Raw genomic sequence first — 57,671 nt, 5'->3', positions numbered from 1 at the left:
CCAGTATTTGATGGTGCAAACGATGATGATGTTTGGTCAACTATTGAAGAAGCAGGTATGGCTCGTGATGGTAAAACTGTACTTTACGATGGTCGTACTGGTGAACCGTTTGATAACCGTGTATCTGTAGGTGTTATGTATATGCTTAAACTTGCACACATGGTAGATGACAAATTACACGCACGTTCTACTGGACCATACTCACTAGTTACACAACAACCACTTGGCGGTAAAGCTCAGTTTGGTGGACAACGTTTTGGTGAGATGGAGGTATGGGCACTTGAAGCATATGGTGCTGCATATACTTTACAAGAGATTTTAACTTATAAATCTGATGATACTGTAGGTCGTGTTAAAACTTATGAATCCATTGTTAAAGGTGAAAACATCCCTAAACCGGGTGTTCCTGAATCGTTCCGCGTATTAATGAAAGAATTACAAAGTTTAGGTCTAGACGTTAAAGTTATGGACGAACATGATAATGAAATCGAAATGCGTGATTTAGAAGATGAAGAAATGATGGACAAAAAAGTTGATTTAGGTGTTTCACAAGATGCAGCAATAGAAGGACAACAAGTAACTGATTAAAAGTTAATAAAGCGCATTTGGTATTACCTTTGCGCTTTTCATTTGTTATACATTATCAATCAACCGGCACAACTAATTTAAATTGAAGGAGGTAGGCTCCTTGATTGATGTAAATAATTTCCATTACATGAAAATAGGACTTGCTTCACCTGAAAAGATTCGTTCTTGGTCATTTGGTGAAGTGAAGAAACCAGAAACAATTAACTACCGTACGTTAAAACCTGAAAGAGATGGTTTATTCTGTGAGAAAATTTTTGGTCCAACTAAGGACTGGGAATGTAGTTGTGGTAAATATAAAAGAGTACGTTATAAAGGCATGGTTTGTGACAGATGTGGTGTAGAAGTTACTAAATCAAAAGTGCGTCGTGAAAGAATGGGGCACATTGAATTAGCAGCACCAGTTTCTCATATTTGGTACTTCAAAGGTATCCCTAGTCGTATGGGACTATTACTTGATATGTCACCACGTTCACTTGAAGAAGTTATATATTTTGCTTCTTATACAGTAATTGATCCAGGTCCAACTGGATTAGATAAGAAACAATTATTAACTGAAGGTGAATTCCGTGAATACTACGATAAATATCCTGGTAAATTTACAGCAAAAATGGGTGCAGAAGCCATTCGTGATTTACTAAATGATATTGATTTAGAAAAAGAACTGAAAGTGTTACGTGAAGAATTAGAATCAGCAACTGGACAAAGATTAACTAGAGCAATCAAACGTTTAGAAGTTGTTGAATCATTCCGTCACTCTGGTAATGATCCATCATGGATGATTTTAGATGTGTTACCAATTATCCCACCTGAAATTCGTCCAATGGTTCAATTAGATGGTGGCCGTTTTGCTACAAGTGATTTAAATGATTTATACCGTCGTGTCATCAACCGTAATAATCGTTTGAAACGTTTATTAGACTTAGGTGCACCTGGTATTATCGTACAAAATGAAAAACGTATGTTACAAGAAGCTGTAGATGCGTTAATCGACAATGGTCGTCGTGGTCGTCCTGTTACAGGTCCGGGTAACCGTCCGTTGAAGTCACTATCACACATGTTAAAAGGTAAACAAGGTCGTTTCCGTCAAAACTTACTAGGTAAACGTGTTGACTATTCAGGTCGTTCGGTTATCGTAGTAGGACCAAGCCTTAAAATGTACCAATGTGGTTTACCAAAAGAAATGGCGCTTGAATTGTTCAAACCTTTCATTATGAAAGAACTTGTTGAACGTGAAATCGCTACTAACATCAAAAATGCAAAAGGTAAAATCGAAAGAATGGAAGAAGAAGTTTGGGACGTACTTGAAGATGTTATTAAAGAACATCCAGTATTACTAAACCGTGCGCCAACACTTCACCGTTTAGGTATTCAAGCATTTGAACCTACATTGGTAGAAGGTCGTGCGATTAGACTTCATCCACTTGTTACAACAGCTTATAACGCTGACTTTGATGGTGACCAAATGGCTGTCCATGTTCCATTATCAAAAGAAGCACAAGCAGAAGCTCGTATGTTAATGCTTGCGGCACAAAACATCTTAAACCCTAAAGATGGTAAACCAGTTGTTACACCTTCTCAAGATATGGTATTAGGTAACTATTACTTAACTCTAGAGCGTAAAGGTGCAATAGGAGCTGGAGATATCTTTAGTGAAACAGATGAAGTTATTAAAGCTTATGTAAATGGCTATGTACATTTACATTCTCGTATAGCTGTTCATGCAAGATCATTAAAGAACCCAACATTTACTGAAGAACAAAATAGCAAATTATTAATTACATCTGTTGGTAAAGTTATCTTTAATGAAATTATGCCGGAATCATTCCCTTATATAAATGAACCGACTAATTTTAATTTAGAAAAATCAACACCAGATAAATACTTTGTTTCACCTACTGATATTCCAGAAGGTGGCTTGATTGAATACCTAGAAGATGTTGAACTTGTTAAACCATTCAACAAAAAATTCTTAGGTCAAATCATTGCTGAAATCTTCAATAAATTCCATATTACAGATACTTCAATGATGCTAGATAAGATGAAGGATTTAGGATTTAAATACTCATCTCGTGCTGGTATTACAGTTGGTGTTTCTGATATTGTGGTTCTTCCTGAGAAACAAGAAATTATCGGAGAAGCAGAAATTAAAGTAGATAAAGTACAAAAACAATTCAGCCGTGGTTTAATTACTGAAAGCGAACGTTATGCAGCTGTTATCGAGATTTGGACTAGAGCGAAAGATGATATTCAAGCTAAATTAATGATGTCATTAGATAGCTTAAACCCAATCTTTATGATGAGTGACTCAGGAGCGCGTGGTAACGCATCTAACTTCACTCAGTTAGCTGGTATGCGTGGTTTGATGGCCAATCCATCTGGTAGAATTATCGAGTTACCTATTAAATCTTCATTCCGTGAAGGTTTAACAGTACTTGAATACTTCATCTCTACTCACGGTGCTCGTAAAGGTCTTGCCGATACAGCGCTGAAAACTGCCGATTCAGGTTACTTAACACGTCGTCTAGTTGACGTAGCACAAGATGTTATCGTTAGAGAAGAAGATTGTGGTACTGACCGAGGATTACTAGTTTCTGATATAAGAGAAGGTTCAGAACTAATTGAACCATTTATTGAACGTATAGAAGGTCGTTACTCTAAAGAAACGTTACGTCATCCTGAAACGGACGAAGTAATTATTAAAGTGAACGAACTTATTACAGCAGAAATTGCTAAAATAATCGTTGATGCTGGTATTACTGAAATGCATATCCGTTCAGCATTTACTTGTAACACACGTCATGGTGTATGTGAAAAATGTTATGGTAAGAACTTAGCAACTGGTGAACAAGTTGAAGTTGGTGAAGCAGTTGGTACAATTGCTGCACAATCAATCGGTGAACCAGGTACTCAGCTTACAATGCGTACATTCCATACCGGCGGTGTTGCAGGAGCCGATATTACTCAAGGTTTACCTCGTATTCAAGAGTTATTTGAAGCGCGTAATCCTAAAGGTCAAGCGGTAATTTCTGAAATTAACGGTGAAGTAACTGAAATAACAATCGTTAAAGATCGTCAACAAGAAATTAAAGTTAAAGGCGAAAATGAAATCCGTACTTATAACGCTCCTGGTACTTCTCGACTTAAAGTTGAAGAAGGACAATACGTTGAACGTGGTGAGGTCATGACTGAAGGTTCAATTGAGCCTAAAGGATTATTAGCAGTTGCAGGCTTAAATGCTACTCAAAAATATCTACTTAAAGAAGTTCAAAAAGTTTACCGTATGCAAGGTGTTGAAATTTCAGATAAACACGTTGAAGTTATGGTTAGACAAATGCTTCGTAAAGTTAGAATTATTGAAGCAGGGGATACTAAATTATTACCAGGTGCATTAGTTGATATTCATACATTTACTGATGCTAACAGAGAAGTATTTGCTACGCGTAAGCGTCCAGCAACTGCAAAACCTGTATTACTTGGTATTACTAAAGCATCTCTAGAAACAGAAAGTTTCTTATCTGCAGCTTCATTCCAAGAAACAACAAGAGTTCTTACAGATGCTGCTATTAAAGGTAAGCGTGATAACTTACTTGGACTTAAAGAAAATGTTATCATCGGTAAATTAATTCCTGCTGGTACAGGTATGAGAAGATATACTGGTGTTGACTTTGAAAAAGTTGAAAAGAAAGTTTTACCTGAAGAACCAGTCGTTACTGACTAATATATATAGGCTGTTCTAGGTGTCTAGAACAGCTTATATTTTATTATAAAAACGGCATGAAATATATTGACTTTAAAACTGTACGATGTTATTATTGTTAAGGTTGATGAAAGCAGACGCTTTGGAGGATATCAAATGTCTAATGAAAAAGCCTTAAGCTTAAATCAAGACAGTTATGTCATTGGTTTAAAACAAACCACTAAAGCATTATTGAAGCATGAGGTACGTAAAGTAATTATTGCTCAAGATGTCAATATTCATATTTTGTCTAGGGTGTTAACTTTAGCATTTGAGACAGGCGTTCCGTTAAGTTATAGTCCTAGTAGACAAGAACTTGGATCGCACTATGGAATAGAAGTTAATGCGACAGTTGTTGCATTGCTTAAATAAATTTGTAAGCTGTGCTTACTATTTTTATTTGCCTTAAAATGAACCACCTGGATGTGTGGAATTAAGAAATGAAGAGAGGAGGACATTAAAGATGCCTACTATTAACCAATTAGTACGTAAACCTCGTACTAGTAAATCACAAAAATCAAACTCACCAGCGTTAAACAGAGGTTACAATAGCATGAAGAAAAAAATGACTACTGTATACTCTCCACAAAAACGTGGTGTTTGTACGCGTGTGGGAACTATGACACCTAAAAAACCTAACTCAGCTTTACGTAAATATGCTCGTGTTCGTTTATCAAACAACATCGAAGTTAACGCGTATATCCCTGGTATCGGCCATAACTTACAAGAACACAGTGTTGTACTTATTCGTGGTGGACGTGTAAAAGACTTACCTGGTGTGCGTTATCATATCGTACGTGGTGCTTTAGATACTTCTGGTGTTGACGGTCGTATGCAAAGCCGTTCACTTTATGGTGCTAAAAAACCAAAAGCTGCAAAAAAATAATCTAACGTTAAATTTCTGTAAATAACAGTTTTTTAAATGACGATAAATCAAATAAACTTTATAATAAGGAAGGAGGATTACGATTATGCCTCGTAAAGGTCCAGTTGCAAAAAGAGATGTATTACCAGATCCAATTCACAACTCAAAATTAGTAACAAAATTAATCAACAAAATCATGCTTGATGGTAAACGTGGTACTGCTCAAAGAATTCTTTATTCAGCATTTGAACTTGTTCAAGAACGTTCAGGTAAAGATGCAATCGAAGTATTCGATGAAGCTATCAGCAACATCATGCCTGTACTTGAAGTTAAAGCTCGCCGTGTAGGTGGTTCAAACTATCAAGTACCTGTTGAAGTACGTCCAGAGCGTCGTACAACTTTAGGTTTACGTTGGTTAGTTAACTATGCTCGTCTTCGTGGTGAAAAAACTATGGAAGAGCGTTTAGCTAATGAAATCTTAGATGCTGCCAACAATACTGGTGGCGCAGTTAAGAAACGTGAAGATACTCACAAAATGGCAGAAGCTAACAAAGCATTTGCTCATTACCGTTGGTAAGATAGAACTTAGGACCCTAAGCGTTAAAATCATAAAGATTCCTTTTTTAAGGTCATCTCTAGTTTTTTAAACACTTAGGGTATCAAAGTATCTATACGAACAACAACCAAATATCCAATATTTTGGAAGGAGTAAGAATACTATGGCAAGAGATTTTTCTTTGAAAAACACTCGTAATATCGGTATCATGGCACACATCGATGCTGGTAAAACAACGACTACTGAACGTATTCTTTATTACACAGGCCGTATCCATAAAATTGGTGAAACACATGAAGGTGCTTCACAAATGGACTGGATGGAACAAGAGCAAGAGCGTGGTATTACAATCACTTCTGCTGCGACTACTGCACAATGGGATGGTCACCGTGTAAACATCATCGATACACCAGGACACGTAGACTTCACTGTTGAAGTTGAACGTTCATTACGTGTACTTGATGGTGCAGTAACTGTACTTGATGCACAATCAGGTGTTGAACCTCAAACTGAAACAGTTTGGCGTCAAGCTACAACTTACGGAGTACCACGTATTGTATTCATTAATAAAATGGATAAAATGGGTGCGAACTTTGAATATTCAGTTGGTACATTACATGATCGTTTGCAAGCAAATGCTCACCCAATTCAATTACCAATCGGTGCGGAAGATGATTTCAGCGCTATTATTGATTTAGTAGAAATGAAATGTTTCCAATACAATAACGATTTAGGTACTGAAATTGAAGAAGTTGAAATTCCTGAATCTCATAAGCAACAAGCTGAAGAAGCTCGTGAAGCTTTAATTGAAGCTGTAGCTGAATCAAATGACGAATTAATGGAAAAATATTTAGGTGGAGAAGAAATTTCAATCGAAGAGCTTAAAGCGGCTATCCGTAAAGCTACTTGTGACGTTGAATTCTACCCAGTACTTTGTGGTACTGCATTCAAAAACAAAGGTGTTCAATTAATGTTGAACTCAGTTATTGATTACCTACCATCTCCATTAGATGTTAAACCAATTGTTGGACATAGAGCTGACGATGACGAAGAAGAAGTAATTGCTAAACCTGATGACTCAGCACCTTTTGCTGCATTAGCGTTCAAAGTAATGACTGACCCATTCGTAGGTAAATTAACATTCTTCCGTGTTTATTCAGGTACAATGGAATCAGGTTCATACGTAAGAAACTCTACTAAAGGTAAACGTGAACGTGTAGGTCGTATCCTACAAATGCACGCTAACTCTCGTGAAGAGATTTCTACTGTATATTCTGGTGACATTGCTGGTGCTGTAGGTCTTAAAGATACTGCAACTGGTGATACTTTATGTGATGAAAAAGATAACATTATCTTAGAATCAATGGAATTCCCAGAACCAGTTATCCACTTGTCAGTTGAACCTAAATCTAAAGCTGACCAAGATAAAATGACTAACGCGTTAGTTAAATTACAAGAAGAAGACCCAACATTCCATGCACACACTGACCATGAAACTGGACAAGTTATCATCGGTGGTATGGGTGAATTACATCTTGATATCTTAGTAGACCGTATGAAACGTGAATTCAAAGTTGAGTGTACTGTTGGTGCGCCAATGGTATCTTACCGTGAAACGTTCAAAACACCTGCTCAAGTACAAGGTAAATTCTCTCGTCAATCAGGTGGACGTGGACAATATGGTGATGTTCATATCGAATTCACACCTAACGAACAAGGTGGCGGTTTCGAATTCGAAAACGCTGTTGTCGGTGGTGTAGTTCCTCGTGAATACATTCCATCAGTTGAAGCTGGTCTTAAAGATGCTATGGAAAACGGTGTATTAGCTGGTTATCCATTAGTTGATGTTAAAGCTAAACTTTATGACGGTTCATACCATGATGTCGATTCATCAGAAATGGCCTTCAAAGTAGCAGCATCATTAGCACTTAGAGAAGCAGCTAAAAAATGTGATCCAGTAATCTTAGAGCCAATGATGAAAGTTGAAATCGTTATGCCTGAAGAGTACATGGGTGACATTATGGGTGACGTAACAAGTCGTCGTGGACGTGTTGAAGGTATGGAAGCACGCGGTAACGCTCAAGTTGTTCGTGCATTTGTTCCACTTTCAGAAATGTTCGGTTACGCTACAAACTTACGTTCTAACACTCAAGGTCGTGGTACTTATACTATGGTATTTGATCACTACGAAGAAGTTCCTAAATCAATTTCAGAAGAAATTATCAAGAAAAACAAAGGTGAATAATAAATTCGCTTTAATAAATTGATTTTTTCATCAAAATGATTTATAAAGTAAATATATGTATCCTCATGATGGTGAGTAACCATCATGAGGCTTAAATAAAAAATAATTTTAATATGAATAGGAGAGATTTCATAATGGCTAAAGAAAAATTTGATCGCTCAAAAACACATGCCAATATTGGTACTATCGGTCACGTTGACCATGGTAAAACTACTTTAACAGCTGCAATCGCAACTGTATTATCAAAACGTTCTGGTGACGGAGAAGCTCGTTCTTACGACCAAATCGATAACGCTCCAGAAGAAAAAGAACGTGGTATTACAATTAATACTTCACACATCGAATATGAAACTGAAAAACGTCACTATGCTCACGTTGACTGCCCAGGACACGCTGACTATGTTAAAAACATGATCACTGGTGCTGCTCAAATGGACGGCGGTATCTTAGTAGTATCTGCTGCTGACGGCCCAATGCCTCAAACTCGTGAACACATTCTTTTATCACGTAACGTAGGTGTTCCTGCATTAGTAGTATTCTTAAACAAAGTTGACATGGTTGACGATGAAGAATTATTAGAATTAGTTGAAATGGAAGTTCGTGACTTATTATCTGAATATGACTTCCCTGGCGACGATGTTCCTGTAATCGCTGGTTCAGCATTAAAAGCTTTAGAAGGCGACGAAGCTTATGAAGACAAAATCATGGAATTAATGGAAGCTGTAGATACTTTCATTCCAACTCCAGAACGTGATTCTGACAAACCATTCATGATGCCAGTTGAGGACGTATTCTCAATCACTGGTCGTGGTACTGTTGCTACAGGCCGTGTTGAACGTGGTCAAATCAAAGTTGGTGAAGAGATTGAAATCATCGGTTTAACTGAAGAATCTTCTAAAACAACTGTAACTGGTGTTGAAATGTTCCGTAAATTATTAGACTTCGCTGAAGCTGGAGATAACATCGGTGCTTTATTACGTGGTGTTGCTCGTGAAGACGTTAACCGTGGTCAAGTATTAGCTAAACCAGGTTCAATCACTCCTCACACTAAATTCAAAGCGGAAGTTTATGTATTATCAAAAGAAGAAGGTGGACGTCATACTCCATTCTTCACTAACTACCGCCCACAATTCTATTTCCGTACAACTGACGTAACTGGTGTAGTAAACTTACCAGAAGGCATTGAAATGGTTATGCCTGGCGACAACGTTGAAATGGACGTTGAATTAATTTCACCAATCGCTATTGAAGACGGTACTCGTTTCTCAATTCGTGAAGGTGGACGTACAGTTGGATCAGGCGTTGTTACAATCATCGAAGCTTAATTTTCGATATTGAACACGATTGATTAAACTTATAAAATAGAAAGAGCTATCATGCTCTTTCTCAAAATAAACCTCCCAATCCGTTAGTATTAACTTCCGGTTTGGGAGGTTTTTTAATATTTATTTTACTAAGTCCGAACTATGTTCAATTATTGATAAAAATAGCTTCACACTGTTTTGTAGTGATTGCTCATCCAAATCGAATTTTGGATGGTGATGTGGATAATTAGCTTTAAGTGCTTCGTTTCCGACACCTGTAAAGAAATAAGTGCCAGGTACATGTTGTAAGAAATAACCTACATCTTCTCCTCCAAGTGAAGGTGGGAAATCGAATGCTTCTTCAATTGTATCAATTTCTGATGCAAGACTTTTAGCCCATTCTGTTTCTTTTTCGTGATTAACAACTGGAGGATAACCATCATGATAATTCAAATGGCACTTCACGCCATAACTTGATTCAATACCGTTTAAAATACCGTTTAAACGTTCTTTAATTTGGTCTTTCACAGTAGGTAAGTATGTTCTGATTGTACCAGTAAGTTGTACTGTATCAGCTATAACATTGAATGCATTACCACCTTTAAATGTACCAAATGTTACCACAGCAGATTCTAATGGATCTATCGTTCTAGAGACAATGCTTTGTGCTTGAACGATAAGTGAAGATGCAGCAACGATAGGGTCTTTAGCTAATTGAGGCATTGCTCCGTGGCCACCTGAACCTTGAATATCTATTTCAAATGAATCAGCTGCTGCATATGCTGGTCCTGAACAAAAGCCAACTTTATTTGCTTCTATATGACTTGCTGTATGTGTACCAAAAATATAATCTACACCATCAAGTGCGCCAGCTGCTACCATGGATTTTGCTCCTCCTGGAAGTGATTCTTCGGCATGTTGATGGATTAATACGACATTGCCATGAATTTCAGCTTCGTGTTGTTTTAGGATTTTAGCTGTAATTAATAAGCTTGCTGTGTGAGCATCATGACCACATGCATGCATAACACCATCCACTGTAGATTTATAAGGTACATCTTTCTCATCTTGAATTGGCAAAGCATCAAAGTCAGCTCTTAAAGCAATCGTAGGTCCGGCATTACCGCCTTTAATATAACCTAGGAGCCCGTTACCACCGACATCTTTTTTAACTTCTATACCTAAATTCTCAAGGTAATCAGCTATATATTTTTTTGTATTTTCTTCTTGGAAAGATAGTTCTGGATTTTGATGCAAATGTCTTCTGATATCTATTAATTCATCCATATATTGATTAACTTCAGTCGTTAAATTCATTATTATAATTCCTTTCCATAAACTTAAATGTAGTTAATAAGAATATTCGAACAGCGTTGATTAGTCCTTGCTCATCTATATCAAATTTCGGATGATGATGTGGATAATCCGCTTTGAAATGTTCATTTCTTGTTCCTGTATAGAAAAATGCACCAGGTACACGTTGCTGATAATAAGAAAAGTCTTCTCCACCTAAACTTGCTTCTAATTCAACTAATTCTTGAACACTAGCTATTTCTTTAGTAGCTTCTAATATTAGGTCTGTTTCTTTTTCAGTATTTATAACAGGTGGGTAACCTTTACTGTATTTTAAATCGTAAGTGACATCAGTAGAAGTAGCGATACCTTCTAGTACTTTTTTAAATCCTTCAATTACACTTATTTGAGTATCTGAGTCGAATGTTCTGATCGTACCTCCAATTTTACAAGTATCAGGTATGACGTTGTTGGTTTCTCCAGCATTAAACATCGTTATGGATAATACAGCAGGTGATAATGCACTTGTTTTACGTGAAACAATATACTGTAAATCATTACATAATTGAATACCTGCAGCTAGTGGATCAATAAGTTGATCTGGGTGAGCTGCATGTCCACCTCGTCCTTTTAAAGTAATCCAAAAATCATCAGGGATACCTGTCGTTGTACCGTATTTGTAGCCTATTTTACCGACATCTAAACTACTTGATACATGTTGTCCAATGATAGCGTCAACACCCGTTAAACAGCCGTCAGCGATCATTTGTATAGCACCACCAGGATCCACTTCTTCAGCGTGTTGATGAATAAACACTACACGACCATTTATTTCATCTTTATGCTCGGATAATATTTTTGCAGTCATTAAGAGAACAGCCGTATGTGCATCATGTCCACAAGCATGCATAACGCCATCAACTGTTGATTTGTAAGGTACTTCTTTTTCATCTTGTATAGGTAAAGCGTCAAAGTCGGCTCTTATAGCTAATGTTGGACCGTCTTTCTCTTTATTAAGTGTGCCTACTACACCTCGTCCACCAACACCTTCTCTAACATCTATACCTAGATTTCTTAAATAATTAGCGATATAGGCAGGCGTTTTAACTTCTTCAAAAGATAATTCAGGATTCATATGTAAGTGTCTTCTAATTTCTATCATTTCATCATAATAATGATCAACTTTTTGTAGTAATATATTTTTCATCTTATAGAACACCTTCAATCTCAAGGACTTTTATGAACATTTCAGTTGTTGTTTTCATTGCATCTTCATCTAAATCAAACATAGGATGATGATGAGGTGCTGTTGAAGCTTTATCCTCAGTACCACTACCAGTTAAGAAGAAACAGCCAGGGCGATTGAGAAGGTAATATGAGAAGTCTTCACCAATCATCATTGGCGGTATATCTTCGTATGTTAAATGTAATGACTCAGCTGCTTCTTTTACAACGTTATATTGTTCTTCATGGTTAACAACAGTAGGGTATCCTCTGCGATAATTGAATTCATAAGTAGCATTATTGGCAATACAAATGCCTTTTAATAATCGTTCTAGCTCTTCTTCAATCGTGTCTTTTACTTCAGGTTTGAAAGTTCTAACTGTACCTTCGATGGTAGCTGTATCACTTATAACATTAAAAGCACTTCCTGCATCTATCTTACCAACTGTTATGACACCTCTATCTATAGGATCAATATGTCGAGATATAATTTTTTGTAAACTAGAAATGTATTCAGCAACAATTACAATCGGATCAATCGATGTATGTGGTTTAGCACCGTGTCCACCTTTACCTTGAATCGTAATATCAAAATAGTCCGGTGAAGCCATCATATCAGCAGGCTTTGTCTTAATTGAAGATGTTTCATGACCGCTCCAAAAATGATTTCCGTACACTTTATCAACGCCTTCTAACGCCCCATCATTTATCATAGGACTTGCACCACCAGGACTTAACTCCTCAGCGTATTGAAAAATAAAAACAACATTCCCTTTAAGTAAATGTTGATGTTCATGAAGTAATTCGCAAAATGTTAAAAGTGTCGCTGTATGACCGTCATGTCCACAAGCATGCATAACACCGTCGACAGCAGATTTATATGGAACGTCTTTTTCGTCTTGAATAGGTAAAGCATCGAAATCAGCACGGAATGCGATTGTTTGACCAGGTTGATTACCTTCTAGCTTTGCAACAATTCCACGCTCTCCAACGCGCTCTCTAATCGTCAATTTATCTAGCTTTTTTAATTCAGATAAAAGAAAATCATGAGTTTTTTCCTCATGAAATGAAAGTTCTGGGTTCTTATGCATATATCGTCTAATTTCGACTAAACGATCAAATTTATTTGCTACTTTTTCTTTCCAATTTATCATTAATAAACCTTCTTTCAATTCCATCAAAATATAGTATGACTATTGTAGCAAAGTTTATAGAAAATTTAAACAATTCAATTTACTATGATAACGCTTAATTCTTTGATTTTGATGTGTTATGATAAATAAAAAGTGCTAAAGGAGAAAGTGTATATGGTACAAACATTAGATACATTCTTAACAACAAATTTAAATGAATTGAAAGACAATGGTTTGTATAATGAAATTGATATCGTTGAAGGTGCAAATGGCGCTGAAATAACAATTGGCGGTAAAAATTATATCAACTTATCATCAAATAACTATCTTGGATTAGCTACAGACGAAGACTTGAAAAAAGCAGCTAAAGATGCAATAGATTCACATGGTGTAGGTGCTGGTGCAGTACGTACTATAAATGGAACATTAGATTTGCATAGAGAGTTAGAAGAAACATTAGCACAATTTAAAGGTACGGAAAGCGCTATTGCTTATCAATCAGGATTTAACTGTAACATGGCAGCTATTTCAGCAGTCATGAATAAAAATGATGCAATATTATCTGATGAATTAAATCATGCTTCAATTATTGATGGTTGTCGTTTATCAAAAGCAAAAATCATTCGAGTAAATCACTCAGACATGGAAGACTTAAGAGCAAAAGCGAAAGAAGCGGTTGAATCAGGTCAATATAATAAAGTCATGTACATCACTGATGGTGTGTTCTCAATGGATGGGGACGTAGCTTTATTACCTGAAATCGTTGAAATAGCTGAAGAATTTGGTTTAATCACTTATGTTGATGACGCACATGGTTCAGGTGTAATGGGTAAAGGTGCTGGAACTGTTAAGCATTTTGGTTTACAAGATAAAATTGATTTCCAAATTGGTACACTTTCTAAAGCGATTGGTGTAGTAGGCGGTTATGTGGCAGGTACTAAAGATTTAATTGATTGGTTAAAAGTCGCTTCAAGACCATTTTTATTCTCAACATCTTTAGCTCCTGGAGATACTAAAGCAATTACAGAATCCGTTAAAAAATTAATGGCCTCAACAGAATTACATGATAAATTATGGGATAATGCTAATTATTTAAAAGAAGGCTTAAAAGCAAAAGGTTTCGATATAGGTCATTCTGAAACACCAATCACACCAGTCATTATCGGTGAAGAGAAAAAAGCACAAACATTTAGTAAACGACTTATGGATGAAGGTGTATATGCAAAAGCAATCGTATTCCCAACAGTTCCTAGAGGTACAGGTCGTGTTAGAAATATGCCAACAGCTGCACATACTAAAGAACAACTAGATGATGCAATTGAAGCATATGAAAAAATTGGTAAAGAATTAGGATTATTATAAATAGAATAACTATAAAAAAGCAGTAGAAATTCATTGTATCAATTGAATTTCTACTGCTTTTTCTCATATTTATGAAATGAGTATGTTGTTAAGTGTTAGCTAATTGGCAGTATTGAGAATAATGTCCCTAAGTATCTCTTATACAATTGGTTTTTGTATTAAGTAACTTATTTATTCTTGATATGTACTTCTGAAGTATACAAATTGGATGAAATATAGTAAAATATCATTAAAGAAAGCGTTTTTGTTTTTCTCAAGAGTACAAATGAACGTTTCAACAATACAGGAGGATTTTATAATGAAAAAAATCATGATCACTGGGGCGCTAGGGCAAATCGGGACAGAATTAGTTATGAAATTAAGAAAGAAATATGGTAATGAAAATGTTTTAGCAACAGATATAGGAGAACCAGAAAGTGAAAGTGAAATAAATAATGGTCCATTTGAAATTTTAGATGTAACCGATCAAGATAGATTCCATTCATTAGTTAAGAATTTTGAAGCGGATACTTTAATGCATATGGCAGCACTTCTTTCAGCTACTGCTGAAAAAAATCCATTATTCGCATGGAATCTGAATATGGGTGGACTAGTAAATGCTCTTGAAGTAGCTCGAGAATTTGATATGCAGTTCTTTACACCAAGTTCAATCGGTGCGTTTGGTCCAAATACACCTAAAGATATGACACCTCAAGTTACAATTCAAAGACCAACTTCAATGTATGGTGTTAATAAAGTATCGGGTGAATTGTTATGTGATTATTACTACACTAAATTTGGTGTTGATACGAGAAGTATGAGATTTCCTGGTTTAATTTCTTATATAAAAGAACCAGGTGGAGGTACTACAGATTACGCAGTTGAAATTTACTTCAAAGCAATTCGTGAAGGCAAATACGACAGTTATATTGCGAAAGATACGTATATGGATATGATGTTCATGGACGATGCCATCGATGCAATCATTCAGTTAATGGAAGCAGACAGTGAACGATTGATTAACCGTAATGCATATAATGTGAGTGCAATGAGCGTTGATCCAGAAACAATTAAAACAGCTATTCAAAAGAAAATGCCTAACTTTGAACTAGGATATGATGTTGATCCAGATCGTCAAGCAATTGCCGAGAGTTGGCCAAACGCTATCGATTCATCTTGTGCTAAAGAAGAATGGGGATTTTCTCCAAGTTATAATTTAGATAGTATGACTGAATTAATGCTTAAAGCAATTGAAGAAAAAGATAACTTAGCCAAAAGTTAACTTTAATGTGTATATTTTTTAAATTTTCCAAAAATTCATTGAATAACACCTCTATGACTGATATACTTGTTAACATTAATTATTAATTAGCCTAGGGGGAATCATTATGTCAGAAACATTTTACGTAGAAAAGCGTGAGCAGCTTAAAGAGAAACCGGACTTTCAAAATTTAGTCTTTGGTGAAATCTTTACTGATTATATGCTGTCTATGTCATATAAACAAGGTGAAGGCTGGTCAGAGCCTAAAATAATTCCATATGGGCCGATTACTTTGTCACCAAGTGCACAAGGACTTCATTACGGACAAACAGTATTTGAAGGTATGAAAGCTTATAAAGATGGTGATGATGTTGCACTATTCAGACCAGACCAAAATTTCAAGAGAATTAATTTATCTTTAAAAAGACTTGAAATGCCTCAAATCGATGAAGAAAAAGTATTAGATGGTCTATTACAACTTATAGATTTAGAACGTGAATGGATCCCAAGTGGTGAAGGACAATCTTTATATGTTAGACCATTTGTATATGCTACTGAACCTTACTTAGGTGTACGTTCTTCAACAGACTATGAATTTTTAGTGATTCTTTCTCCAGTAGGCGCTTATTATGGTGATGAACAAATGAAACCTACTAGCATTTATGTAGAAGATGAATTTGTACGTGCAGTAAGAGGCGGCGTTGGCTTTGCTAAATGTGGTGGTAACTATGCGGCTAGTTTAATTGCACAAACACGTGCTAATGAATTAGGTTTCGATCAAGTATTGTGGTTAGATGGTGTAGAACAAAAATATATCGAAGAAGTAGGAAGTATGAATATTTTCTTCGTTATTGATGGAAAAGTAGTAACACCGGAATTAAACGGCAGTATTTTACCAGGTATTACGCGTAAAACTGTACTCGAACTTGCTCAAGAAATGGGCTATGAAACTGAAGAGAAACGATTATCTATCGATGATATTATTAATGCACATCACGATGGTCGTTTAACAGAAATTTTCGGTACAGGAACTGCAGCAGTTATTTCTCCAGTAGGATTCTTAAAATACGAAGAGGCAGAAATTACAATTAATAATAATGAGATTGGTCCAATAACTCAAGCGTTATTTGATGAATATACAGCAATTCAAACTGGTAAAAAAGAAGATAAAAATGGTTGGAGAGTTGTAGTAGGACAAGAAAGTCATATCGAAATAGTATAATTGAGAAACAATAAAGAGCGGCCTACTAGTTGTAGTGCCGCTCTTTTTAAAGGAGTACAAATAATGATTAAATGGTTATTGTTCGATAAAGATGGTACATTACTCAAATTTGATGAAACATGGTCAGAGATTTCATTAGTTATGATAGATCGATTTGTAGAACAGTACCAAGTTGATAATAAGCAAGCCTTACAAGAAAAACTAGGATACGTAAATGATAGATTTTTATCTAGTGGCATACTTGCTTCAGGTACATTGTCAGATATTATAGATGTCTTCTCTGAATACGCACCAACTATAGATAAAAAAGAAATTGAAAAATGGACGGTAAAAATAAGCAAAGACTTAATAAGTGAATATAAACCTGAGACTATCGTCATTGAAGGATTAATAGAAACTTTAACAGCTTTTAAAGACAAAAAATATAATATTGGCATCATCACAAGTGATGATATAGACGGTACAGAACGATTTATTAAAGACGCAAAAGTAGAACATTTGATTGATGAAAAAATTACAGCATCTATAAATGGCTATCAAAAGCCAAACCCTAAAATGGTAGAAAAATTTTATGAAAAATGGGACGTAGCACCTGATGAAATCGCAATAATAGGAGATACACCAACTGATATACAAATGGGCAAAAATGCTCATTTCAAAGTAGTTGTTGGCGTGCTTAGTGGTACAGGAGATAAAGCAGATTTAACAGGTGCAGATTATATTTATAAAGATATTAACGAGTTTTATGAAAAAGAAGCGGAATGGAATAAATAAGATAATTTAAAAAATGCTCCAAACCATTTGAAATAATTAATGGTTTAGAGCATTTTTTTATTTTACTCGTGTATCGATTGAACGGTGTGTTTCTATAACATGTGCAATCTTGTTGATAATGTGATTGATTGATTCTGGATCTTCGTATAAGTCATAATCATTTATATTTACACGTACTACTGGGCATTCTGTGAAATTGTTAACCCAATTATCATAACGTGCGAAAAGTTTTTTCCAGTATGCTTCGTCTGTTTCGATTTCCATTTGGCGACCTCTATTTTTGATGCGTTGTATAACGTCTTCGTAGTCGCATTCTAAATAAATTAATGCATCAGGTTTAGGGAAGTATGGCGTCATAACCATTGCTTCAAATAGATCTCTATAAGTTGCATAGTCTTCTTTTGTCATTGTTCCTTGTTCTTCATGCATTTTTGCGAAAATATCAACATCTTCGTAGATTGAGCGGTCTTGTATAAATCCTCCGCCATATTCAAACATTCTTTTTTGTTCTTTAAAACGTTCCGCTAAAAAGTATATTTGTAGGTGGAAACTCCATCGTTCGAAATCATGATAAAATTTTTCTAAATACGGGTTATTGTCGACTTTTTCAAAAGAAGTCTTAAAGTTTAAACGTTCGCTAAGTGCTTGTGTTAAAGATGATTTTCCAACACCAACAGTACCAGCAATTGTGATAATAGCATCACTTGGTATGACTTTATTTGTCATGTGTAATCTCTCCAATCAAAGGTTGTAATAATTTTAAAATTTGTTGATAATCTGCGGTGTTATTTACGAAATCTAAATGAGAAGTATCAATTTGAATAGCATCGATTTCACTTTTCACTTCTTCGTAGAATTGATTATAATCACTTTTTAGTTGTGCTAAGTAATTATTTTCTATTTGTGATTCATATGATCTATTACGATGGGCAATACGTTGTTGTAGGACTTCTAATGAGGCATCGAGAAAGATAATTTGATCAGGCATACGAATATCTTCAGTTAAAATATCATAAATTCGACTAAATTTATCAAATTCACTATCGTTTAAAGTGTTTTTTGCAAAAATCTTATTTTTAAAAATATGATAATCACTTACGATTCCTTTAATATTCTTTAAATCTGTTAGCTGTTTGTAACGATGACATAAGAAGAACATCTCCGTTTGAAAACTCCATTTAGAAATATCATCATAAAAATCACTTAAGAAAGGATTTTCGTCAACAATTTCAAATTCTTCAGTATAATTTAAAGCTTCAGCAAGCTTTTTAGTTAAGGAGCTTTTCCCGACTCCAATAGGTCCTTCGATTGCAATAAAGGTTTTTTTCATATATATCTCCCTAGATGTTAAAATAGACATACTTATTCTATCATAAATTAAACGGAGTGAAATATAGCGTGCATGAAAATTATATGAAACTTGCAATTGAAGAAGCAAAAAAAGCTTGGGAAATGGATGAAGTACCAATTGGTGCAATTGTTGTATATAAAGGAGAAGTGATTGGAAGAGGTCATAACTTAAGAGAGAATGATCAAGATCCAATTGCACATGCTGAAATGATTGCGATACAAGAGGCAGCCAAGTATCTGAAATCGTGGAGACTAGAAGAAACTACTTTATATGCTACTTTAGAGCCCTGTGTCATGTGTTCGGGCGCGATTGTGATGAGTAGAATACCGCATGTCGTTTATGGTGCAACAGATCCTAAAGGTGGCTGTAGTGGTAGCTTAATAAATTTAATAGAAGATACTCGGTTTAATCACCGTGCTACAGTTGAAAGAGGGATACTTGAGCAAGAATGCGGTGAGATGTTACGAACGTTTTTTAGAGAGAAAAGAAGCCTAAAAAAACAAATTAAGCAGAATAATACAGATTTATAGAGATTATTACTTTTATTTGTTAAAATTTATGTTGAATATAAAGAAAAGAGGTTACTTTCATGATAAAGTTAATCGCAACAGATATGGACGGCACTTTGCTGAACGCAGCACATGAAGTTTCAAATGAAAATTATGAAGCAATAAAATTTGCACAATCAAAAGGTATCTCGGTAGTTATTGCTACTGGAAGAGCATTTTACGAGGCACATAGCCCAATTGAAAAAACAGATTTATCATTACCATACATTTGTTTAAATGGAGCAGAAGTAAGAGATGAAGAATTTAATATCGTCCATACTTCTAAATTAACACGACCTTTAATCAATAAAATTACGGGAATTTTGAACAAAGAAGATATTTATTATCAAGTTTATACGAACTTTGGTATTTATACCGAAGATCCTGAGAAAGACTTGGAAATTTATGTCGATATAGCAGAAAAAGCTGGTCAAAAAGCTGATGTCAAAAAAATCCGTGCCAATATTCAAAGTAGAATTGATAACGGAACTTTAAAAACAGTAGATAGTTACGATGAAATTGAAAGTCGTCCAGGGGAAATTATATTGAAAATTTTAGCATTTGCGAGTGATTTATCTAAAATTGATAGAGCTAAAGCTGAAATTTCAGAATCACAAAGTTTAGCAGTTTCATCATCTTCAAGAGGGAATATTGAAATCACACATTCTGATGCGCAAAAGGGAATTGCATTAGAAGCAATAGCAAATCAATTAAACATTCCAATGTCAGATGTGATGGCAATTGGTGATAACTTAAATGATGTTTCAATGTTAGAAAAAGCCGGGTATGCTGTTGCAATGGAAAACGGAGCACCTGAAGTGAAAGAATTAGCTGATTACGTTACGGATACTAATGAGCATAGTGGTGTAGGAAAAGCGATTATTCATGCATTGAAAAATTATGACCATTAATATACATCGTCCATAAGAATGATTTTTAATGAAAATTAAATTCTTAGTTTCTCAGTATGCTATAATGATACGTAATTAATATCATTAAAATTTTGAGGTGACAACAGTGAAAGTATTACTTATTGTAGGTAGCGCTAAGCAATATTCACATACACACGCCCTTGCACAATTTGTTCGTGGGAACTTAGAAGACCAAGGTGCAGAGGTAACTTTGTTTGATTTATATGACAAACCAATACCGTTCTTAGACGTATCAGGTCAACATTTAAACGATGAACGAATTAAAGTTAATGTAAATGGATTACGCGAAAAAGCTGAAGAAGCAGATGCGATTATAATTGGTACGCCAAATTACCACGGTTCATATTCTGGTATTTTAAAAAATGCTTTAGACCATTTAACAATGGATCAATTTAAAATGAAACCAGTAGGCTTAATATGTAATAGTGGTGGGATGAGAAGTACAGAGCCATTATCACATTTGAGAATTATTATGAGAAACTTATTAGGAATTGCAGTTCCTGTCCAAATTTCAACACAAGATGCTGACTTCGGTAAAACAGAAGATGGCACATATTATATTGATGTAGATGACATTAAATTACGTGTTAAATTGTTTACAGAGCAAATTACAAAACTAATTAAAAACAATCCTTGGATAGAAGCAGAAGAACAAGTGAATTCATAAAGAGGATAGAGGGCAACAGCAGAGGCTGTTGCCTTCTTTTTGTTCTATATAAGAAAATATGGACCGATAAATAAAATTACCGGTCCAGAAACGGGAAATACGGACCGATAAATAAAATTAGGGGTCCAGAAACGGAAAATACGGACCGATAAATAAAATTACCGGTCCAGAAATGAGAAATACGGACCTATAAAATCAATTATCGACCCGAAAATGCGAAATACATAAAAATACAGACCGGCTCATGGAGGCGGTCTGTTCATATTTAGATTACTTTGTATATTTTAGTCTTGCGAATGCATCGTGTTGGTGTATGGATTCTTCGTTACGACATTCTATTTCGAATCCTTGTATCCAGTCAAGATCTACTAAATCAGCAGCTACTAATCTAATTAAGTCTTCTACAAATCTTGGATTCTCATATGCTCTTTCTGTAACGGCTTTTTCGTCTGTACGTTTCAATATTGGATACAACATTGAACTTGCGTTAGCCTCCATACCGTCTAATACGATGTCTTTGTAGTTATCAGGTAGGTCTATTTCGGGATCTAAGTCAATGAGTACTGTTATGATGCCACGTTGGTTATGTGCTGAATATTCACTGATTTCTTTAGAACATGGGCATAACGTTGTAACAGGTACTTCAATGCCTAAAGATTTTTTAGTCACTTTATCATCTGAAACAGAAAGTATATATCTAATGTCTGCATGTCCGACTGCTTTTTGGTTAGTCACAGGACTAAAACGGTTAAAGAACCATTTAGCTGTAACATCTAATGATGCAGTGTTTTGGAGCATGACAGATTGAAGTGTATTCAATAATGTTGTTAAATGGTCAAATTCTAATTTCACACCGTTATCATAATGCTTTTCAACACTTTCTATAATACGGCTCATATTGATGCCTTTTTCATCTTGATTTAAACTAGTTGAAAATTCGAAGTTTCCAACTGTTTGAAAATCATCTATTCTGACAGGGTAAATTAAGTTTTTGATACCAACATGTTCAATTTCGAATAGGAAATCTTTTTTAGAGCTTTGCAAATCTGGCATCTTTTCTTTTTCGGTAGGTTTATTTCCTTTTATAGGATCAACTGAACCGAAATATTTCCATCTCGCTTCACGTGTTGATAAATCTAATTGTGTCATACACATTGCCTCCACTATCTATTCAATATGATATGTCCAGAAATGTTCTGTCTTCAACCACATATCTTTAGCCGCTTCACTTTCTTGTGTATTTGAAGCGAGATTTTGTAACATTGGACCGGTTTGAGACGCATGAGCTTGAAGGACCTTCATCTTGCGTTCTTCATAACCAGTAATATCTATATTTATATCTGGTTCTCCTAAATCGCTGTATGTGTCATTACTAAACGCTACTAAATGTAGTTTAGGTCTAGATGATTCATCGATGCGACTAACTGTTCTTACTACTGATTCTGCTGTTGCTTCATGATCTGGATGAACAGAATAACCAGGATAGAATGAAATAATAAGTGATGGATTAAGTTCATCTATTAATGATTTTACCATACTATCTATTTCATCTTTAGGTTCAAATTCAATTGTTTTATCTCTATATCCCATTTTTCTTAAATCTGTTATACCAATTGCTTCAGCAGCTGCATCCAATTCACGTTCTCTAATATGTGGTAAAGATTCACGTGTAGCAAAAGGTGGGTTACCAAGATTACGCCCCATCTGACCTAAAGTTAAACATGCATACGTTACGGGGGTACCATCATCTACAAATTTACTAAGTGTGCCAGATGTACCGAATGCTTCGTCGTCAGGATGTGGAAAAATAACTAATACTTGTCTTTCATCATTCATTGTATTCACCTCTTAATCCTTGAAAGGATTGCTACTTATTTCTAATGTCGCAGCAAGTTGTCCTTCATAATTTAGTCCTGCTAATAATAGTTCTTTATCTTCAGTTACCTCAAAGTGTGTTAAACCTTGTACATAGACCCAACCATTGTTGTCTAATTTTAATCCAACACGATAAGGCTCTTTATTCCCACCAGTTAAATGTGCATGGGTAAATGTGACTTGGATATTTCTTAAAAATGTACCAGCATTAAATACTTTGTTGTCGAAATGGTTAGCATAAGCTCCATTTGTCGTTTCTACATGGAGATATACTGGCTTATTTTCATATTCTGATATTAGTGTTTGTACTTGATCTACTTGAATTAATTCCATGCCTTTCACTCCTCATAGTATATACTTTACTATTCTACTAAATTCTTGAGTAAATTTATATACAATCTGCTCACAACCTATGATTTATTATCTTTTAATATTACATCTCTAGTGTGTTGATATTGATTCATATTATTTTGGTATTCTAACAACATATAACTCACTACATCAATTAGAAAATGAGCTGAAATTTGTGTATTAATAAATTGTTTGTCGTTCACTCTTGTTTGATCAATTGTCATGATCACAATGTCAGAGTTTGCGGTAAGTTCACTTCCAGCATAATTGGTTATAGCGATAACTGTAGCATTTTGTGATTTGGCGATTTTTGCAGCATTTATGAGTTCATCCGTCTTCCCACTATTTGAAAATGCTATAAGTACATCCTTCTCAGATAATAATGATGCGCCAATTTTCATTTGATGCGCATCTGTTACGGCACTACCATTTATGCCCATTCTCATTGTTCTATAGTAAAACTCAGTTGCAGTTAATCCAGAACTTCCTAAACCTGCAAAAAGTGTTTGTTCACTATTAGATAAAGTACTAATAAGTTGATTGATTTTCTCATTAGATATAAATTCACCTGTTTGTTGAATAATTGTTTGATGATATTCATGAATTCTTTTAATAAGTGGAACATTTTGAATATCTGTTTTTTCATAAGTTTGTTGAATGTTAAATTTCATATCTTGAAAGTGTTGATAATTCAATTTATGACTGAACCTTGTAATACTTGAAGTAGAAACATCGATAGCGTATGCCAATGAAGTAATAGTTGAAAAATGGTCTCCTACAGGATGATCTAATATGTATCTAGCAATTTTTTCGTCAGCTTTTGTGAAAAGGTATGAAAATTGCTGAATACGATTTTCAAAATTCATAATTTACACCTCTATTTAATTAGTAATTATGAGTATATATGAAAAAGTTTTTCAAAACAAATAATAGTATTGACTATAATTTTCATGATGTTATATTTAGGATAAATAGGAGGTGCGTATTTTATGAGTAAAATTTTTGATAAAGCGCAACAATTCGGGAAATCATTTATGTTACCAATCGCCATTCTACCAGCAGCAGGTTTGCTATTAGGTATTGGTGGTGCATTAAGTAATCCAAATACAATTAAAGCATATCCAATTTTGGATATAGATTTTTTGCAATATATATTTATCTTAATGTCTTCAGCGGGTAATATCGTTTTTGCTAACTTGCCAGTGCTATTTGCAATCGGGGTGGCTATAGGTTTGGCGAAAAGTGATAAAGGAACAGCAGGGTTAGCAGCAATGTTAGGTTTCTTAATCATGAATGCTACAATGAACGCATTATTAACCATTACTGATGATGTCGCAGCACAAGAAGAATTAGCTAAAGCTGGACAAGGCATGGTCTTAGGGATTCAGACTGTTGAAACAGGTGTGTTTGGCGGGATTATTGTAGGTATTATGACAGCAATGCTACACAATAAGTACAATAAAATTTCATTACCACCATTTTTAGGGTTCTTTGGTGGATCTAGGTTTATACCAATTGTGACTTCAGTGGCTTCTATAGGATTAGGCGTTATCCTATTCTTTATTTGGCCAACGATTCAAGGTTGGATATTCAATGCGGGTGGACTTGTAAATAAAACAGGTGTAATTGGTACATTTATTTATGGGTTTGTATTACGTATGCTTGGACCATTTGGTTTACATCACATATTCTATTTACCATTCTGGCAAACTGCTTTAGGTGGAACAATGGAAATCAATGGCAAAATTGTACAAGGTACACAAAACATCTTCTTTGCACAATTAGGAGATGCAAATGTAACGCAATATTATTCAGGTATTTCTAGATATATGTCAGGTCGATTTATTACGATGATGTTTGGACTATTAGGTGCAGCTTTAGCAATTTATCATACAGCTAAACCGGAAAAGAAAAAAGTAGTCGGTGGTTTAATGCTGTCAGCAGCATTGACATCATTTTTAACGGGTATAACAGAACCATTAGAATTTAGTTTCTTATTTATAGCTCCAGTGTTATATGTTATTCATGCCATATTTGATGGATTAGCATTTATGATGGCAGATATATTTAATATTACAATTGGACAAACATTTAGCGGTGGCTTTATTGATTACATTCTATTTGGCGTGTTACAAGGAAACAGCAAGACTAACTTCTTACTTGTCATTCCAATAGGTATAGTTTGGTTCTTATTGTATTATGTAACATTTAGATTCTTAATTACGAAGTTTAACTTTAAGACACCTGGCCGTGAAGATGAAGATTCAGTCAAATCTGTTGATGTGAGTGATCGCGCAAAGACAATCATCGAAGGCTTAGGTGGCAAAGACAATATAGATACAGTTGATTGTTGTGCAACACGTCTTAGAGTAACAATCAATGATGAAAAACTTTTCAATGAAGATGTTATTAAGACAACTGAATCGAGAGGTGTTGTACAAAAAGGAACAGGTGTTCAAATCATTTACGGTCCACATGTTACAACAATAAAAAATGAAGTAGAAGAAGCATTAGAAAATAAATAAGGAGTGCTTAATAAATGTTACCACAAGGATTAATTGTTTCATGTCAAGCTTTACCAGAGGAGCCTTTGCATTCATCATTTATAATGAGTAAGATGGCATTAGCAGCATATCAAGCAGGTGCAAAAGGAATTCGAGCAAATACGAAAGAAGATATCATTGCAATAAAAGAAGAAATCAGTTTACCAGTAATAGGTATTGTAAAGCGTGATTATGAAGGTTCTAAAGTCTTTATTACAGCTACATCTAAAGAAGTCGATGAGTTAATTGAAAGTGGTTGTGAAGTGATCGCTTTAGATGCAACGAAACAAGAAAGACCTAAAGAAACACTTGAGGAACTTGTTTCATATATTAGAGAGCATGCACCAAATGTTGAGATTATGGCAGATGTATCTGATTTAGAAGAAGCGGTTAATGCTGATAAACTAGGGTTTGATTACGTTGGAACAACATTAAGAGGATACACAGAATATACTAAAGGGCATGTTTTATACGAAAATGATTTTCAATTTTTAAAAGACGTGTTAAGCAATGTTAATGCAAAAGTAATAGCAGAGGGAAATGTTATTACACCAGAAATGTTTAAACGTGTTACGGATTTAGGCGTGCATTGTACAGTAGTTGGAGGAGCCATCACAAGACCTTTAGAAATAGCAAAACGATTTATTAAAGAAATAGAGGGATAAATAATGAAAATTATTAACTTAGGTTCTAAAGAGGAAGCGTGTCATTACGTAGCAAATGAGTTGTTAAAACAAATTATTTCAAATAAAAAGAGTGTGCTAGGTTTAGCTACAGGCGGAACGATGGTTCGAGTATATGAGCAACTTGTTAATTTAATTAGAATTAATGAAATTGATTTAAGTGAAATTACGACATTTAACTTAGATGAGTATATTGGAATAGATTATGACCATCCGGAAAGTTATTACACATATATGCATGACGTGTTGTTCAATCACTTACCAACTTGGAACGAAGAGAAAATACATTTGCCAAACGGGTCAGCTGAAAATCTTCAAGAAGAAATAAAACGTTACGAAGATTTATTAGATAAAGAAGGACCGGTAGATGTACAAATATTAGGAATTGGTGAAAATGGGCATATCGGTTTTAATGAACCAGGGACATCATTTGATAGTTTAACAAGTATCGTAGGATTAACACAGTCTACAATAGAAGCAAACAGCAGATACTTTGAAACAAAAGAAGAAGTGCCTGAACAAGCAATATCAATGGGAATTCACTCTATATTGAAAGCAAAACGTATTATTTTATTAGCATATGGACCTAAAAAAGCTGATGCAATTCGTAAATTATTAACTGGTGAAATCACAACTGATTTACCAGCATCAGCTTTATACAATCATCCAAATGTGGAAGTAATATTAGATAATAACGCATATTTAAGTGAACAAGAAGAAATTTAGAACATTGCATTGTTTTTAAATTCACTTGAATGATTATTAGCTTTAAAGTACAATTACTACTGAGATTAGCCTCAAGAAATGGCGGGTGGAAGTAGTGGAAACAATGCGTATTTCATTTAATGATGAAGCGGTATTGGATTATTGCAATATAATGGGGTACCAATATTTTGAAGAAGTACCTGTTCAATATTTGTTAAGTATTCTTCGGGAGTTTAATAGTTTTAAGCCTTTTATGGGGAGTAAGACGAAACTCAGACAAATTAAAAGTGAGTTCGAACAAACAGAACGTATTATGACATTAGAAAATTACAACGCAGAATTAGAATGTCTTAAAGAAAATAAAGATGGAGATAATGCATTTTACCAATATCAAATGACATTATTTAAGAATCGCAAAGTTGTAGCTAAAGTTACAGCAGAATTTAGCATAATGTACTAGTAAATATAAAAAAACTGCCTACAAAGTCGGAAACCTTTGTAGGCAGTTTTTATTATACTTCTTCAGTATATACTTCGATTTTTTCAATTCGATTTGAAGCACCGTGATCTACTGGTCCTACAAAATCATTCATTTTCCAGCCATTTTTAATTGCAGATGCTACAAATGCTTTTGCATGTTTAACCGCTTCTTCTGGTGTTTCACCATTTGCTAAATTAGCTGTTGTTGCTGCGGCGAATGTACATCCTGCACCGTGATTATAACTAGATTGGAATTTGTCTGTTGAAAGCAGAACGTGCTTTTGACCATTGTAGTATAAGTCATATGCTTTATCTGATTCTAAAGCTTTTCCACCTTTAATGACGATATATTGTGCACCAAGTTCGTGGATTTTTTCTGCTGCTTTTTTCATATCATCAATTGTTGTAAGTTTACCTAAGCCTGAAAGTTGACCAGCTTCAAATAAGTTTGGTGTTACGACAGTAGCTTTTGGTAATAGTTCTTTAATCATTGCTTCAGTATTTCCTGGGTTAAGTACTTCGTCGTCACCTTTACATACCATTACAGGGTCAACTACAAAAATTTCAGATCCTGATTCATCATATGCTTGACGTGCACGTTTAATGACTTCTTCTGAACCGAGCATACCCGTTTTAATTGCATCAGGGCCAATTGAAATAGCAGTGTTTAACTGTTTATCTAATAAATCAAGAGGTAATGGCGTTACATCATGTGCCCATGTTTTTGGGTCCATAGTAACGACTGCTGCTAATGCTACCATTCCGTAAGTGTCGTGTTCTTGGAATGTTTTTAAATCAGCTTGCATTCCAGCTCCAGCACTTGTGTCAGATCCTGCTATTGTTAAGACTTTTTTTAATGCCATTGATGATTCCTCCCAATATTTCATATGTTACATCATATCATGTTTTTTAATTGTAAAAAATAGTTATGACCTTTTCATTAGTGCTATGTTATCATTTTGATTGAGGTGAATAATATGGATTGGCAAGAAATATTTCACAATATAAAAAAAGAGCATGACTTTAGCGAAATGGAGTCGTTTCTTGAAGAAGAATATCAAAACAAAACAATCTATCCAGATAGGGAAAATATTTATCAAGCGTTTGATTTAACCCCTTTAGATAGAGTGAAAGTGGTTATACTTGGTCAAGATCCATATCATGGACCTAATCAAGCACATGGTTTAGCTTTTTCAGTTCAACCTGATGCAAAGTTTCCACCTTCATTAAGAAATATATATAAAGAATTAGAGGAAGATATAGGGTGTAAACGCGAAACACCACACTTGCAAGATTGGGCAAATGAAGGCGTGCTATTGTTAAACACTGTATTAACTGTAGAAGCACATAAAGCACATTCTCATAAAGATATTGGTTGGGAAATATTCACGGATGAAATCATTAAAAGTGTTTCTCGTGAACTAGATGATGTTGTGTTTGTCTTGTGGGGAAAACCAGCGCAATCTAAAATTAAGCTGATTGATACAGAACGTCACCATATTATACAATCTGTTCATCCAAGTCCGTTATCAGCTTATAGAGGATTCTTTGGCTCGAAACCATTTAGTAAAACAAACGAATATCTGACTTCAAATGGAAAAGATCCTATAAAATGGTGTGGAGGTGACAATTTATGATTAGTAGAGATCAATTAATTGCTGCCATTGAAGAAGAACTAGTTGGAGCTGATAATGCCTCAACAAATGAAGTTTTTAATCGTCATATGCATGCAATTCATACTTTAAGTGGATTAGTTGATAAAAAAGAGGGTATTAATCACGATATAAAAGTGGAACAAAACTTCTCTTCGACTCCAAAAAATCCAATTAAAAAATCACAATCAAAAGTCTCTAATGAAGAAATTAGAAAGATGGGTGGAAAAGTACTTGATCAACCATCTGCTAATAAAACTGAAAATCAATTAACAACAGATGATGGTGTAGGTAATGGAAATTCAATTTTTGATTTTTAATAATAGAAAGGAAGATAAAAAATGAAATTATTTATAATTATAGGTGCGATTAATGCAATGATCGCAGTAGCAGCTGGAGCATTTGGTGCACATGGTTTAGAAAACAAATTATCAGCTAAATACTTAGATATATGGGAAAAAGCTACAACATACCAAATGTACCATGCATTAGGATTGATATTACTTGGTATTATTTCGGGAGCAACATCAACTAGTTTAAATTTAGCAGGTTGGTTGATGACATTCGGAATTGTATTCTTTAGTGGGTCATTATATATTTTAGCTGTAACACAAATTAAAATATTAGGTGCTATTACGCCAATTGGTGGCGTACTGTTCATTGCAAGTTGGATTTTACTCGTAATTGCTGTTTGGAAATCTTAAGAAGTAGTTAATTACGTTTCACGAAACATATATATATAAAGGTGGAACATTTATGGCAAGAAAAAAGAAAGATTTATCAAGAGGAAATTTAGATAAAAATTTATCTGAAAAATTTGTTTGGGCTATTGCTTACGGTTCAAGTATCGGATGGGGAGCGTTTATACTTCCTGGTGATTGGATTAGTCAAGCAGGTCCATTAGGTGCATCAATCGGTATCTTTATTGGTGCTTTACTCATGATCGTTATTGCAGTTAGTTATGGTGCACTCGTTGAGAAGTTTCCAGTTTCCGGTGGCGCATTTGCTTTTGGATATTTAGGATTCGGTAAATATGTATCATTCTTCTCATCATGGTTTCTAACATTTGGTTATATATGTATCGTTGCATTAAACGCTTCGGCATTTAGTTTGCTCTTTAAATTTGTTATGCCAGGATTTTTAGAACAAGGTAAATTATATACAGTTGCAGGTTGGGACGTGTACATAACTGAAATTATACTATCCTCACTTATTTTATTAATTTTTGCTTGGATTAGTATAAAAGGATCAAGTTTTTCAGGTAGTTTACAATATGTATTCTGCGTTATATTAGCTGTTGTAGTGATATTATTATTTGCAGGATCATTTTTCACTCAAGATTTTTCATTCTCTAATTTGAAACCAGTCGTTAATAACGACGTTGGTTGGTTATCGTCTATCGTAGTAATTTTGGCAGTTGCTCCGTGGGCATATGTAGGATTTGACAATATTCCACAAACAGCAGAAGAATTTAATTTTTCACCGAGTAAGACATTTAAGTTAATCGTATTCAGTTTATTAGCTTCAGCATTAACTTATGTCATGATGATATTGTTAACAAGTTGGTTATTTAAAGATGCATCAGCAGTAGGCGGAGACTTATGGGTAACAGGGTCAGTTGTCCAAGAAGCATTCTCGTTTGTTGGATTGGCAGTGTTAATTGTTGCGATCATGATGGGGATATTTACAGGTTTAAACGGATTCTTTATGAGTTCTAGTAGATTATTATTCTCCATGGGTAGAGCATCCGTTATGCCAAGCATCTTCAAAAAATTACATCCAAAATATAATACACCATATATCAGTATTATATTTATATTAGTGCTTGCGTTAGTAGCACCTTGGTTAGGAAGAACAGCTTTAACATGGATTGTAGATATGTCTTCAACAGGTGTATCAATCGCATACTTTATAACATGTTTATCAGCATTTAAACTATTCTCTTATGATAAAAGAAGTATGATGTATCATCCGAAATATAAAACATTTGCTATCATCGGAGCAATGATTGCAGGTATATTCTTATGTTTATTACTAATTCCAGGATCACCAGCAAGTTTATCACTACCATCGTATATCGCACTATTTGTATGGTTCGTACTTGGAATTATATTCTTCATGATAAGATATCCATCACTTAAAAAAATGACAAACGATGAATTGAATTATCTCGTATTAGATAAAACAAAAGAAGAAATGATAGAACTAGAAGCAAAAACAGAAATTAAAGATTAAACAAAAAAACAGACTAAATATTAGTCTGTTTTTTGTTTGTTTTTCAAATACATATAAACGGGTATTCCTATTGCTAATATAATCAATGAATATAATGATCCCATAAAGTCAGAGATTAAAGTATTAATAATAATAAATGCTCCACCGAAAAGTGCTAACAATGGTATGAATGGATAGAGTGGTACTGAATATTCTCTTTTAATATCTTTGTTACGCTTTCTGAGAATAAACAACCCGACGAAGGCCATCATATAGAAAATATAAATAATAAATATTGTTACTTCTGATAAATAGTCTGCGTTTACGACATCTGGGAATAATAATGTTAATACGATTAATACCATTGAGATTCCGAACACAGTAATTAATGCGCCAAGTGGTGATTTTAATTTAGGACTAATGTATCCTACGTACTTATGCATTGGCAATAATCCGTCTTCAGCCATAGCAAATGGAATACGTGGGAATGTGATGATTTTACCGTTTAGACAACCGAATATTGAAATGATTACACCGATATTTACAATTTTAGAACCTATATCACCGAATAGTGCTTTTGCTGCTTCTGCACTTGCCGTATTACCTAATCCTACTAATTCTGCAGCAGGTATTACATGGAATACAGCGATATTAATGAGTACATAAGCGAGTGTCACGATTGATAGTCCGATTAACATAGCTAGTGGCAAATTTCTTTGTGGCTTTTTCATTTCTCCAGTCATGTTCGTTAACATAATCCATCCATCATAAGCGAATAAAGTTGCTAGGACAGCACGACCAAAGTTTATTTCGCCATCTGTTTTAATTAATGATGTTACATCTTGCCCAAAAATTCCTTCATTGCCCCAAAGTAATCCAAATATGATAATTGCAAATACTGGAATAAGCTTTGCGATTGTTGTGACATTTTGCATTAATCCGCCAAATTTTGTACCTAAAATATTAACGGCTGTTAAAAATATTAACGCGAATAATCCAAACCAAATACTCATATCATTACTGATATTAAAGAAATTTGTCACGAGAATACCAAAAAATAGTACAAGTGATACGATGATTGCAGGACCATAGATAATTGTTTGAACCCAACCTGTTAAGAATCCCCAAAAGGGTCCGTAAATATCACGTATATAGGCATATAATCCGCCTGTTTTTGGGATTTGAGCGCCAATCTCTGCTATTGTTAAGCCTGCTGCTAACGTTAAGAGTCCTCCGACTACCCAAGCAAGAATGGCCATATTACTTGTGCCTGCATGTGTTAAAACGACTGCTGGTTTGACGAATACACCTGATCCGATAATCGTACCAACGACAATTGTAATAGCAGTCATTAGTCCGATTGATTTCTGTAATGATTGTTCTTGATTTTGTTTCATAGCTACTCCTTATATGTATAATTTAAATGAAATTTTTCTCTGTATATAAATTAATATACACGATAAAGCGGATTTGTATATTGGAAATTTCAAAATTTAGTGAATTTTTATAAAGAACTTTAAAGGCGAGGTTAATGGCTAAATAATTAATTTAAATAAATATTTTATTGTAAAAAATGCATGGTAGATTTTTTATTGACTGATATGTATAATGTTCTTCATGGCTTGAAAACGATTTCTTGAAAAATATAAAGAACAACTGTATGAAACATGTTGTTTAAGGAGGAATGTGAAATGTTAGAGCTCAATGCTATTACAACATTGGCGCTAGCATGTGTCCTACTTTTATTAGGAGAGGCAGTAGTAAATAAAGTTTCTATTTTGAGGCGTTTATGTATTCCAGCTCCAGTAATTGGTGGATTATTATTTGCAATTTTAGTGGCGATATTACAATCAACAAATATTATAACGATTAAATTGGATTCTGAATTTATCCAAAACTTCTTTATGCTTGCATTCTTTACAACTATTGGTTTAGGTGCATCATTAAAATTATTAAAACTTGGCGGTAAAGTGCTAATTCTGTACTTTATTTTTTGTGGAGTATTAGCATTTTGTCAGAATGTTATAGGTGTTTCACTAGCAAAAGTATTAAACATTCCACCATTATTAGGACTAACAGCTGGTTCTATGTCAATGGAAGGTGGACATGGTAATGCAGCAGCATACGGTCAAACATTAGAATCATTAGGCGTTGATTCTGCAGTTACAGCAGCACTTGCAGCAGCTACACTAGGTTTAGTAGCTGGTGGATTAATCGGTGGACCAGTCGTTAGATTCTTAATTAAAAAGTTCGACTTGAAACCAGAAGATGCTAAAGATACTGGATTAGATTATAGTGAAGTGGAATACAATCAAAATTTACATAGTAGAATGAACCCAACTACAGTGTTTATCGTTCAATTTACAATTATTGCAGTATGTATGGCTATAGGTACATATATCGGTGAAGGGTTTACTAGTTTAACTGGTATCAATATTCCTGTTTATGTAGGCGCAATGTTTGTAGCAGTAATTATTAGAAATATTTCTGATTATGGTAATTTAAACATTATCGATATGAAAATTACGAATCATGTAAGTGATGTTTCATTAAGTTTATTCTTATCAATTGCTTTAATGAGTATTGAATTAACAGAAATTTATCAACTCGCATTACCATTAACAGTTATTGTTCTAGCTCAAATTGTGTTTATCGTATTATTCTCAGTGTTTGTAGTATTCAAAGGACTTGGGAAGAACTATGATGCAGCAGTTATGATCGGTGGATTTATAGGTCATGGACTAGGAGCAACTCCAAATGCGATGGCGAACTTAGATGTTATTACGAAAAAATTCGGAGCATCACCAAAAGCATATCTAGTAGTACCAGTAGTAGGAGCATTCTTAATAGATTTACTAGGCGTTCCAATTGTTACACTATTTATAAACATATTTAGTTAAATAAAATAAGAAGAGGATTTCCAACTATCAGTGTTGGAAATCCTCTTTTCTATTTTGGGAATAATTATAGATAAAATACGGATCGATAAAATAAATTACCGGTCCAGAAACGAGAAATACGGACCGATAAATAAAATTACCGGTCCAGAAATGAGAAATACGGACCGATAAAATAAAATAGCGACCCGAAAACACGAAATACGGGCCAATAAATAAAATTAGCGACCCGAAAACGACACATCACTCTAATAAAAAAAAAACGGGTAGACTCCCACGAGTCTATCCGGTTTAAATTTTAGTTTAGTTGAAAGAATGTATCTAATTCATCAATATTTAAAATGTTACCTACATAGAATGCACCGAAGTCACCATATCTAGCTGATACTTCGTCGAAACGCATTTCATAGATTAATTTTTTGAATTGTAACATATCATCACTGAATAATGTTACGCCCCATTCGTAGTCGTCTAGACCTACTGAACCAGTGATAAATTGTTTTACTTTACCTGCATAGCTACGTCCAATTAAACCGTGTGAACGCATTAAGCTACGTCTATGATCCATATCTAACATATACCAGTTGTCTTCACCGTCACGTCTTTTATCCATTGGATAGAAACATACATATTCAGAACGTGGTACTTCTGGATATAATCTTGCTTTTACATGTGGATTTTCGTATGGATCTTCGTCTGAATCACCAGCAAGATAGTTTGAAAGTTCTACTATTGATACATAAGAATAAGTTGGGATTAAGAAATCACTTATATCTAATTTATTAAATTCATTTTCTAAAGCGTTTAATTGTTTAACATCTGGACGTAAGAACCATAACATTAAGTCTGCTTTTTGGCCTGTGATGTTATAGAAAGCATGAGAGCCTTCTTTATTATTATGAACTGTTTCTAAACCTTCAAGGAAAGTTTTGAATTCATTGATCATTGTACTTCTATCATCTTCTGGTACAGTTTTAAGGCTAGTCCAATCTATCGCATAGAATAAATGCAAGCTGTACCAACCATCTAATGTTTTTGCTGCTTCGTTCATTTTACTTTCGCTCCTTTTAGAAAATAATATCTTCTTTATAAGTCTATCATACTAGAAACAGATTAAATGACTCAACTTTTTACATTGTTGTGAAAGAGAAATAGTGACGTTGAAAATTTATTGATATTGATTATCGATTTTATTTATTAGATAATGATAATAGATTGTTGAAAATTTATTTAATAGGAGCATAAATTTGTATAAATTAGAAAATGTATCTAAGAAATATAATGATAAGTTTGCTGTTAAAAACTTTTCTTTAACAGTAGAGCCAGGTTCTATAACAGGGATTGTAGGTAAAAGTGGATCCGGGAAATCGACTTTATTGAAAATGCTTAATTTTATAGAGCAACCAACTGAAGGTGAAATTATTTTTGAGGATAAAGAAATTAATCATGTTTCTAAAAAAATAATTAGAAAATATAAAGAGAAAATAGGAATGGTTTTTCAAAACTATAATTTATTGAATAACTTGAATGTTTATCAAAATATTGCATTACCTTTGAAGATTATCAATAAAGAAGATAAACACAAAGTGAATGAACTGATTGAATTTGTAGGATTAGAAGATAAAATAAATAGCTATCCTGCTCAATTATCTGGAGGAGAAAAGCAACGTGTTGCATTAGCACGGTCTTTAGTCAGAAATCCTGATATTTTATTATGTGATGAAGCTACAAGTAGTTTGGATGAACATAACACTGAAATTATCATAAAAATGTTAAAGAATATTAACAAAGAATTTAATATAACAATCATTTTTGTCACACACGAATTGAATGTTGTAAAACAATTATGTGAGCAAGTTTGTGTGATGGAGGATGGTCAATTATTAGATATTATTGAAAATAGAACTAAAAGTGTTGAACAGGACACAGGTTCTTATTTAGAAAACGTGAAGCGGAGTATTGAAGAATGACGTTTTTAGAAAAAATTAATTATTATATGCCAGAACTTATCCAATCGTTGCAAGAAACTTGTATCATGCTAGGGTATTCAATGATCATCACTTTATTAATAGGATTGCCTCTAGGGATAGCTTTGTTTTTATCAAATCCAAGCATTAAAGAATTAAATAGAAACTATTATTGGGCTTTTAATTTCTTGATTACATTTATTCGCTCATTCCCGTATTTATTATTTGTTATCAGTTTAATTCCATTAACTAGACTTATTTTAGGAAGTGCTTTTGGTCCTTATCCTTCCATCATTCCTTTAAGTATTGTTGGAATTGCGATCTTTTCAAGATTAGTTGAACAAGTATTACTAGATATACCTGGCGAAATAAAGACGCTAGCAGAATCATTAGGAGCAACAAAGTTTAAATATATATGGAATTTCATTTTAGTAGAATCAAGAAGCGGTATTATTTTAGCTTACACAACGACAGCAGTGAGTATGGTCTCATATTCAACAGTTATGGGGATTGTAGGCGGAGGTGGAATAGGAGATTTTGCTATTCGATACGGCTATCAAAGTTATGAAAATGAAATTATGTACTTTTCAATTATTATCATTATTATCAGTGTATTTATCATTCAAATGTTAGGGAATAATATTTCTCGAAAATTAGACAAAAGGAAGTAGTGTAGATATGAAAAAAAGTTTATTTATTATGATATTGATGTTTAGTGTTATGATTGCCGGTTGTGGTGCAAATAAGAAAGACAGTGAAGATAAAGTTATTAAAGTAGCCTCACAAGCACCTCCAATGACAGATGTAGTGAAAGAAGCAGCTAAAGAAGCTAAAAAAGGTGGTTGGGAAATCAAACTTGTACAAGTAAATGATAACGTTGCATATAATGACATGGTAACGAGTAAAGAAGCGGATGCAAGTTTTGCTCAGCATAAACCTTTCATGGAAAAATACAATAAAGAAAGAAAAGCTAATTTAGTAGCGATACAACCCATTTATGATGCAAAAGTTGGGTTTTATTCTAAGAAATATAAAGATACAAAATCTATACCAAATGGAACAAAAGTTGCTATTCCAAATGATATCTCAAATGAAGGTAGAGCTTTAGCAATTCTTGAAGAACAAGGACTTATTAAATTAAAAGATGGCGTTGGCGTAAACGGAACGACTAAAGATATTGTAGATAATCCTAAAGATTTTAAATGGTTAAAAGTAGACTTGCTCAATTTAGCAGAAACGTATAGCGAATCAGATGTATCACTCGTTTATAATTATCCAACATATATATCAAAAATTGGATTAAAACCAGCTGATGCATTATTCCTAGAAAAAAATATTGATACTCGTTTTTCTATACAATTAGTTGCAAGAGAAGACAATAAAGATTCCGAAAAAATTAAAGCATTACATAAAGCAATGAAGAGTGATGCAGTGAAAAAATATTTAAAAGAGAAACATAAAGATACTTTAATACCTTCATTCTAAATATATTCAGAATAAAACCACGAGGCTCGGACAATTAATTTGTCCCGAGCCTCGTGGTTTTTAAACTTATTTGCTAGCAGTTTTAAATTCTATAATTCATCTCATATTTTTGATAATAGTCTAAGATAAAGTTATACATAGTTTTACTTTTATTTTTTAATTGGTTATCTTTCTTTTTAGATATAAAGATACGTTTAGAAATCAGTAAATTTTGGTCTGTTGCATAAGGTATTTCAAAATTTCGACATACTGCTACAGGTAAATAAGTGAAATGTTTTCTGTTTTGAATAAAAATATTGAATAAAGCATCATCAACATAATTGAAATTATGATATTTAATACCTTTTTCATAAAGTTTATTTTTAATAAATTGATTGTATTCTTTGTAATTAGAAATAAAGAGAAAATGTTTAAAATTATTTGCTTCATAAATATAATCTTTTGGTTCATAAGCATCATACTCTGGTGGCGTTACTAATACAATATCTTCTCTGTAGAGGAAGTCACACTGTATATCTGAGTGTTCAATTTTAAAAAATGAAATTGCAAAATCAGCCTCTTCAGACATTAATTTATTAATAATTGTATGATTATCTAACGTTTCGACATTAAATATTTCATCAGGATGATCTTTAGTAAAAGATAAAATAGGATCTGAAGTAAAACGATTACTTGATGTAATAATGTTAATGGTCTTTTCTTCATCAATTTTATTTTTTAACATACGCTCTTTTGCATAATCGATTTCTCCAAAAATTTTATTAACAGAACTTAAAAATATTTCGCCATTTTTCGTTAATTCTATTTGTCGTAATTTTCGTTCAAACAACTTAATATCTAATTCAACTTCTAAATTTTTAATCATTTTACTTAAAGCAGGTTGGCTAATGTATAGAAAATTAGCAGCCTTAGTGAAACTCATAAAATCTGCCACTGTTTTAAAGTATTTTAGCTGTAATAAATCCATTGTATACCTCCTCATATATAACTAATTGGTTATGTGTACATACCTATATATGTATTTTAAATTATTCTAACATAAGCGTAACATTGTAATTGAAATATACATTGGATATAAGCAAAGGAGAATATATATGAATATTGCAATATATGGAGCGGGTTCGTTAGGTACGATAATGGGAGCTTATTTATCACAATCTGCAGAAAACGTGGATTTAATTGATGTAAACGAAGAACATATTAATAAATTGAATGAAAATGGTGCAACTATAAAAGGGAGTATTGAATTTCATAGTAAAGTAAATGCAATTACTCCGGACAAAATAAATAAAAAATATGATTTAGTATTGTTATTAACTAAACAAATTTATAATAATGATGTATTACCTATTATAAAAAATATTTTAAATACAGATGGGATACTACTATCTTTACAAAATGGTGTGCCTGAACATTTTATCAGTGAAACCATTCCGAAAGAGCAAATTATAGCTGGATCTGTAGAATTTGGTGCAACATATGCTGAACCTGGTGTATCAAATCTGACTACTACTTATGACACATTCAAAGAATACGCATTACAAATTGGTGAATTAAATGGTGTTGTTACAGAGAGAATCAAGAATATTAAAGAAGTTTTAGAACATATAGGTGGTGTATTTGTTTCATCAAACTTGATCGGAACAAAGTGGTCTAAGTTGTTAATTAATAGTTCTTTTAGTGGTTTGTCTGCAGCATGTGGATGTACGTATGGCGATATAATGGATGATGAAGTTGGTATTCAATCAGCATTATATATTATCAGTGAAGGCATTCAAGTAGCTGAAAAACAAGGTATAGAATTTGAAATCATGTCTGGCGTTGATTTTACTCAATTTAAAATAATTGATAACATTGAAAAACAAACTAAAAAGTTGAAAATGATAATGGAATCAAACCGTAAATTGGAAGCAAGTATGTTACAAGACTTACAAAAAGGTAGAAAAACAGAAATTCACTATATTAACGGTTTAGTTGCACGAGAAGGAGATAACATCGATATACCTACACCATATAATGATAAAATTGTAGAAATCGTATCAGAAGCGGAAAATAAAAAGACAGTTCCGCAATTTAGTGAAAGTATTGCAGAATTCGCTAAAATAATTGAGCAGAAAAAGGAGCTTTTAATATGAGAAAAGAAGAAGTTAAAAATATCTCAGCTACACCATTGAATGCACCGGTATTTCCTGCAACTGACATGTATTTTAAAGATAGAGAATTTTTGAATATCGTTTATGAAACAGATATGGAAATGCTCAAAGAAATTGTTCCAGAACCACTTACAGTTACGAGTAATTTAATAAAGTTTGAAGTCATTAATATGCCTGACAGTACAGGATTAGGTTCTTATATGGAAGCTGGACACGTTATTCCAGTAGAATATAATGGTGAAGCAGGCGAATTCTATCTTTCTATGTATGTAAATAACCAAGCAGCAATCGCATCAGGTAGAGAAGTTGCCGCTTTTCCTAAAAAAGCAGGTACGCCTAATTTATATGTAGACAACGACGTACTAGTTGGCACTTTGGACTACAACTCATTAAGAGTAGCTCAAGCTACTATGGGATATAAATATTATCGTATGGATGATGAAGAAGCTAAGTCAATCATAACAACACCACAATTTATGTTGAAACAGATGAGACACTACGATGGATCACTTTTAATGAGTGAATTAACACGCAGCCAAATAACGGATGTAAAAGTGAAAGAAGCATATAGAGGTCCTGCAAGATTACAACTTTTTGAACATGTAATGGCACCTTTAGCTGACTTTCCAGTAAAAAAAGTAGTAGATGCCCAGCACATCATTGTAGATATGAGATTAGGACAACCGAGTCAAATGTATAATTACTTAAATGATAATAATTAAAATAGAGTATATTAGGGAGCCTAGGACATGTATGTCCTAGACTCCTCTTTATGTATTATTTAAAATTTCATTAATAAAACATTTATAATATCTTTACAAAGGGTTAACCTACAGTTGATACACTTCCTAATGTAATGCGTTTTAAATCACAAGGGTTAATTAGGAGGAAGTGTACATGTATAATCAGTCAGTAACAAAACGATTCTTAAGTGGAACTGCTTGTTTGATGTTATTATTAGGCGTTTCTGCAAATGAAACTGTAGAAGCGAGTGGGTCTGGAAATCCGGGAGTTAATACATCTGAAACAACAGCTAACACAAGTGATTCTGAAATTAAAGTGACATCCCAAAAGCCTCAGGTAGCACCAGTTCCTAAGAAAAACCAACCTAACCGTATCATTACTAATTTTAACGGTGATACTAAATCAGAAATGGCATTTAATTGGTATACTACAGATCAGTTTAAAGATGCAAAAGTATGGGTTTCTGAAACTGGTAATTTTGATGATGCACGTTCTTTTGATGCTAAATCTAAAAAAGTAAATTCGAAATATGTTGAACGAGATAAGAATGGAAACTTTATCTTTGCAGATCTAGAAAAAGATGATGAAGGTGAACCTGTTAAAGATAAGAATGGTAAAGAAAAAGTTAAAGGTTATTACACTGATAAAAATGCCAAAGGACCTGAATGGACACGTGGTGATAAACACGGGAAATCAGAATTAACGACAGTACCAGAATATAGCTATAAAGCTGAAGCAAATAATTTAAAACCAAATACTACATATTATTATCGCGTAGGTAGTGCAAATGGTCCTCAAAGTGAAGTAGGTCAATTTAAAACATCTGGAAACAAAGATGATCACTTCCAATTCGTTCAATATACAGATACACAAAATGCATACTGGAATGAACATGTAAGAAATGAAGCTCAGTTTGGTGCTGATACTCTAAGCAATGCCATTAAAACAGCTGGCAATCCAAACTTTGCACTTCATACAGGAGACTTTGTTGAGACTGCTCAAATTGAAGATGAGTGGCGTGATTTATATGATCAATCACGCCCATCCTTTATGTCATTACCAATCGCTTCTGCACCTGGTAACCATGATGAATACGCCTTAAGTGAAGAAGATGAGAAACTTTTAACTACTTATAACGATCATGTAAATGTTCCGAAAGAAAATAATGCAGTGAATGGTGGCTCGTATTATTCATTTGATTATAACGGTGCGCATATGGTTGTAGCTAATACGAATGATAATAAAAAATCAAAAGATAACCCAGAAGAGAAAGCTATTGGGAAAGAGCAAATGGAATGGATTAAGCAAGATATTAAAGATGCGAAGAAAAATGGTGCTAAATGGGTTATTTTAAACCTTCATAAACCGATGTATTCTAAATCTTATCATGCTTTATCAGATGAAGATGTCGCTAAAATACGTGATGAGCTGACTAAACAAATTGATGATTTAGATGTTGATTTAGTACTTCAAGGTCATGATCATGTACTTTCACGTACAAAACCACTTGAACATACTGGAACAAAAAATAGTTTTGTAAATGCTAAAAAAGAAGATGCTAAACAAATACGTGGTAAAGATAATGTAGCATATTACGATAATCCTAAAGGTTCAGTTTATGTGTTACCTAATACTGGTGGAACTAAAGCGTATGATAGTATTTATGACCGTCCATTAGAACATATTAAAAAGGTAAGACCTGAATTAAAAGACTTAACACAAGAGCAATTAGATCATTACAATAGTCTGTTTGCTTTAGGTGAACAACCTCATAAAACAGATGCATTTAATAATAGTCATGAAAACAACCGCGACTCATCAGACCAGAACTTCTCAGTTTATGACGTATCAGGAGACGAATTGGTTGTTAAAATATATCAACTACATGGAGATATTAGTAAAGGCGAACAGAGACAAGTTAAATTAGTAGATGAATTTGGTATTAAAAAGAACTAAAAATAATTTTTAAAGTTAAATAAACATGTATATTAGACGTCTCCTTCAAGCAATATTATGTGGAGACGTCTATTTGTAAATAGAAGGAGAGATTATCTTGCAACATAAGTTCAAATGCTTAAGTGCTTTTATAATTTTAATTTGCTTAGTAAGTGGATGTAGTAATGACTCAACAACAAAGAAAGAAACACAACAAAAATCAGAAACCAAACAAGCAAAAGCTGAAGAAATACAAGTTTCAGATAAAGAAAAAGATGAATTAAAAGAAAAATTATTAATCTATGCAGATCAGTATGGTAAAGACAAAGGAATGGCAATATCTAATCGCTATTTTAGTAGCAGTGATCACACACAAGGTGATGGATATGCTTTGACAGAAGACGGAGAATTACAAATTACAAATCATAATAAGCCTGGAAAAAAAGCATTCAAAGTACATAATATAGTTGGGATATCAGCATATTATTCTAAAAACAATGTAAAAGGTATCGATAAACAAGCGCAAGATTTAACGAATATCCAAGGTTATAATGAAGTAGCGGATATGAATAAGCCAATTACTAAATATTTATTTGCTGATAACGGAAAAGTATATCAGTATGAATTCACTCAGAACGAAGATGTCACTTTATCTACAGGATTTGCCGATAAAGATTATAATGGTAAAGATCCTAACTTAAAACCAAATGTCGCTTTTACTGAAGTTAAAGATAAAGATATAGTTCAAAAATGGAAAAAGTTGTTGTCAAAATATAAATCATAAATTTGTGTATTTTTATAAAATTAATTCATAGTTCGGATACGTGAAAATTTATGAAAAAATGTTATAATTATGAATGGAAAAATTAAAGCAATCATATATAGGAGGCAATTATGTCTAATTTACTTAATGTCCTAAGCGACAAACTATCAGGTAAGAATGTTCGTATCGTATTACCAGAAGGTGACGATGCTCGTGTATTAACAGCAGCTGTTAAATTACAAGCTACTGATTTGGTTGCACCGATCGTACTTGGTAACGAAGAAGCAATTAAAGAAACAGCAGCGGGTGCTAATTTATCAATCGATGGACTTACAATTATTAACCCTGAAAAAAGCGAATTAAAAGCTGATTTAGTAGAAAAATTTGTTGAACGCCGTAAAGGTAAAGCAACAGTAGAACAAGCTGAAGAATTATTAAACAATGTAAACTACTTCGGAACAATGTTAGTTTATACTAATCAAGCAGATGGACTAGTAAGTGGTGCTGCGCATTCTACAGCGGATACTGTACGTCCAGCATTACAAATCATTAAAACTAAACCAGGCGTTACTAAAACATCAGGTGTATTCTTCATGACTAAAGGTGAAGAACAGTATGTGTTTGGTGATTGCGCAATTAACCCAGAATTAAATGCTCAAGACTTAGCTGAAATTGCAATTGAAAGTGCTAAGACTGCTCAAGCATTCGGTATGTCTCCAAGAGTAGCAATGCTAAGCTTCTCAACTAAAGGTTCAGCGAAATCACCTGATACTGAAAAAGTATCTGAAGCGGTATCGATTGCTCAAGAAAACTTGAAAGAAACAGACTTAAAAGATGTAGTATTAGATGGCGAATTCCAATTTGATGCAGCAATCGTTCCAGAAGTAGCTGCTAAAAAAGCGCCAAATTCTGAAATTCAAGGTGATGCAAATGTATTTATCTTCCCTAGCTTAGAAGCGGGTAACATTGGATACAAAATTGCACAACGTTTAGGTGGATTTGATGCAGTTGGTCCTGTATTACAAGGCTTAAACGCACCTGTTAACGATTTATCACGTGGCTGTTCAGCAGAAGACGTATACAGTCTTTCAATTATTACAGCTGCTCAAACATTATAATCGTGGAAACTTTGAAAGATTATTTTACACAAGAATGGCGATACATTGACCACACTTCAGGACTGCAGCCAATGCAGTCCTTTAGTTTCGATGATACATTTTGTGATCAAGTTGGAAATGATAAAAGTCCAAGTGTAGTAAGAACATGGATACACAACCACGTCGTGATATTAGGCATACACGATTCTAGATTACCTTTTTTAAAAGATGGCATTGAATTTTTAAATAATATTAAAGGATACAGTGCAATCGTTCGAAATTCAGGTGGTTTAGGCGTTGTGTTAGACAAAGGTGTACTAAATATATCTTTGATTTTTAAAGGTAAACATGATGTATCCATTGATACGGGATATGAAGTGATGTTACGTCTCATACGTGAAATGTTTAAAGAAGAAACAAATGCTATTGAAAATAAAGAAATCTCTGCCTCATACTGTCCGGGTAGCTATGACTTAAGTATCAATAACAGAAAGTTTGCTGGTATATCACAACGAAGAGTTAGAGGTGGTATAGCAGTTCAAATATACTTATGTGTAGAAGGATCTGGTGCAGAACGTGCAAACATGATGAAAGAATTCTATCAACATGCATTAAAAAATGAAAAAACAAAATTTATCTATCCAACCATCATTCCTGAAAGTATGGCATCTATAAATGAATTATTAGATAAAGATTATACAACGAATGACATATTGTTCAAATTGTTAGGAAGTCTAAAAACATTAGGTGCAACATTAAATATGAATCCCGTCACAACAGAAGAATGGGAGCTATATGATAAATATTTTGAAAGAATGATTGAACGAAATGATAAAATGGTACGAAATATGGAAAAACAATAAAATGACATTCTCAAACAACTGTTAAGGTGGTATAATAATTTATTGCTAAACTAGAAATCGAGAAAGGTGGGGAAACAAATGCGAAATAAATTTCAAGTCTGCGATGATTGCCAAGCTGTTAATTTACCATCACTACTGAAAAAATTAAAAAAAATAGATCCAGAAGCCGAAGTAGAAGTAGCTTGCCAATCTTATTGTGGACCAGGCAGAAGAAAAACATTCGCATTCGTTAATAACCGCCCATGTGCCGCGTTAACAGAAGAAGAACTCATGGAGAAAATTCAAAAACAACTTCAAAAGAAACGCGATCCAGAAGAAGAAGAAAGATTGCGACTTAGAAATGAAGAACGAAAACGTCGACAAAAAGAAATAGATGAGAAGTTAAATAAGAAGTTGAATAAGTAGAATAGAAATTTATGAAGTGAAGTTTGGATTAAATCGGGTCAAAACGCACGAAGACTTCAAGCTCATTAAGCACATTTATACTAATCATAAAAGAATAACACCATATTTCTTGAGGCTGGGACAAATTAATTGTCCCAGCCTTTCATTGTTCAGTGTTGATTTTGAGGGTGTCTTAGATTAACGCCTGACTTAATCTACAACTCACCCCAACTCTTCGATTAACTCCATATTTAATCTACAACTCATCTCATTTTTTCAAAAAAAAATTATTTATGTCCCACTTTCTTTTATTTTTAAATATTTTATATGAATATTATTATTAAGAGTTAACTTACTTAACAAATTCTACATTTCTAAAGGGGTTTCGAGTATAATTAAGTGTTCTGAATATTATAGTTTTTAGTATATAAATGATATAATTGCTTATAAGGTTAGATAGAAAGATATTTAAATGTGTACATTGTAATAATGGTATATAGGGAATAAATAAACATAGAATAATAGACATCATGGTCATATGCTTGATGTGAAAGGTAGATAAGGGAGAGATATTTATGGCAAATGTAAGAAAAGCAACGATAGAAGATTATTCTGGAATTAAAAATGTAGCATCTAAAGCTTGGTATGATACGTATACCAATATTTATACGGCTAGCACGGTGACGGCATTTTTAAATGCATCTTATTCTAAAGAGATGCTTCAGAAACGTATTAATGATTCTGATTTCTTTGTTGCAGAAGATGAAGAAAAGATTGTTGGTTTTGCGAACTTTATTAAAGGAACTGAGCTATATCTTTCTTCTCATTATGTTCTACCTGAAGCACAACGTGATGGTTATGGTAAAGCATTACTTTATGCTGGTCTAGACCAATATAAAGGTTTATACAAAGAAGTATACTTAGAAGTTGATGGTAAGAACGACATTGGTATTGCCTTTTATAAGAAAGAAGGTTTTGAAGTAATTCGTAAGTATGAAGAGTTATTGTTTGGAGATGCAATGAGCACAACACTTATGAAAAAAACTTTTTAGGAGGTCGTTTGTAATGGAACAATCACTTAATAAATGGGTTTCTCAATTTTATGAAGCTTATGAAAATAAAAAAATTATTCCAAATGGTATTTTGCCTTCGAATATTACTGAACATGCAGCTTATGATATTCAAGAAGGTGTCTTGCAACGTAAGGAAGAAACAGAAGTTCATAAAGGATATAAAATTAGTTTAACGAGCCAAGAAACAAGAGATATCTTTTCTTCAACGACACCTTTATACGGTGCGATGGGTGAAACGACTATTTTTGGTCCACGTATTTATTTAAATGATTTAAACGAACCTTTAGCAGAGTTGGAATTGGTCTTTATTGTTCAAGAAGAATTGACTGAAGAAGATAGTTTAGAAGATATTATGCGTAAGTGCCTTATTGCACCAGGAGTCGAAATACCGGATTCTCGATTTAGCAATTGGTTTCCTAATTTAACAGTTAACGAAATTATTGCAGATAGTGCAGTAAGTGGTGGCGTCATTTATGGTGATCCTAAGCAATTAACATACGAAGACATTGATAACATAAAAGGGACTTTATCATTAGATGGTAAAGAGCTTGCATCTGGATATAGTACAGAAGTAGAAGGTCATCCAGCTAAAGCTGTTAAATGGCTCATTTCTAATATTAAAGAATATAATCGTTCTTTAACACCTGGTATGTTTGTCTCAAGTGGAACATTTATTTTGCCTAAAACACTCACTAAAGGTGCGTATAAAGCAACTTATGAACATGTTGGTGAAATCGAATTTACAGTAGAGTAAAGATGAGAAATGGAGGGAACAAAGTGACAGAAGAAGCTTATGGAACGAAAAAGCTACCTGAAGAGAAAGTTTTCAAAGATCCTGTTCATCGTTATATACATGTTAGTGATCAATTAATTTGGGATCTTATTAAAACAAAAGAATTTCAACGCCTAAGAAGAATCAAACAACTCGGAACATTATATTTATCCTTCCATACAGCTGAGCATAGTCGCTTTGGCCATTCTTTAGGTGTTTACGAAATCGTAAGACGAATGGTGGATGAAGTGTTTGATGGAAGAGCACCTTGGGATAATAAAGATAGACCACTTGCATTATGTGCTGCTTTATTACATGACTTAGGTCACGGCCCTTTTTCTCATTGTTTCGAAAAAATATTTTTAACTGATCATGAAGCATTTACACAGTTGATAATTAAAGGTGATACAGAAGTTAATGAAGTGTTGAGAAGAGTGTCACCTGATTTCCCAACTGAAGTAGCTGAAGTTATAAATAAAACACATGAAAATAAGTTAGTGATTTCCATGATTTCTTCTCAAATAGATGCAGACAGAATGGATTATTTACAAAGGGATGCTTATTTTACAGGTGTTAGCTACGGACAATTTGATATGGAGCGTGTATTACGTTTAATGCGCCCTTCAAAAGATGAAGTACTTATTAAAGAAAGTGGTATGCATGCTGTTGAAAATTTCTTGATGAGTCGTTATCAAATGTACTGGCAAATATATTTTCATCCAGTAAGCCGTGGTGGAGAAGTATTGCTTAATAGATGTTTCAAACGTGCTAAAGTACTTTATGATCAAGGTTATTCATTTAAAGAAGAGCCTAAATATTTAATTCCATTCTTTGAAGGTGAAGTTTCTATTGAAGACTATATACGATTAGATGAGACAGTCGTAATGTATTATTTAGAAGAATGGACTGAAGAAGCAGATCAAATTTTGAGTGATTTAAGTAAACGATTTGTGAATCGTGATTTATTTAAATATTTACCATTTGATGGATCGATTATTACGATTGGTGAATTGACAGACCTATTTGAAAAGGGTGGAATTGACCCAGAGTATTATTTTGTGTGTGATTCATTTTCTGACTTACCATACGACTATGATCGTCCTGGATCAAATCGACAACCGATACATTTATTACAAAAGTCAGGCCACATTAAAGAGATTAGTAGTCAATCAGTCATAATTCACAGTATTACAGGAATTAAACGACTTGATTATAAATTGTATTATCCAAAAGAATTGATATTAGAAATGGAAGATGAAAATATTAAAGGTGATATCATTAATTTATTAAATGAACTCGTATAGATTACAATCTTGAATGTCTATCTAATACTCTAGTATGATGTAAGCAAGAATTAAATGAGGTGAAACAATTGGCTGAAAAAAAAGGATTTCAATTTAATATAATAAAAAATGATCCATTAGATGGACATAAAGGCACAAATATTGGTTCAATCAGTTTAGATAACGTTGCACCTGTGTTCGTTGATGTAACAGAGCAAAGTGCTTTTATAGATGTTGGCGCAATGCACGCAAGAGCAGAAGTGGAAAAGCGTGTAAAATGGGTTAAAGATATAGAAGAAGTTAAAGGTGAAGAAGCTAAAGAATATTGGCTTTGTTGGGTTACAACAGAACGTGGTGAACAAGGACCCTATTATGCAGGGTTAACGGGTTGTTACTTAATGGTTAACAAACCTAAAAAGCGTGGATATAAAAGTATGCCAGAGCATGTTAATATGATGGATAAATCTATGAAGCATCATATTAAAATTGACCAAATTGGTGATGAAAATAGAATCGTACTTAAAAATTTCCTTCAAGAGCATAGTGAAGAAATGTGGAATAACAGTAGTGAGGAATTAAAATCATCACTTGATACGGATTAAATATGTCTATTTTGTGACTTAATTGTGAAATATAACAATTCAAGTAAATTGCTATTGTCTTTTCACAATTTCATAAGTAAAATAGTTGATAGCTACTATAGCTAGGACACTAAAAAAAGCAGGCGCTTTTAGCCCTGCTTTTTTTAATTTTATTTGTCAAATATGCTATAATGATATACGTTCTTATACGATGAGGTGGCCAACTATGGAAGAGAATATTAACATTAATATTAAACAAGTTGTGAAACAAAATGGCGATAAATCAACGTTTCAAACAAAAACATCCGGTACATATCATAGAAGAAATAGTGATATTATTAGATATGAAGAAACGATTGATAACCAAATAGTAAAAAATATGCTTAAAATAGATGATGATGGTGTGAAAATTCACCGTACTGGCACAGTTAAAACAGTGTTTCACTTTGTCGAAGGACATGAAACAATTAGTTATTATGATACTGAAGCCGGACGTATGACAATGACTGTCAAAACACTATCAATTAAACATTATATAGATGATAATAAGGGTAAACTCAGGATACATTATCAATTAAGTGACCACACAGGATTACTCGGGACATATCAATTTCAAATTAATTTTAAGGAGATAAATGAATGAATATTATTAACCAAGTTAAAGAAACGTTAATTGAAGAAATCAAAGCAAGCATATTAAAAGCCGAACTTGTTGAATCAGTTCCAGAAATTAAAATAGAATCACCTAAAGACCCTGCTAATGGAGATTACTCTTCTAACATCGCAATGGTATTAACTAAGCTTGCACGTAAAAATCCTCGTGAAATAGCGAACCAAATCGTGGATAACTTAGATACGACTAAAGCAAATGTTAAGAAAGTTGATATTGCTGGCCCAGGTTTTATTAATTTTTATTTAGATCAACAATATTTAACTGATATTATCAAATCAGCACTAACTAAAGGTGAAGCATTTGGTAAATCAGAAGAACGTAAGAATGAAAGTATCATAGTAGAATACGTTTCAGCAAATCCAACTGGAGATTTACATATTGGACATGCAAGAAATGCTGCTGTTGGTGATACATTATCAAACGTCTTAAATGCTGCTGGTTATGATGTGACACGTGAATATTATATAAACGATGCAGGTAAACAAATTGAGAATTTAGCTCATTCAATAGAAGCGCGATATAACCAAGCTTTAGGACAAGATACTGAATTACCTGAAGATGGTTATTACGGAAAAGATATCATCGCAATTGGTAAAGATTTAGCTGAGAAGCAACCTGAAATTAAGGATCAACCAGAAGATGTTCGTATTAAAACTTTCCGTCAACTTGGTTTAGATTATGAAATGGTTAAATTAAAACAAGATTTAGCTGATTTTAATATCCATTTTGATAATTGGTTTAGTGAAACTTCTTTATATGAAACAAACAAAATTACAGCAGTATTAAATAAAATGACTGAGCTAGGTTTCACATATGAACAAGATGGCGCAACTTGGTTAAAAACGACTGAGTTTGGTGATGATAAAGACCGCGTATTGATTAAACAAGATGGTACGTACACTTATTTCTTACCAGATATTGCGTATCACTATGATAAAGTTGAACGTGGTTATGACAAACTGATCAACTTATTTGGTGCAGATCACCACGGCTATATTAATCGTTTAAAAGCTTCTTTAGAAACATTCGGAGTAGATTCAAAACGTCTTGAAATACAAATTATGCAAATGGTAAGATTGTTACAAGATGGTGTTGAAGTGAAGATGAGTAAACGTACTGGGAATGCCATCACATTACGAGACATAATGGATGAAGTGGGTATTGATGCAGCACGTTACTTCTTAACAATGCGTAGTCCAGATACACACTTTGATTTTGATATGGAACTTGCGAAGAAAGAATCACAAGATAATCCAGTTTATTATGCACAATATGCACATGCTCGTATATCTTCAATTATTCGTCAAGCTAATGAAAAAGATATAACGATTGATCAAAATGTTGATTTATCATCAATTACACATGAAAAAGCTTATGATTTATTGAAGAAAATTGCTGAATTTGAACCTACGATAGTTTCTGCTGCTGAATCTCGCAGTCCACATCGTATCACGAACTATATTCAAGATTTAGCTGCACAATTCCATAAATTCTATAATGCAGAAAAAGTATTAACTGATGATTTAGATAAGACGAAAGCACATTTAGCTTTAATTGAAGCGGCACGTATTACATTGCGTAATGCTTTAGCTTTAATTGGCGTTTCAGCTCCAGAATCTATGTAATTAAATAAAATGTTTTAATTGAGGTGCAGCTCAATCTTATTTGAGCTGTGCCTTTTTGTGTACCATTTTTTAATAAACATGCTGAGGAGAGAAGTTATGAAAAGACTGAATGTAATTTATTTAATTTTAGCGGCTTTGATTGTGCTATCAGGTTGCCAAAGTGGGAATTCTGATAGTAATAAAGAAACGAAGCAAGAATCAACGGATAAAAAAGAAGATAAGCGTATCGTGTCGTTGATTCCAAGCAACACAGAGATATTATATGAATTAGGACTTGGGGATAAAGTAGTTGGGGTATCAACAGTCGATGATTATCCTAAAGATGTTAAAAATAAAAAGAAATTCGATGCTTTTAAATTGGATACAGAAGCTTTATTAAAAGCAAAACCTGATTTAATTTTAGCGCATGAATCTAATCAATCTACTCAAGAAAAAGATTTGAAAAAATTGAGTGATGCAGGTGTTAAAGTGGTTTATATTGATGATGCAAATTCAATTAATGAAATGTATGAAACGTTTAAACAAGTTGGTAAAGTTACAGGTAAAGAACGAGAAGCTAATCAACTCGTTCGTAAAGTTAAAAGTGAAATAAACAATGTTATTATAGAAGTCCCTAAAGAACAACAAGGTAAAAAGGTCTTTATGGAAATATCTTCTCAGCCCGATATTTATACTTCAGGATCGAATACATTTTATGATGATATGTTAAATTCTATAAAAGCAGAAAACATCTATCATGACCAAGAAGGATGGATAAAAACAGATAAAGAAAGCATTTTAAAAAGGAATCCGGATGTGATGATTACGACAAGCGGACAAAATGAAGATGAATATCAGAAATTAAATAACAATAGAGATGGCTTTGAGCAAGTTAAGGCTGTTAAAGAGAAACATGTTCATGCTTTAAATGCAGATATGATTTCAAGACCAGGTCCTAGACTTGCTAAAGGGTTAAAAGAACTTTCAGATAAAGTTTATGACTAAAAATATAAAAATCTATAAACTGCTTACATTATGGTTTCTCGTTCTATTGTTAGCTATTGTTATTTCATTGTTTGTTGGCTCAACTGGTATAACATGGAAATTTGAAAATCAACTAGATTGGACAATATTTTATAAGCTAAGAGTACCTAGAACTTTGTTAGCATTAATTGCTGGTATGGGACTTGTATTAAGTGGTCAAATATACCAAACGATATTAAATAATCCATTGGCAGATAGTTTTACATTAGGTTTAGCAAGCGGTGCAACATTTGGTAGTGCATTAGCTGTATTCTTAGGTGTTTCGATATGGTTTGTACCATTATTTTCTATATTTTTTAGTTTGTTAACACTTATTATAGTTGTATTAATTACAGAAACGATGGTTAAGACATTTCACGTAGCGACCATGATCTTATCTGGTATATTTATAGGAGCATTTTTCAGTTCAGCACTTTATATATTATTGTTACTTAAGCCAAATAAAGTGAATAGTATGGTCTCTTATATGTTCGGAAGTGTTTCGTCGGCTGAGACAATAACTGTAGAAATTACAGGAGGCGTTACACTCATTTGTATTATATTTTTATTTGCAATGAGTCATTTTATTAAAATTATTCAATTAGGTGATGACAAAGCGATAACACTTGGTGTCAATGTTCGAGTAGTTTCATGGTGTTGTTTATTAATAGCAGCAATCATGACGGCGGTCATTATTAGCTTTACAGGTATTATTGGATTTATAGGTATGATTGTTCCTCAAGTAGTTCGTAGAGTTTATAAAGTGTCTGTCCGTATTCAAATGATATTAAATCTACTAATAGGTGGGTCTTTATTACTTATTGCAGATACAGTTGGAAGAGTGATTATAAGCCCGATACAAATACCTGTTGGAATTGTCTTATCAATCATCGCAATTCCAATCATGATGTACTTAATGATTACTGAACAACGAAAAAAAGAAAAAGGTTAAACGCGCATTTATAATATAAACTTAAATTAGCGTTACTGCACCAGTCCTTTAGAGCTGTATACAAAGGATTGGTGTTTTCTATTGAAGAATTGTATTGCTTTCTTTATGGAATAGTTTAAAATGTTTCTATGAAAGGGATGATGACATGTGTTCGTGTGATATTCAAGCGATTATTTTTGATTTGGAAGATACGCTTGTTGATCGTGAGAAATCACGAATGAAATTTTTGGAAGAACAATTTGAACGATTTCATGAATTGATGGTTACAGTCCAAAGACGTGATTTTGAAAAGGTATATTTAACATTGAATCCCTATGGGTTAGAAGATATTGAATGGGTATATCAAGAATTAGTTAAAAAATTAAATATAGAAAGAATTTCTTGGAAAACGTTTTATAATGATTATAAGATGCATCATTATAGATATCATTTTCCTTTTCATGATACATTGTTTGTTTTAGAAAAATTAAGAAACATGGGTTATAAGTTAGGTGTAGTGACGAACGGTAAAAGCGAAGATATCACACATGTTATGAATGCAATTGGGATATATCCATATATACATTATGTTTCAACGTCTGATGAAGTTGGCGTTAGAAAGCCAGATCCTGTAATATTTGAAGATATTATGAAGCATCTAGGTGTTACTGCCAAGAATGCTATTTATGTTGGCGATTGTCCTTTAAATGATATTGCTGCAGCCCACGCCATGGGTATGATTACTGTATGGATGGCTAATTCTGTATTAGGTACACCTGAAGAGGATGAATTAGATTATACGATTGAAAGTTTAAGCGATTTAATAGAAGTTTGTACAAAAATCGAAAGAGGTGATGCATGATGAAATTATTTTTAACTAAAGAAAATGTTGCGATTCATTATAAAACGAAAGGTAATGGATATCCTGTTATTTTACTGCATGGTGTTTTTCAAGATATGGAAGTATTTACACCGATCATTAAAAAATTGAGCAAACAATACCAAGTGATTTCCATTGATTTAAGAGGTCATGGACTAAGTGATACCCTTAGTGATAGTCGAGTAGATGATTATATTTCAGATATACAACAATTGATTAAAGCATTATTTATTGATTCTGCTTATGTAATTGGTTTAGAACTTGGAGCTACTATTGCAACAGGTTTAACATATAAAAATCCTAGTCTTATAAATGGTATGGTATTGATTAATCCAACCGATAATCATACGACATTTCCAGATAATCGTATTTACGATAGACATGCTGACGAAATCAGAACAATGACTGAACAAGAGAGAGAAAAATATTTATTAAGATTTAGATATAAAAATATAAAACAAGCTAAAAAGTTTGTTAAATCTCACATGCCATCTAATGATTTACAAACAATGGAAGAAGAAATTGCGATTAAGCGCTCGTTTAAAGATTTTGACATTGTCTCATTATTATCAGAGATTAAGGTAAGGACACTGATTATATCTGGATTGTATGATGGAAAGATATTATATAGTGAAGGTAAACGAGTTGCTGAATTATTACCTAATGCTGAATTTAAGCTATTTGAAGAATCAGGAGAGCTACCTTTTGTAGAAGAAAATGAAAAGTTTATAAAAGTACTTAATGAATTTTTAGATTAAATTACGGCGCGTTAATGCATTTGTTACATGTTTGTAACAAAAGTGGTCATTTTGTAATGTGTGTGTTATAATATACTCAGTTAAATGCATAGCATATAAGTCATAGACTGAAGGAGAACCTCATATGAAAAAATGTCTCTTAATTATAGCGATGGTACTTATGGTATTACCATTTTCAACTTTTGCTGAGGCAAATGCTGCAACTGATAAACAATTAAATATTAATGATGATAATGTACAATCTTATAAAGACGGTACGGTTGCAATTGAAGGTATTAAAATTGGAGATAAAATTTCTAAAATTAAATCAAAGTATCCTAACGTAATGTTTTCATACTCTGATGATAGTAATGGCAGAGAGAATTATTATGAATTTGATAGTGCAAATGGGCATATGATTATTACTGCAAAAGTCCACGATGGTAAAGAAACTGTGAAACGAATTACAATGATTTACGACGATTTAACAAATGTGAATCTGAAATCACTTGTTTCAGTGCTAGGTGATAATACGACTAAACGTGTACAAAATAATCAATATACTGGTGGTTATGCTTACGTGAATAACGATCAAGCGCACTTCCAACTTTCAAAAGCAACTCCGAAAAGTAAACAATTTAAAGTATATCGTATTGATTTAGGTAAATACTAAATAAATGATGAATATAATCCCCCATTATGTAATAACATATTGCATAATGGGGGATTAATTTATACAATATTAGAATGAAGGTGGTGTATATATGCGTCCAAACAATGAAGTATTGCTGGAAAATGTGAACGACTATTTACAACATGTCGGAATTTTACCTAAACAAATTGATAAAGTGCAGCATTCATTAAAGAAAGATATGAAAAAGTCTGATGAGAAAGACATAGACTATGCTGAATATAGACATAAATCACATGCGGAAATTCTTCAAATTGTAGAACGAAATATCGTGATAGTGAACTATAATCCTATTCTTTTCTATATACTTAACTTCTTATTAATGGCATATTTATTTGATAAAAAATTAATTCCATTTAGTGCTGTAACGGGATTATATATATTCTATTTTGTAGTTATCCTTTCAATTTCACTTGTTATATATATAATCATTAAGAAACACAGTTATTTATATCCTAATCAAAAGCTCATGATGACGAATATACTGCTATTTAGTATTGGTATTATTTTATGCATTTTAAAAATATTCGGCTTATCATTAGGCATGTATGTTATACCAATAGCTGTCTTTCAAGCTATTTTTGTGGTTGGCGTCCTGCTTGTTGTTGTGTCATTATTTTTGAAAAAGCTTGAAGTGGCTGCAATGGGTTTGGCAGTAATACAGAAAACAATTGCTGCTGTAACTACTAATGAAATGGCAATCATGATTACAACATTTGGTAGTTGGTTGATTATTTTATTTATAATCTTATATTTTGTAATGATATATTCAACAAGAAAATATGTATAATAAAAATGCAGAAAATGATTAGTCGACCACAATCATTTTCTGCATTTTTGTTTATGGTATTAAATTAATATTATAAGTGTGAAAAATTGTAAAAGGGGTATATTATTACTGTAAAGTAGGGAGGTACAGATTATGGGAGAATTAATAGCAAGGGATGGGACTCATATAGTATACGAGAAGCACGGTAACGGTAAACCACTTATTATGTTACATGCATTAAGTATGAATTTAGCTACATTTCATTCAACGGTACAACTTCTGAAAGATCAATATACAACTTATACAATGGATTCAAGAGGGCACGGTAAATCTGAAAAGCCACAATCATTTTCTATACAAAATCATATCGATGATATTATAGACTTAATGGATTCTGAGGGAATTGAATCAGCTTATATTTTGGGGCATGATATGGGTGGCGTTATAGCACAAGAATTTGCTAATCAACATCCAGAAAAAGTTGAAAAGTTAGTAATTGTATCGTCAATATCTAATCAAGGTAAACAACCATTTATTAAATTAATCGCTAAACATAGAGATATAGTAGCAGGGTTTAGTAAAGAAGAAGCGATGTTAATTCTGTTTAATGAAATATTTCATGATACGAACTCAACATTTAAATGGTATCAAGAAGTGAAAAAATATTATCGCATGTCGGCTGAAGAAGATGCAATATCAGTTAGGTCTATAAATGGAATCAATATAAAAGTAGATAATATAAACATACCTACACTTATTGTGAAAGGCAAATACGATCCTTTTGATATAGATAATGTAACTGAAAATATTAAAAGTGCACAAA

59 protein-coding genes (2 of these 59 cut by a window edge) are annotated in these 57,671 nt (G+C 33.3%); 46 read left to right on the top strand and 13 right to left on the bottom strand.

Translation table 11 applies throughout. From position 1 onward, the window contains the following. From rpoB to tuf, 7 genes are all read left to right on the top strand, one after another. Window positions 1-588: the final stretch of a DNA-directed RNA polymerase subunit beta gene (rpoB, locus tag LQ668_RS05055; protein WP_078357778.1), read on the top strand. It extends 2,967 nt beyond the left edge of the window; only the last 588 of its 3,555 coding nucleotides appear in the window; its start codon lies off the left edge, out of view; it ends in the stop codon at window positions 586-588. 100 nt (window positions 589-688) lie between these two features. After that, window positions 689-4,306, top strand: coding sequence for a DNA-directed RNA polymerase subunit beta' (gene rpoC, locus LQ668_RS05050; protein WP_107509269.1), 3,618 nt, complete (start codon window positions 689-691; stop codon window positions 4,304-4,306). A gap of 135 nt (window positions 4,307-4,441) precedes the next feature. Beyond that, window positions 4,442-4,696, top strand: coding sequence for a ribosomal L7Ae/L30e/S12e/Gadd45 family protein (locus LQ668_RS05045; protein ID WP_078357780.1), 255 nt, complete (start codon window positions 4,442-4,444; stop codon window positions 4,694-4,696). Between the two features lie 91 nt (window positions 4,697-4,787). After that, complete coding sequence (gene rpsL, locus LQ668_RS05040) at window positions 4,788-5,210, top strand: 30S ribosomal protein S12 (protein ID WP_078357781.1); 423 nt, start codon at window positions 4,788-4,790, stop codon at window positions 5,208-5,210. Window positions 5,211-5,295: 85 nt separating this feature from the next. Next, a complete protein-coding gene (rpsG, locus tag LQ668_RS05035) occupies window positions 5,296-5,766 on the top strand; it encodes a 30S ribosomal protein S7 (RefSeq protein WP_078357782.1) in 471 nt (156 codons plus the stop codon). Between the two features lie 142 nt (window positions 5,767-5,908). After that, the gene (gene fusA / locus LQ668_RS05030) at window positions 5,909-7,990 is read left to right on the top strand and encodes an elongation factor G (protein ID WP_078357783.1); all 2,082 of its coding nucleotides are present in this window, start codon (window positions 5,909-5,911) and stop codon (window positions 7,988-7,990) included. 134 nt (window positions 7,991-8,124) lie between these two features. Further along, a complete protein-coding gene (tuf, locus tag LQ668_RS05025) occupies window positions 8,125-9,315 on the top strand; it encodes an elongation factor Tu (RefSeq protein ID WP_078357784.1) in 1,191 nt (396 codons plus the stop codon). Window positions 9,316-9,435: 120 nt separating this feature from the next. Here the strand turns inward: tuf and LQ668_RS05020 are convergent, their stop codons facing one another. From LQ668_RS05020 to LQ668_RS05010, 3 genes are read right to left on the bottom strand one after another with little or no spacing between them, the layout of a single operon-like run. Beyond that, window positions 9,436-10,611, bottom strand: coding sequence for a M20 metallopeptidase family protein (locus tag LQ668_RS05020; RefSeq protein ID WP_078357785.1), 1,176 nt, complete (start codon window positions 10,609-10,611; stop codon window positions 9,436-9,438). Beyond that, on the bottom strand, window positions 10,595-11,794 hold the full coding sequence (locus LQ668_RS05015; protein WP_107509270.1) for an amidohydrolase: 1,200 nt from the start codon (window positions 11,792-11,794) through the stop codon (window positions 10,595-10,597). Before LQ668_RS05015 ends, LQ668_RS05020 begins: the two co-directional genes overlap by 17 nt. A gap of 1 nt (window position 11,795) precedes the next feature. After that, window positions 11,796-12,965, bottom strand: a complete 1,170-nt coding sequence (locus LQ668_RS05010) for an amidohydrolase (RefSeq protein WP_107509271.1) — start codon at window positions 12,963-12,965, stop codon at window positions 11,796-11,798. A gap of 153 nt (window positions 12,966-13,118) precedes the next feature. Between LQ668_RS05010 and LQ668_RS05005 the strand changes: the two genes are divergently transcribed. The 4 genes from LQ668_RS05005 to LQ668_RS04990 all read left to right on the top strand — a co-directional run bounded on the left by LQ668_RS05005 (window position 13,119) and on the right by LQ668_RS04990 (window position 17,542). Further along, the gene (locus tag LQ668_RS05005) at window positions 13,119-14,306 is read left to right on the top strand and encodes a glycine C-acetyltransferase (protein WP_078357788.1); all 1,188 of its coding nucleotides are present in this window, start codon (window positions 13,119-13,121) and stop codon (window positions 14,304-14,306) included. Between the two features lie 298 nt (window positions 14,307-14,604). Continuing rightward, complete coding sequence (locus tag LQ668_RS05000) at window positions 14,605-15,567, top strand: L-threonine 3-dehydrogenase (protein WP_239772911.1); 963 nt, start codon at window positions 14,605-14,607, stop codon at window positions 15,565-15,567. Between the two features lie 106 nt (window positions 15,568-15,673). Beyond that, the gene (locus LQ668_RS04995; protein WP_078357790.1) at window positions 15,674-16,768 is read left to right on the top strand and encodes a branched-chain amino acid aminotransferase; all 1,095 of its coding nucleotides are present in this window, start codon (window positions 15,674-15,676) and stop codon (window positions 16,766-16,768) included. Between the two features lie 63 nt (window positions 16,769-16,831). Further along, window positions 16,832-17,542: an HAD family hydrolase gene (locus tag LQ668_RS04990; RefSeq protein WP_119634224.1), complete on the top strand. Its 711-nt coding sequence runs from the start codon at window positions 16,832-16,834 to the stop codon at window positions 17,540-17,542. 57 nt (window positions 17,543-17,599) lie between these two features. Here LQ668_RS04990 and LQ668_RS04985 read toward each other — a convergent pair whose 3' ends face one another. Continuing rightward, a complete protein-coding gene (locus tag LQ668_RS04985; protein WP_115337853.1) occupies window positions 17,600-18,268 on the bottom strand; it encodes a deoxynucleoside kinase in 669 nt (222 codons plus the stop codon). Further along, the gene (locus tag LQ668_RS04980; RefSeq protein ID WP_078357793.1) at window positions 18,258-18,872 is read right to left on the bottom strand and encodes a deoxynucleoside kinase; all 615 of its coding nucleotides are present in this window, start codon (window positions 18,870-18,872) and stop codon (window positions 18,258-18,260) included. The genes LQ668_RS04985 and LQ668_RS04980 overlap by 11 nt, the downstream gene beginning before the upstream one ends. A 68-nt stretch (window positions 18,873-18,940) precedes the next feature. On the opposite strand from LQ668_RS04980, the gene tadA reads away from it, so the two are divergent. The 3 genes from tadA to LQ668_RS04965 all read left to right on the top strand — a co-directional run bounded on the left by tadA (window position 18,941) and on the right by LQ668_RS04965 (window position 21,040). Next, window positions 18,941-19,423 carry a tRNA adenosine(34) deaminase TadA gene (gene tadA, locus LQ668_RS04975; protein WP_088369000.1) on the top strand — a complete coding sequence of 161 codons (483 nt, stop codon included), beginning with the start codon at window positions 18,941-18,943 and terminating at the stop codon, window positions 19,421-19,423. Between the two features lie 59 nt (window positions 19,424-19,482). After that, entirely contained in the window at window positions 19,483-20,352 is an 870-nt protein-coding gene (locus LQ668_RS04970; RefSeq protein WP_119634226.1) for a Cof-type HAD-IIB family hydrolase, read from the top strand. Window positions 20,353-20,458: 106 nt separating this feature from the next. Then, a complete protein-coding gene (locus LQ668_RS04965; protein WP_119634227.1) occupies window positions 20,459-21,040 on the top strand; it encodes an NADPH-dependent FMN reductase in 582 nt (193 codons plus the stop codon). 270 nt (window positions 21,041-21,310) lie between these two features. On the opposite strand, the gene folE2 is transcribed toward LQ668_RS04965, so the two are convergent. The 4 genes from folE2 to LQ668_RS04945 all read right to left on the bottom strand — a co-directional run bounded on the left by folE2 (window position 21,311) and on the right by LQ668_RS04945 (window position 24,132). Further along, window positions 21,311-22,189: a GTP cyclohydrolase FolE2 gene (folE2, locus tag LQ668_RS04960; protein ID WP_115337849.1), complete on the bottom strand. Its 879-nt coding sequence runs from the start codon at window positions 22,187-22,189 to the stop codon at window positions 21,311-21,313. Between the two features lie 18 nt (window positions 22,190-22,207). Then, window positions 22,208-22,876 (bottom strand): bacillithiol biosynthesis deacetylase BshB2, encoded by a 669-nt coding sequence (bshB2, locus tag LQ668_RS04955; protein WP_239775920.1) that lies wholly within the window; start codon window positions 22,874-22,876, stop codon window positions 22,208-22,210. Between the two features lie 12 nt (window positions 22,877-22,888). Next, window positions 22,889-23,248 (bottom strand): YojF family protein, encoded by a 360-nt coding sequence (locus LQ668_RS04950; RefSeq protein WP_078357798.1) that lies wholly within the window; start codon window positions 23,246-23,248, stop codon window positions 22,889-22,891. Between the two features lie 77 nt (window positions 23,249-23,325). Next, window positions 23,326-24,132, bottom strand: a complete 807-nt coding sequence (locus LQ668_RS04945; RefSeq protein ID WP_078357799.1) for a MurR/RpiR family transcriptional regulator — start codon at window positions 24,130-24,132, stop codon at window positions 23,326-23,328. 123 nt (window positions 24,133-24,255) lie between these two features. On the opposite strand from LQ668_RS04945, the gene ptsG reads away from it, so the two are divergent. From ptsG to LQ668_RS04925, 4 genes are all read left to right on the top strand, one after another. Beyond that, entirely contained in the window at window positions 24,256-25,791 is a 1,536-nt protein-coding gene (ptsG, locus tag LQ668_RS04940; protein ID WP_078357800.1) for a glucose-specific PTS transporter subunit IIBC, read from the top strand. 14 nt (window positions 25,792-25,805) lie between these two features. Then, complete coding sequence (locus tag LQ668_RS04935; RefSeq protein WP_239738121.1) at window positions 25,806-26,474, top strand: N-acetylmannosamine-6-phosphate 2-epimerase; 669 nt, start codon at window positions 25,806-25,808, stop codon at window positions 26,472-26,474. A 3-nt stretch (window positions 26,475-26,477) separates the two neighbouring features. Beyond that, on the top strand, window positions 26,478-27,218 hold the full coding sequence (nagB, locus tag LQ668_RS04930) for a glucosamine-6-phosphate deaminase (protein ID WP_107509275.1): 741 nt from the start codon (window positions 26,478-26,480) through the stop codon (window positions 27,216-27,218). A gap of 103 nt (window positions 27,219-27,321) precedes the next feature. Further along, the gene (locus LQ668_RS04925) at window positions 27,322-27,657 is read left to right on the top strand and encodes a hypothetical protein (protein WP_237687752.1); all 336 of its coding nucleotides are present in this window, start codon (window positions 27,322-27,324) and stop codon (window positions 27,655-27,657) included. Between the two features lie 52 nt (window positions 27,658-27,709). On the opposite strand, the gene thiD is transcribed toward LQ668_RS04925, so the two are convergent. After that, window positions 27,710-28,540: a bifunctional hydroxymethylpyrimidine kinase/phosphomethylpyrimidine kinase gene (thiD, locus tag LQ668_RS04920; protein ID WP_078357804.1), complete on the bottom strand. Its 831-nt coding sequence runs from the start codon at window positions 28,538-28,540 to the stop codon at window positions 27,710-27,712. A 105-nt stretch (window positions 28,541-28,645) separates the two neighbouring features. On the opposite strand from thiD, the gene LQ668_RS04915 reads away from it, so the two are divergent. The 4 genes from LQ668_RS04915 to LQ668_RS04900 are packed head-to-tail and all read left to right on the top strand — an operon-like array spanning window position 28,646 to window position 31,564. Further along, window positions 28,646-29,314 carry a uracil-DNA glycosylase gene (locus LQ668_RS04915; protein WP_274534939.1) on the top strand — a complete coding sequence of 223 codons (669 nt, stop codon included), beginning with the start codon at window positions 28,646-28,648 and terminating at the stop codon, window positions 29,312-29,314. Further along, window positions 29,311-29,649, top strand: coding sequence for a DUF5327 family protein (locus tag LQ668_RS04910; RefSeq protein WP_078357806.1), 339 nt, complete (start codon window positions 29,311-29,313; stop codon window positions 29,647-29,649). Before LQ668_RS04915 ends, LQ668_RS04910 begins: the two co-directional genes overlap by 4 nt. A gap of 21 nt (window positions 29,650-29,670) precedes the next feature. Beyond that, window positions 29,671-30,033: a DUF423 domain-containing protein gene (locus tag LQ668_RS04905; RefSeq protein ID WP_107509277.1), complete on the top strand. Its 363-nt coding sequence runs from the start codon at window positions 29,671-29,673 to the stop codon at window positions 30,031-30,033. A 52-nt stretch (window positions 30,034-30,085) separates the two neighbouring features. Continuing rightward, on the top strand, window positions 30,086-31,564 hold the full coding sequence (locus LQ668_RS04900; protein WP_078357808.1) for an APC family permease: 1,479 nt from the start codon (window positions 30,086-30,088) through the stop codon (window positions 31,562-31,564). Window positions 31,565-31,584: 20 nt separating this feature from the next. Here the strand turns inward: LQ668_RS04900 and LQ668_RS04895 are convergent, their stop codons facing one another. Beyond that, entirely contained in the window at window positions 31,585-32,940 is a 1,356-nt protein-coding gene (locus tag LQ668_RS04895; RefSeq protein WP_239710318.1) for an APC family permease, read from the bottom strand. A gap of 294 nt (window positions 32,941-33,234) precedes the next feature. On the opposite strand from LQ668_RS04895, the gene gltS reads away from it, so the two are divergent. After that, window positions 33,235-34,443: a sodium/glutamate symporter gene (gene gltS / locus LQ668_RS04890; RefSeq protein ID WP_078357810.1), complete on the top strand. Its 1,209-nt coding sequence runs from the start codon at window positions 33,235-33,237 to the stop codon at window positions 34,441-34,443. A 295-nt stretch (window positions 34,444-34,738) separates the two neighbouring features. On the opposite strand, the gene hemQ is transcribed toward gltS, so the two are convergent. Continuing rightward, window positions 34,739-35,491, bottom strand: coding sequence for a hydrogen peroxide-dependent heme synthase (gene hemQ / locus LQ668_RS04885; RefSeq protein ID WP_078357811.1), 753 nt, complete (start codon window positions 35,489-35,491; stop codon window positions 34,739-34,741). Window positions 35,492-35,687: 196 nt separating this feature from the next. On the opposite strand from hemQ, the gene LQ668_RS04880 reads away from it, so the two are divergent. The 3 genes from LQ668_RS04880 to LQ668_RS04870 are packed head-to-tail and all read left to right on the top strand — an operon-like array spanning window position 35,688 to window position 37,892. Then, entirely contained in the window at window positions 35,688-36,410 is a 723-nt protein-coding gene (locus LQ668_RS04880) for an ATP-binding cassette domain-containing protein (RefSeq protein ID WP_115337843.1), read from the top strand. Then, complete coding sequence (emtB, locus tag LQ668_RS04875) at window positions 36,407-37,078, top strand: metal ABC transporter permease EmtB (RefSeq protein ID WP_078357813.1); 672 nt, start codon at window positions 36,407-36,409, stop codon at window positions 37,076-37,078. Before LQ668_RS04880 ends, emtB begins: the two co-directional genes overlap by 4 nt. Before the next feature lie 7 nt (window positions 37,079-37,085). After that, window positions 37,086-37,892: a MetQ/NlpA family ABC transporter substrate-binding protein gene (locus tag LQ668_RS04870; RefSeq protein WP_115337842.1), complete on the top strand. Its 807-nt coding sequence runs from the start codon at window positions 37,086-37,088 to the stop codon at window positions 37,890-37,892. A gap of 82 nt (window positions 37,893-37,974) precedes the next feature. Here the strand turns inward: LQ668_RS04870 and LQ668_RS04865 are convergent, their stop codons facing one another. Next, entirely contained in the window at window positions 37,975-38,859 is an 885-nt protein-coding gene (locus LQ668_RS04865) for a LysR family transcriptional regulator (protein WP_198931337.1), read from the bottom strand. Window positions 38,860-38,986: 127 nt separating this feature from the next. Between LQ668_RS04865 and LQ668_RS04860 the strand changes: the two genes are divergently transcribed. The 20 genes from LQ668_RS04860 to LQ668_RS04765 all read left to right on the top strand — a co-directional run. Further along, window positions 38,987-40,027, top strand: coding sequence for a ketopantoate reductase family protein (locus LQ668_RS04860; protein WP_218702970.1), 1,041 nt, complete (start codon window positions 38,987-38,989; stop codon window positions 40,025-40,027). Continuing rightward, window positions 40,024-40,767, top strand: coding sequence for an acetoacetate decarboxylase (locus LQ668_RS04855; RefSeq protein ID WP_078357817.1), 744 nt, complete (start codon window positions 40,024-40,026; stop codon window positions 40,765-40,767). Before LQ668_RS04860 ends, LQ668_RS04855 begins: the two co-directional genes overlap by 4 nt. A 226-nt stretch (window positions 40,768-40,993) precedes the next feature. Beyond that, entirely contained in the window at window positions 40,994-42,745 is a 1,752-nt protein-coding gene (locus LQ668_RS04850; protein WP_420870898.1) for a purple acid phosphatase family protein, read from the top strand. Between the two features lie 97 nt (window positions 42,746-42,842). Next, the gene (locus tag LQ668_RS04845) at window positions 42,843-43,508 is read left to right on the top strand and encodes a hypothetical protein (RefSeq protein ID WP_078357819.1); all 666 of its coding nucleotides are present in this window, start codon (window positions 42,843-42,845) and stop codon (window positions 43,506-43,508) included. A 110-nt stretch (window positions 43,509-43,618) separates the two neighbouring features. Next, on the top strand, window positions 43,619-44,605 hold the full coding sequence (gene pta, locus LQ668_RS04840; RefSeq protein ID WP_078357820.1) for a phosphate acetyltransferase: 987 nt from the start codon (window positions 43,619-43,621) through the stop codon (window positions 44,603-44,605). Between the two features lie 2 nt (window positions 44,606-44,607). Continuing rightward, window positions 44,608-45,447: a lipoate--protein ligase family protein gene (locus tag LQ668_RS04835; RefSeq protein ID WP_107509405.1), complete on the top strand. Its 840-nt coding sequence runs from the start codon at window positions 44,608-44,610 to the stop codon at window positions 45,445-45,447. Window positions 45,448-45,525: 78 nt separating this feature from the next. Then, entirely contained in the window at window positions 45,526-45,852 is a 327-nt protein-coding gene (locus tag LQ668_RS04830; RefSeq protein WP_078357822.1) for a YuzB family protein, read from the top strand. A gap of 554 nt (window positions 45,853-46,406) precedes the next feature. Next, window positions 46,407-46,883: a GNAT family N-acetyltransferase gene (locus LQ668_RS04825; RefSeq protein ID WP_078357823.1), complete on the top strand. Its 477-nt coding sequence runs from the start codon at window positions 46,407-46,409 to the stop codon at window positions 46,881-46,883. 13 nt (window positions 46,884-46,896) lie between these two features. Next, window positions 46,897-47,658: a 2-keto-4-pentenoate hydratase gene (locus LQ668_RS04820; protein WP_107509404.1), complete on the top strand. Its 762-nt coding sequence runs from the start codon at window positions 46,897-46,899 to the stop codon at window positions 47,656-47,658. Between the two features lie 23 nt (window positions 47,659-47,681). Then, window positions 47,682-48,980 carry an HD domain-containing protein gene (locus LQ668_RS04815; protein WP_078357825.1) on the top strand — a complete coding sequence of 433 codons (1,299 nt, stop codon included), beginning with the start codon at window positions 47,682-47,684 and terminating at the stop codon, window positions 48,978-48,980. A gap of 68 nt (window positions 48,981-49,048) precedes the next feature. Next, a complete protein-coding gene (locus LQ668_RS04810) occupies window positions 49,049-49,561 on the top strand; it encodes a YwhD family protein (RefSeq protein WP_107509403.1) in 513 nt (170 codons plus the stop codon). Between the two features lie 205 nt (window positions 49,562-49,766). After that, window positions 49,767-50,183, top strand: a complete 417-nt coding sequence (locus tag LQ668_RS04805) for a YwiB family protein (protein WP_107509402.1) — start codon at window positions 49,767-49,769, stop codon at window positions 50,181-50,183. Further along, the gene (argS, locus tag LQ668_RS04800; protein WP_078357828.1) at window positions 50,180-51,838 is read left to right on the top strand and encodes an arginine--tRNA ligase; all 1,659 of its coding nucleotides are present in this window, start codon (window positions 50,180-50,182) and stop codon (window positions 51,836-51,838) included. Before LQ668_RS04805 ends, argS begins: the two co-directional genes overlap by 4 nt. A gap of 96 nt (window positions 51,839-51,934) precedes the next feature. After that, window positions 51,935-52,822, top strand: a complete 888-nt coding sequence (locus tag LQ668_RS04795; RefSeq protein ID WP_107509401.1) for an ABC transporter substrate-binding protein — start codon at window positions 51,935-51,937, stop codon at window positions 52,820-52,822. Continuing rightward, window positions 52,815-53,792, top strand: coding sequence for a FecCD family ABC transporter permease (locus LQ668_RS04790; RefSeq protein WP_078357830.1), 978 nt, complete (start codon window positions 52,815-52,817; stop codon window positions 53,790-53,792). Before LQ668_RS04795 ends, LQ668_RS04790 begins: the two co-directional genes overlap by 8 nt. A gap of 145 nt (window positions 53,793-53,937) precedes the next feature. After that, window positions 53,938-54,633, top strand: coding sequence for an HAD family hydrolase (locus LQ668_RS04785; RefSeq protein ID WP_078357831.1), 696 nt, complete (start codon window positions 53,938-53,940; stop codon window positions 54,631-54,633). Then, window positions 54,630-55,409 carry an alpha/beta fold hydrolase gene (locus LQ668_RS04780; RefSeq protein WP_078357832.1) on the top strand — a complete coding sequence of 260 codons (780 nt, stop codon included), beginning with the start codon at window positions 54,630-54,632 and terminating at the stop codon, window positions 55,407-55,409. The genes LQ668_RS04785 and LQ668_RS04780 overlap by 4 nt, the downstream gene beginning before the upstream one ends. Window positions 55,410-55,533: 124 nt before the next feature. Beyond that, window positions 55,534-56,061: an SA0570 family protein gene (locus LQ668_RS04775; protein WP_078357833.1), complete on the top strand. Its 528-nt coding sequence runs from the start codon at window positions 55,534-55,536 to the stop codon at window positions 56,059-56,061. A 91-nt stretch (window positions 56,062-56,152) separates the two neighbouring features. Continuing rightward, on the top strand, window positions 56,153-56,869 hold the full coding sequence (locus LQ668_RS04770) for a hypothetical protein (protein WP_107509400.1): 717 nt from the start codon (window positions 56,153-56,155) through the stop codon (window positions 56,867-56,869). Window positions 56,870-57,001: 132 nt separating this feature from the next. Further along, window positions 57,002-57,671, top strand: the 5' portion of a protein-coding gene (locus LQ668_RS04765) for an alpha/beta fold hydrolase (protein ID WP_078357835.1). It continues 113 nt past the right edge of the window; the window shows 670 of its 783 coding nt (coding positions 1-670); it begins with the start codon at window positions 57,002-57,004; its stop codon lies off the right edge, out of view.

Source organism: Mammaliicoccus sp. K-M42 (assembly GCF_022386375.1).
In the GTDB taxonomy this organism is placed as follows: Bacteria; Bacillota; Bacilli; order Staphylococcales; family Staphylococcaceae; genus Mammaliicoccus; species Mammaliicoccus fleurettii.
Note: the sequence above shows the minus strand (reverse complement) of the source record. Positions and strands in the feature narration are given on the sequence as shown.

What these genes read in the sequence shown, in the direction of transcription:
- LQ668_RS04775 (WP_078357833.1), top strand. Translation starts at nt 55,534, where the DNA reads ATGAAAAAATGTCTCTTAATTATAGCGATGGTACTTATGGTATTACCA.
- LQ668_RS04830 (WP_078357822.1), top strand. Translation starts at nt 45,526, where the DNA reads ATGCGAAATAAATTTCAAGTCTGCGATGATTGCCAAGCTGTTAATTTA.
- LQ668_RS05010 (WP_107509271.1), bottom strand. Translation starts at nt 12,965, where the DNA reads ATGATAAATTGGAAAGAAAAAGTAGCAAATAAATTTGATCGTTTAGTC.
- LQ668_RS04970 (WP_119634226.1), top strand. Translation starts at nt 19,483, where the DNA reads ATGATAAAGTTAATCGCAACAGATATGGACGGCACTTTGCTGAACGCA.
- emtB (WP_078357813.1), top strand. Translation starts at nt 36,407, where the DNA reads ATGACGTTTTTAGAAAAAATTAATTATTATATGCCAGAACTTATCCAA.
- argS (WP_078357828.1), top strand. Translation starts at nt 50,180, where the DNA reads ATGAATATTATTAACCAAGTTAAAGAAACGTTAATTGAAGAAATCAAA.
- LQ668_RS04780 (WP_078357832.1), top strand. Translation starts at nt 54,630, where the DNA reads ATGATGAAATTATTTTTAACTAAAGAAAATGTTGCGATTCATTATAAA.
- LQ668_RS04945 (WP_078357799.1), bottom strand. Translation starts at nt 24,132, where the DNA reads ATGAATTTTGAAAATCGTATTCAGCAATTTTCATACCTTTTCACAAAA.
- hemQ (WP_078357811.1), bottom strand. Translation starts at nt 35,491, where the DNA reads ATGAACGAAGCAGCAAAAACATTAGATGGTTGGTACAGCTTGCATTTA.
- LQ668_RS04950 (WP_078357798.1), bottom strand. Translation starts at nt 23,248, where the DNA reads ATGGAATTAATTCAAGTAGATCAAGTACAAACACTAATATCAGAATAT.
- thiD (WP_078357804.1), bottom strand. Translation starts at nt 28,540, where the DNA reads ATGGCATTAAAAAAAGTCTTAACAATAGCAGGATCTGACACAAGTGCT.
- gltS (WP_078357810.1), top strand. Translation starts at nt 33,235, where the DNA reads ATGTTAGAGCTCAATGCTATTACAACATTGGCGCTAGCATGTGTCCTA.
- LQ668_RS04980 (WP_078357793.1), bottom strand. Translation starts at nt 18,872, where the DNA reads ATGAAAAAAACCTTTATTGCAATCGAAGGACCTATTGGAGTCGGGAAA.
- LQ668_RS04870 (WP_115337842.1), top strand. Translation starts at nt 37,086, where the DNA reads ATGAAAAAAAGTTTATTTATTATGATATTGATGTTTAGTGTTATGATT.
- LQ668_RS04990 (WP_119634224.1), top strand. Translation starts at nt 16,832, where the DNA reads ATGATTAAATGGTTATTGTTCGATAAAGATGGTACATTACTCAAATTT.
- folE2 (WP_115337849.1), bottom strand. Translation starts at nt 22,189, where the DNA reads ATGACACAATTAGATTTATCAACACGTGAAGCGAGATGGAAATATTTC.
- ptsG (WP_078357800.1), top strand. Translation starts at nt 24,256, where the DNA reads ATGAGTAAAATTTTTGATAAAGCGCAACAATTCGGGAAATCATTTATG.
- rpsG (WP_078357782.1), top strand. Translation starts at nt 5,296, where the DNA reads ATGCCTCGTAAAGGTCCAGTTGCAAAAAGAGATGTATTACCAGATCCA.
- LQ668_RS04825 (WP_078357823.1), top strand. Translation starts at nt 46,407, where the DNA reads ATGGCAAATGTAAGAAAAGCAACGATAGAAGATTATTCTGGAATTAAA.
- bshB2 (WP_239775920.1), bottom strand. Translation starts at nt 22,876, where the DNA reads ATGAATGATGAAAGACAAGTATTAGTTATTTTTCCACATCCTGACGAC.
- LQ668_RS04905 (WP_107509277.1), top strand. Translation starts at nt 29,671, where the DNA reads ATGAAATTATTTATAATTATAGGTGCGATTAATGCAATGATCGCAGTA.
- pta (WP_078357820.1), top strand. Translation starts at nt 43,619, where the DNA reads ATGTCTAATTTACTTAATGTCCTAAGCGACAAACTATCAGGTAAGAAT.
- LQ668_RS04925 (WP_237687752.1), top strand. Translation starts at nt 27,322, where the DNA reads ATGCGTATTTCATTTAATGATGAAGCGGTATTGGATTATTGCAATATA.
- LQ668_RS04995 (WP_078357790.1), top strand. Translation starts at nt 15,674, where the DNA reads ATGTCAGAAACATTTTACGTAGAAAAGCGTGAGCAGCTTAAAGAGAAA.
- LQ668_RS04790 (WP_078357830.1), top strand. Translation starts at nt 52,815, where the DNA reads ATGACTAAAAATATAAAAATCTATAAACTGCTTACATTATGGTTTCTC.
- LQ668_RS04805 (WP_107509402.1), top strand. Translation starts at nt 49,767, where the DNA reads ATGGAAGAGAATATTAACATTAATATTAAACAAGTTGTGAAACAAAAT.
- LQ668_RS04820 (WP_107509404.1), top strand. Translation starts at nt 46,897, where the DNA reads ATGGAACAATCACTTAATAAATGGGTTTCTCAATTTTATGAAGCTTAT.
- LQ668_RS04985 (WP_115337853.1), bottom strand. Translation starts at nt 18,268, where the DNA reads ATGACAAATAAAGTCATACCAAGTGATGCTATTATCACAATTGCTGGT.
- LQ668_RS04865 (WP_198931337.1), bottom strand. Translation starts at nt 38,859, where the DNA reads ATGGATTTATTACAGCTAAAATACTTTAAAACAGTGGCAGATTTTATG.
- LQ668_RS04855 (WP_078357817.1), top strand. Translation starts at nt 40,024, where the DNA reads ATGAGAAAAGAAGAAGTTAAAAATATCTCAGCTACACCATTGAATGCA.
- LQ668_RS05045 (WP_078357780.1), top strand. Translation starts at nt 4,442, where the DNA reads ATGTCTAATGAAAAAGCCTTAAGCTTAAATCAAGACAGTTATGTCATT.
- LQ668_RS05020 (WP_078357785.1), bottom strand. Translation starts at nt 10,611, where the DNA reads ATGAATTTAACGACTGAAGTTAATCAATATATGGATGAATTAATAGAT.
- tuf (WP_078357784.1), top strand. Translation starts at nt 8,125, where the DNA reads ATGGCTAAAGAAAAATTTGATCGCTCAAAAACACATGCCAATATTGGT.
- LQ668_RS04860 (WP_218702970.1), top strand. Translation starts at nt 38,987, where the DNA reads ATGAATATTGCAATATATGGAGCGGGTTCGTTAGGTACGATAATGGGA.
- LQ668_RS05015 (WP_107509270.1), bottom strand. Translation starts at nt 11,794, where the DNA reads ATGAAAAATATATTACTACAAAAAGTTGATCATTATTATGATGAAATG.
- LQ668_RS04935 (WP_239738121.1), top strand. Translation starts at nt 25,806, where the DNA reads ATGTTACCACAAGGATTAATTGTTTCATGTCAAGCTTTACCAGAGGAG.
- LQ668_RS04770 (WP_107509400.1), top strand. Translation starts at nt 56,153, where the DNA reads ATGCGTCCAAACAATGAAGTATTGCTGGAAAATGTGAACGACTATTTA.
- LQ668_RS05000 (WP_239772911.1), top strand. Translation starts at nt 14,605, where the DNA reads ATGAAAAAAATCATGATCACTGGGGCGCTAGGGCAAATCGGGACAGAA.
- LQ668_RS04795 (WP_107509401.1), top strand. Translation starts at nt 51,935, where the DNA reads ATGAAAAGACTGAATGTAATTTATTTAATTTTAGCGGCTTTGATTGTG.
- rpsL (WP_078357781.1), top strand. Translation starts at nt 4,788, where the DNA reads ATGCCTACTATTAACCAATTAGTACGTAAACCTCGTACTAGTAAATCA.
- nagB (WP_107509275.1), top strand. Translation starts at nt 26,478, where the DNA reads ATGAAAATTATTAACTTAGGTTCTAAAGAGGAAGCGTGTCATTACGTA.
- fusA (WP_078357783.1), top strand. Translation starts at nt 5,909, where the DNA reads ATGGCAAGAGATTTTTCTTTGAAAAACACTCGTAATATCGGTATCATG.
- LQ668_RS04785 (WP_078357831.1), top strand. Translation starts at nt 53,938, where the DNA reads ATGTGTTCGTGTGATATTCAAGCGATTATTTTTGATTTGGAAGATACG.
- LQ668_RS04850 (WP_420870898.1), top strand. Translation starts at nt 40,994, where the DNA reads ATGTTATTATTAGGCGTTTCTGCAAATGAAACTGTAGAAGCGAGTGGG.
- LQ668_RS04900 (WP_078357808.1), top strand. Translation starts at nt 30,086, where the DNA reads ATGGCAAGAAAAAAGAAAGATTTATCAAGAGGAAATTTAGATAAAAAT.
- LQ668_RS05005 (WP_078357788.1), top strand. Translation starts at nt 13,119, where the DNA reads ATGGTACAAACATTAGATACATTCTTAACAACAAATTTAAATGAATTG.
- LQ668_RS04910 (WP_078357806.1), top strand. Translation starts at nt 29,311, where the DNA reads ATGATTAGTAGAGATCAATTAATTGCTGCCATTGAAGAAGAACTAGTT.
- LQ668_RS04895 (WP_239710318.1), bottom strand. Translation starts at nt 32,940, where the DNA reads ATGAAACAAAATCAAGAACAATCATTACAGAAATCAATCGGACTAATG.